Below are 57,671 nucleotides of genomic sequence, written 5' to 3' on the forward strand. Positions count from 1 at the left end.
CGCGGAATTCAGGTGTATGTTGCTTGCGTGGCTTTTTAGTGGTTGATGCTGGTTTTGTCATGTGAGTCACCTCTTGCTTGAGAGTTTACTCACTTAGTCGCGTGTCCACTATTGCTGGGTAAGATCACCGCACTTTAGTTGCATACTCTGCCAGCACGCAGGATCGCACTCGAAAGCATCCCGGTTTGAGTTCAACCGGAATGTTTTTGTCAATCAATAGAATAGTAAGAGCTAACTCAGAAATGCTAGGAAATTCTAGCTCTTATTGTTACTGTATAACAAAAAAATGAGGTCATCATGAAAACTACGTTATACAAAGATTTCACCTTTGAAGCCGCGCACCGCCTTCCCAATGTTCCGGAAGGTCATAAATGCGGTCGCTTACACGGACACTCTTTTGTCGTGCGCCTTGAGATTACCGGTGAAGTTGATAAACACACAGGATGGATTATTGATTTCGCTGAGCTCAAGGCCATTTTTAAGCCGACGCTAGATCGCCTGGATCATTACTATCTCAATGATATTCCTGGATTAGAGAATCCCACCAGCGAAGTGCTTGCTGAATGGATTTGGAATCAGATTAAGCCGCAACTCTCAATCCTTAGCGCAGTCGTCGTTAAAGAGACGTGCTCTGCAGGCTGCATTTATCGCGGTGAATAATAATTTACTCAGGTAGCCAAATTTATATTGGCTACCTAGCCTTATTAAAATTTATTGTTATATTTAACTAATGCAACAAGAATATTTAATATATCGCATTAAATTAGCCATCTAGTTCTCATCGATTCACTTTAACTTGCTTTAACTCAAACTTAATACTGTCAACACTAAAAAATAGCAGTTGCAAAAGAGATTTTCTCTATACAAATCAATCATCCCAAAGTGAATTAATCACATCAATTTGTTATCTGTGAACTTACTAAAAACTTTGATTTTTTTCACTTGAATATGGGATTTATCTCAGTATCCTATCACTATCGACTGAACTTTTGCTTCTCTATGTATGTCGTTCAGACATGGAAACCGCTTACCTCACCCCATGACTGTCCATTTTTCGTGCAAACCATGCATGCGAAGACAATTTCAAGGATTGTGATGATGAGCATATTACCTATAGGGTCGCTGGTTATTTCTGAGCATTTTGAAGGCATCGGAAAAGTCATCAGCAGTGATATTGAGTCAAACAATGCAATAGTTGCTTTTTTTGAGTCACCGGCCCAACCTTACGCACGGCAAACAGAAGTTTCTTTAGAACAACTCATCCCTACGATCCCGCATGAAGAGACGGTGATTTATTGTCTTGACCCCCAAAGCCAACGATGGGCTAGAGCCCGATTTGGTGGTTCGCGCCCAAAAGGGGATTTTCTCGTCATCTTTCGAGAAGATGACAGCACGACATTGCCAATTGATGAAATTTTTGTTCTGAATAAAGCACCTGACACCCCAGTAAACCCTGCTGATTTCCTTGCCTTCCAGGCTAATGATGCACCGTTCTTTTTCCCTCACCGCCAGGCCTTTATTGAGACTTACATCCAGCAACGTGCAACTTGCCGAGCGATGGCGTCCATTTCCAGTAGTGCCGTTGAACTCGAACCCCACCAGTTGGCGGTAGTGCGCCGTGTGCTTCAGGATAAAAATCCTAAATATATTCTGGCCGATGAGGTTGGGCTGGGGAAAACCATCGAAGCTGGCATGGTCGTCCGTGAACACGCGTTAGAAGCTACTGGCCACGTCAGCATGCTTGTTGCGGTTCCAGCACCGCTCGTTAACCAGTGGCGGGAAGAACTAAGTGAACGCTTTCAACTGAAACAACTTATTATTGATGCCTCATCAGCCCTTGCGGGTTTGCGACAAGATGAGGCCAAAGAAGGCGTCGTGATTTGCAGCCATTTTGATGCCTGCACCTTGATTGAACGGGGATTGTCACCTTCACTTATCGTGGTCGATGAGGTCCACCAGATTGCTACCTGGCCGTGGTCAGGAGACAAAGATGAACGTAATAACTTCAACCTGATCGCTAAGGGTTGCTGGAAAGCCCACTATGTTCTGTTACTCACCGGGACACCTTTGCATGGGCACGAAAGGAACTTCTTGTCAATGTTGCACTGTATTAATCCCGAAGCCTACCAAGTGGATGCAGTCCATCTGCAAGACTTTACCGAATTGGTAAAAAATCGTGAAAACCTCGGCGGGATCTTCTCGGGATTAGTGCCTTCCGTCTCGAACATCAGCTTACGCCGTAATCTGGAAACACTACAGCAGCAGTTCCCGGAAGATACGATTCTGATGACGCTCTGCCAACAACTCATCCCGCTTATTGGGACATTTTCACCAAATACCCCGGAGCGTGAAGAAGGGATCCGAGATATCCGCCGACACCTAGGGGAACACTATCGTATTCATCATCGTATGTTGCGTAACCGCCGTCAGGTTTCGCTCAGCTTCGATGAAACGAAAAACCTCAACCTGAACCTTCTGTTTCCAGGGCTCAATGGAGCCGTGGAGTGCCACTGGCATTGCGATGGGTTAGCGTTAGACGAGTTGATTGATGAGTATCGTTCCTTATCTTTACTGCCACAGAATACGCAGTGGGCAATGAACGAAGACTCGTATCTCTTATGGATCGACGATCTCCTGTCAAGCCCACTCTGCGTCATGCAACGCGCTAAAGTGCATTTGGGGGAATTGGAACGCACTCAAGAAGAACGAGATCTATTAGAACACATTGTTTCCACTGCAAAAAATGAACTTCAGGTCATTGATAACAAGCTAGCTATCACCCTGAATGAGTGGCTGCAAAAGAATCCAACAGGAAAAGCCATCGTCTTCTGCGATCGTCCGACTCTAGCCCAGCACCTAGCAATAAAGCTCGAGCTTTTGCTGGAGTATCCGCAGGAGCGTTATCAATCGGGTCACCCCTTGGAGTACCTGAAACCCGGAAGCCACATTCGGGTCCTGATTTGTGATAAAAGCGGCGAAGATGGTCTGAATCTCCATGGAGGTCTCCGACTGGCCGTTCACTACGGTTTACCGCGCTCTTGTAGTCGCATTGAACAGCGCCTTGGTCGTCTGAACAGGTACAGTGCAAACCTGAAAGGTGTAAAACCCGTTCAGAGTCTGATCCTGAAAAACCACGCCGACCGTGGATTACGCAATATATGGGCCAGCATTCTGAAAGATAGCATTGGCGTATTTAATAATACCATCGCCAGCCTCCAGTTCGTCCTCGATAATTATCTGGAAAATGCGTGGCGAAGTGTCTACCAAGAAGGGCTGGTGGCCCTTGAACGTATTGCCAGCGAATGCCCTGGCGAACAGGGCATTCTGGCCAGTGAAACGAACAAAATTAACATGCAGGAAAAGCTGCTTGCGATGGATGACGAGATTGCCGAAGCAGCGATTTTTGCGCAACAGATCAGCGCGGACGATCATCTTGCGGTAGCGCAATGTAATGCGCTGACCAACTGGATCACACGTGCGTTGCGTTTTCGCGCTACCGGCACCGCAGAAAAAGGTATCAAGTTTCAGTTCGAACTATCTGATCGCAATACAGGGACGCTGGTTGATTTTAAAACCTTTCTCACCACCTGCATGCTCAGCTTCGATAAAGAAGGAGGCAACCCACCGTCAACGCATCTGATGAGCGCTGAACGCATTCCATCTATCGACGGGACAACCGTTTATCCATTGCGGTACGGGCAGCCATTTGTCGATACGATCTGGCAACTATTAAACTTAGATGCTCGAGGCAGTTCTATGGCGATACTGCGTGTGATCCCCGGGCAACTGAAGGAACCTAGCTACTTCTTCCAGTCGACCTGGCTTGTCACCCATCACCAGACGCAGGATACCTACTCACAACGCCGCACAGCAGACGAACTGTCCCCCCCACGCATCATGCAACATTGGCTTTCCTCTGAAGGTAAACCAGTGACTAATCCGCAGGTGCTGGAACTTCTCAATGGCGAATATGCCAACCACGAAACATCGCAGAAATTCTATGCAGATATGAATCTGCGCCCTAAACTCTGGCACGAAATTGAAGAGCTAATCTCACCAAATTCCTGGAAAGAGATGGTGGAACGTGTCTATGCCAGTGACCGGGAACAACAACAAACCGCCCTCGGTGAGCAGGCCGCACTCCAGTTAATGGCCGTCAAAGCCGTGGTGGTGTGCAGCAAAAATCTACTGGAGGAAATCGCCTGATGGAAGAAGAATGGTCACGCCTGCAACAGGCACTAACCACCTGTTTTAACCAAGGGGTCACATTTAAGGATGGCATCGAAAATCAGTTTCTGAACAGACTGATTCAGATCATCACTGATGCCTCGGCAGGGCATGGCGATATTTTTGCCGGCTACGCCGATGCATTACGTGTGGCTCATGTGAGCGGTATTAGCGAGCCGTGGCTCCCCTTGCCGCCGGAACTGACCGACGTTCCGGCACCTGACTGGGGCATGACAAAGTCGCCTGCAACGCAACAAATTCAACTGGTTGAAGAAGCAGACCTGGCGCTGACCAGAGCCACCTATCTGCGTAAAATCCGCAGGAACTTGCTGCGCCCAGATACCGATCCCGCACTGAAGCGCCTATTACCCGAGGAGCCCTGGCTGACTCATTATCAGGGATTCGGTCAACAGGCCGCTATTCGGACGCTACTGACGTCTGATGATAACTGTACGTTGCTGGTGAATCTGCCTACTAGTTGCGGTAAAAGTCTTCTCACCCAACTCCAGGCGCTCAGCGCACCGACAAACACCCTCACGCTGGCGATCGTCCCTACCGTCGCTCTCGCTATTGAGCAGGCTGACGACATACAAAAACTGCTTCGTGGTGCCGACCAGGATCATGGTGGGAGTTATGCTTGGGTCGGAGGACAAGATCAGCCCGCACGTCAGGCGATTAAGGAAAGAATCAAAGCGGGAACACAGCGTGTGCTCTTCTGTTCCCCGGAAGCCGTTCGCTCTTCTTTGGTTCCTTTGCTGTTTGAGCTTTCCAGACTGAATATGATTGGCGCGATCGTCATCGACGAAGCGCATTTGATCGATCAATGGGGCGCGGAGTTCCGCCCTGACTTTCAGCTGATTGCCCCTATGATTCGCTCACTGAAAGCCCAGGGAAAATGCCGTTTTCGTACACTGCTACTTTCGGCGACGTACAGCAAAAGCACTCGGAACATTCTGGTCGAACAGTTCCATGATGAAAATAGCGAACTGATTGAAGTGTCAGCTAATTTTCTACGCCCAGAGCCGGAATATTTTGTGCACCATGAGGTAAATGAAAACACGCATCGTCAGCGGGTCGAACAGCTGCTGATGACCTTACCCCGCCCACTAATTTTGTATTGCACTACTCGCTCAGATGCAGAAATGTGGTCTGTCCGTCTGAACGAATTAGGCTACTGGCGAACCGGCATATTCCACGGACAAATTGACACAAACAATCGCAAACAATTGATTTCAAAATGGAAAAATGACCAACTCGATATCATGGTTGCCACCTCTGCCTTTGGGGTAGGGATGAATAAAAAGGATATTCGCAGCATCATACATGCTGCCATTCCGGAAAGTATCGACCGTTATTACCAGGACTGCGGGCGCGCCGGGCGTGACGGTAGATCCTGCCAGGTACACCTTGTATGGCATAATGCGCAGATGAAAACGGCAAAATCACTGGCCGTTGAGACGCTGATCGGCGTAGAAAAAGGCTTTGCTCGCTGGAAAGCGATGTTTGATGATCGCAAGGAAAGCCCGATTGCTGACTACATGATTTCACTAAACACCAAGCCCGTTCATATTGATCACCAAGGCGATAAAAATGAAGCCTGGAACCGTCGGACATTGCTGTTAATGCAAAGGGCCAGACTCATCAAACTGGTCTTTGCTGATCCGAAAATTCCTGACACCCTTCGAGATAATCTGGATGACGACAACACGCAACTAAGTGAATGGTTCGAAAGCTACTATAACCAAGTCCACATCCGTCACTGTGACGATGCTCATTATTTAGAAGCGCACTGGAACACCCATGTGGAGAAGATCCGCCAGTCCGAGTTGAATAACCGCCGAGCAGCCTTTACGGTAATGGAAACATGGTTGGAAGATCCTAGCAAATCACTTTGTAAAATCCTGCAGAAATTCTATGAATATCAGAACCATCCTCCCGAGTTAACCTGTGGAGGATGCCCAGGATGTCGCCAGAAAGGGAAAGGGGCATTTTCCCCCACCGTAGGCTCAGATGTACAAATTTTACGTTCCGAGCCAATGAAAAAAGCACTCTTCGTAGGTGCCGAAAAGAAAGTGTATTACAACGAAAACATGAAGTTGCATTCGTTGTTAACGGAACTTCGTGTAACTTTGCGGTCTCTGGTCACCTCTGGCAAATATGTATTTATTCGTGCGGACAGGCAAGTGTTCCTCCAATTAGAGAAGAACATGGATTCGCTTTCGCACTTCTGGAGCGCACAGAAAATTACATCGCCTACATCTGATGGACCAGAGATCGTGATCATCCCTAACACGGCCAACGCGTTCCCGAACCTACCCGTGACACGCTTTGAGCGAATTATTATTGCGCCTGAGCATCTCGCAGATCCTCAGTATCCACATCGAACATGGTGCGCAAGCGCAGGTAATTCATTGTCGCTGGAAACTTTTATCAGGCAACTACAACATGTCAATAATTAACAACGCCAACCCAGGAAGCGGCCTGATACTGCTTCCTTTAATTGAACGGGCTCTTCAAAGTACACAGGTACCGTTGTCTCAAGACTCGCTCCTCGCCCGCTATCGTCCTGACAACCTCCCCGCTAACGACAACGCTTGGGGGAAATTAAAAGAGAACCTGAGTTTCTGGTGCAATCTGGGACTATGGCCGATGCGCGACGCAATGGTGTTACCGCTTGAAGAGAATGCGCATCCACTGACGTATCGCCTGCTTGACTGCGCAATTGATGCTTGTCGCGAAAAAGGCGTTGCTAATGGAAATGAATGCGAACCGTTGTGGAGGGTGCTGAGTTGCCTATTGAGTCTTCAGCAACATTCGCTCGGGGGCCTGGAACCACTCGCTCCGACGATCATCACTAACAAAGTGCATAAATGGTTACCCGGTGAAACCATCAACACCAACACCGAAAAGCTAGTGCGAGAATTTGGCCGTTTTCTCGGTTTTCTCGAGTTATTGCCGGACGGCAATTATGTTACCGACCCTACCAGGGCCATTCAGTGTTTTCTGCCAGAAATCTTTGGCGACACGCGCACCCTCCCCGCCAAAATTTTTATGGCAAACATGGCGGAGGTCATGCCGATGATGGACGGAGGTCAATTTAGAAACTCCGTTCATGTTGTGATGCAAAAGGAGAAAGACTGGATCGCACCGGATGTCGACAATATTTGCATCAGCACATCCGTTGCGCTGCAACGGCTTGAAACCAGTAAGCAAATCATTCTCAACACCGGAAGTGATGATGAAAATGTAGTATCGCTGCAACTGCCACAAGGTAAAAGTCGTCGGATAAGTCAGATAACACTGCGGGAGATGAGTGCATGAGTATCCTAGAGTATTGGCCCACTCGAGAAAATATTGAACAATGTATTCGCTATGAAGCCGAAGAGTTGCAGGATCATGTCCTGTTAGCTGTACATGAGCCAATGCTACTCACTCGACGTGATGTAAATAACCAACAGGAAAGGTTGCATGATGAAGATCTGTTTAAGCAATTACTTCGCACCGAGCGTGCCATCCCCTTAATTGGTCGCTCAGGAATGGGAAAATCCCATTTAGTACGCTGGCTAGACTGTCGTTTAAAAATGCATCTCGCTAAAAATGGCACAAGCGATAAGTGGGAAATAGTCCGTATTCCTAAAAATGCCAGCTTGCGTCAAGTGCTTTTACGTATCATGGACAATCTGGAAGGAGAGTTTTTCGACAGCGCACGCAAACGTGTTGACGAAGTATCAGAAGCCTATCCTGCAAAAGACCTTGCAGACCTTTTATTGACAATGATGTCTCATCAATTACAGGAAATGAATGAGTCTGTCATGAAAGAAGGTAAGGAACTGGAAGAACAAGGTATAACTATTCCTCCAGATCACCTCGCTTATATGGAGTCTGTCATGGAGGAGGTGCAAAACGGCATCTGCGACCTCATTACAGATCCGAACTTTAAACTAAATCTGTTGAATCCTAATCACTGTATTTTCAAACGTGCCAGTCGCATGAGAGACAACCAAGAAGATAGTGAAGAGGAATGTGATAAAAATGATCTTCAGCCGGAAGATTTATATTTTATCTTTGAACCGGACGATCTATCAGCCCGAGCTCGCCAATATTTAAATCATTCACAATTGCACGAACCTGATCACGTTGACGCCCGTGCCCGGGCAGCCCGAGTCCTCAATGAAGCAATGGACGCTGCACAGAAATCTCTTTTCGCGCGACTTTTCACCTTTAATGGTGGTTCTTTTCAGGAACTGTTCCAGGAGATACGCAAGGAATTTTTAAAACAAGATCGCAGACTTGTGATCTTAGTGGAAGATATGGCAGCCATTTCCGCTATTGAAGATATACTGATAGATAGCCTGATTGAAGAAGCTGCACCTGACGGCGTGCAAACACTTTGTCCGATACATTCTGTTATCGCCGTCACCGACAAATATCGAGGTTATCAACGTCGCCAAGAAACATTGATAACGAGAGCTGGTTACGAGTGGATTGTTGAAAATACTGAAAAAGAAAATAACGAAGATCTTATAGTATCCCTTTGTGGTCGATATTTGAACACTGCTCGTTATGGGGCCAACGATTTAAAGAGCACTCCGGGACAAGGCACAGACAACTGGCCCCCCGTCTGGTCTAGCGAAGAGTTCCCTGCTGCACTGGAGGATTTTGGTTACTCTACTAAGAAAAACTTTCCGCTTTTTCCATTCAACCGCAATGCTATCCTGGCACTAGCACATAAGCACTGTCGTGAAAATGGGGAATTAGTTTTCAACCCTCGCACAGTAATTCAACGTATCCTATTAGATATTTTACGAGATTGTAGAACTGAATTAGACAAGTCACAATTTCCACCGATAAACCTCGCAGGTATTCATGCCGATCCAGAGATCGAAGACAAGATCTCACAGATGGTTGTCAACCGGGTTGGCAGTTCAGTATCGCTTGCCGCTATCTGGGGATACGGTATTGATTCCTACGATGAACTACGTGAAAAATTGCCTAGCAGCGTTGCGAGTACATTTGGCCTGGATGAACTTGCAGCGCAACTTAATGGCAAAGCCCCAACGACCGAACAGGTAGCGAAGAACGCACGCGAAACAACGAGCAAAACAGACAGCGCAACGATAAGTAAAAAGCTTGATGCTCCTGTGCTCAAACCAAAAGAAGAGGCAAAACCCACCACAAAATCCGAACTGCCCTTCATTAGGGCGGTTCGTGCATGGGTAAATGACAACGTTATTCTACCGCAGGATGTTGCCCGTGATTTACGTGCTGCACTGAATGCCTGTTATGAAATGCATGCACAGCCAGAGTTGTTCGGTATGTCTTCGCGACCGCCACTGAAAGAAGGTCGTTTTACGTTGATTTCTCTACCAAAAGCGGCGTCTGACCCCTCAAGCATTATTACAAGCTTTTACTCTGAGCAAGACCTAACCGATACTTCCCGACGGGTCGATGTGTATAACGCCGCGGTAGCCCTGCTACGTATCCAGCATTACACCAACTTAGAGCAAGGCTTTAATTATCCTGAGGCACAGGAAGACTACACTCGCTATCAAAATTTCATCCAGTGGTGGGTGCCGCAGGCTACGGAAAGTGCCATTAACCACTTCCGGGCACGTAACTTACTGGATGCAATGAAAAAACATCTGCAAAAAGCTCTGCTGCTTGGACTAGTGACCGGAAAAGAAGAACCTGCAGAGATCGTCAACACCCTCTGCCTTACGCAGAAAGGCGTTGGCAGAACTGAAGGGAAAAATATAGGTCGAACACCGGTGAGTTCCCCATCGGAAATCTGTTTCAGAGGGATTGAGGAGACCTTACATCCACACGCTAACTCCAGAGTCGCTGAGGCCAGAGCGCAAGCGCTCTCAGGATGGGATGATGCCAGAAAAGCGTGGCTTGAGCAGGTTGCCATCACTGAACAGGGTTCGGGTGTGAGCAGTAGTCGAGCACTTGATGCCGACGTAATTTACTCAGCACTAAAAACATTGTCAAAACAGCCGCTTGGTGCAGAAATTGAACGTGTAGCCCTCTCAGTCAAACAGGAACTTGCTAGCACGCTAGAAAATGTTCAACTCTTTGCCAACATCAAAGATAGCGACGATTTCCTCAGCCAGTTGAACGACTGGCAGACGTTTATTGAAACTGTGCGGGCCGAGCACTACCCCACCGGCAGCGCTCAGTACAAGCCATCTTCGTGGATGTTGGGTGAAATTGAAGCCCTCAGAACCGACGCCGAGGAGAGTCTGGCGACATTAACTTCATTACTTTCCATTGAAAAACAGAAAGATAGCGCGAGACTGTGGTTAGAAATATGTCAACTTGACGGTGACTACGTTTCAAGAATCAACAGCGTACTTGCTCAATGGAAACTGGTACAACCTAAGATCGCATTCGCACTCCAGCAGATGAACGCTAAAGGGGATATACAGCAACTGACTCTTGCTCTGAATAGAGTGAATGACCGTCTGAAAACACTGGCGAGCGATATCATCGCCTCTGGAGTCGATCAATGACCACCTTGCGCCAACAACTGGCTGAAATGCAAAAAGAACTCGATCTTAGCGTTCAGGCTGGTAAGGCATCACAAATCATCGATAAATGTAATCTGGTGTACAGCAAAACTAACACCATTGCCGATAAGTTTGCATTGCTTAAACAGCAATATCCCGCCCAGCAACAACTCCCGCAGGGCATTGCAGTTACCTGGAATGACGAGCAGCAGAGCGAACTGATCGCCGCCGCGAACAGCGTCAAAAGTCTCAAGTTACAGTGGGGACGCTGGCTGAAAAACCAGTCGGTAAACAATCCCGACGAGGAAGAAAACCTTGCAGATCAGAAAGAGTCGCCACAGAACTCTCTAGATGAGACGCCAGTCGCGTCAGAGGAACCTACCGCTTATGACATTATCCAAAATGATTCCTTGACCCATTGTGTCAGCCAACTCGGTACCCTACACAAGGCCCTGAGCAAAGAACTAAAAGATGCCTGGGATGTATGGCTGGAAGAGTTACATCAGCAGGTTCATGTCGATGACAAGACACTGAATTTCCAAAAAAATGCGAACAAACTTGACGATATCGCCTCCGACTATGAGCGTCGACGTCAGGATTTCGAAAACATAACGCAGTGCCAACCAGTAAGCGGTGAAAAGATTGGCCAAATCAAAGCGCTAGCCGAAAAACTAAATTCCCTGCGCGGCATGATGAAAACAGACTGGCCTGACGTGGTGCAAGCATTTTTCAATAGCATTAATGGCCCGCAGAGTCTCCGCCCGACGTTAAGTGCCCTGACGCCCGAAGTGCTTGAGTGGTTAAGGGATGAAGAGATGCTGGATGAGTTCGTGATCACAAGGAAATAATTTATGTCTACGGCTGATTTGTCCCACTTGCACCAGGCGCTGGACCTGCTCGAAGAGCGGGAAGCGGAACTGCTGGTCTGGGGGGATACGGATGGCGCATTTACCCATGCCGATATCATCTCACTCTTTACCCGGCACCTGCCCTACGAAGATGCCGATTCGTTACTGGAAGAGTTGCAGAATACAGCCATGCTCTTCAGCGTCCCGACCAGCAAAGGAGAGACGCGCTACCGCACGCGTATGGCGGAATCGGTCCACTTGTTCCGACACCAGCGTCAATGGTTCCGTGATCAACCGCTTCAGCGAGCCCGAACGCTGGTCGCCGACTACCGTTTCGTCCGTCGCCCACGCAACTATCCGAAACGGGAACTTCCGGCGCAAACAGTGCTGAACAAATGGGCCGACGTCCCGTGGATGAACGAAATTAAACGCCAGGCGCTTTCCCGACTGATCGGTAACTTTTCTATTGCCGGTTTTCAGGAACGCTCAACCGAACGTATTTTGCGCGCTTGGCACTTTCATAGCCATCATGCTCACGCGAAAGAAGCCACCGGGACTATTGTCTGTGCTGGTACGGGGAGTGGTAAAACGCTGGCGTTCTATCTCCCGGCACTCACTTCGCTTCTTAATGATATTCAGCGCGACAACGCACTGCGAGTCAGGACGCTGGCACTGTATCCGCGTAAAGAACTGCTTAAAGATCAGTTCATGGAAACCTGGGGCAAATGTCGTGAGCTCGACAGTCAGGCCCTGGCACTGGCAGGACGCAAGATCCGTATTGGCTCTTTTTTCGGTGACACCCCGTTCAGCCATCAATACGCAACAAAAGATAAAGACAAGGATATGTCCTTTGATTTACTCCGTTGCACCACGCCAAAATGTCCAGGGCAAATGCACTGGAAAGCAGAAGATATCAAAGCGAAAAGAGAGATTCTTCGTTGTAGCCACTGCGATCATAGCGTAGACAGTGACGAAGTTATCCTGACCCGCGTCTCGCTAATGAAAAACCCACCTGACATCCTGTTTACCACCACCGAAATGCTCAATCAGCATCTCGGTAATAATCAAGCTAATCAGCTATTTGGCGTTGGCATCGGCATAACGCCGCCACCGGTAGTCCTGCTGGATGAAGTACACACCTATGTAGGAAATACTGGTGCACAGACTGCCTATCTGCTGAGACGCTGGATGCAACTTGCACGCAGTCGTCCCCATTTTGTCGGGCTGTCGGCAACGCTGAGTGACGCAGAACGTTTCTTCGCCGACCTGGTAGGCGCGCATAAAAAACATGTGGCTCTTATCGAACCGAAGATCCACGAAATGGAAGATGAAGGGGCTGAATATCTACTGGCGCTACGCGGCGATCCGGTTTCACAAACCGCCCTGCTGTCTACTACTATCCAGACTAGCATGCTAGCCCGACGTATTCTGGATACGAAAAGGAAAAAATCGCGCGGGTTATGGGGACAAAAAACCTTCGTCTTCACCGACGATCTAGATATAAATAACCGACTTTACCATCAATTGTGTGACGCCGAAGGCTGGCGGTCGCGCGGTCAAAACTTATACGTTGCAAAACCACCACTGGCCGCTCAGCGTTTGGAAACACCACAAAACAGTCATGCGCTGACTCTGGCAGGACAGAACTGGCGTATCGCGCAGGATATTGGTCACCCACTTGACGAAAATGATCGGGCTATCGTTGCCCGCACGTCCAGTCAGGACGTCGGAGTCGATCCTAGAGCGGAAGTAGTAATTGCAACCGCATCTCTGGAGGTGGGCTTTAATGATCCCTCCGTTGGCATGGTTATTCAGCATAAAGCACCACGTAACGTCGCCTCCTATTTGCAGCGTAAAGGGCGAGCCGGTCGTTCAAGAACCATGCGTCCGTGGATGATCGCAGTCCTGTCCGAATTTGGCCGCGACCGCATCGTTTATCAACGCTATGAAGAGCTCATTAATCCAGAGATAAAAGGGCAGTCGTTGCCGATGAGCAACATTCATATCCAGAAAATGCAGGCAGCAATGGCAACACTTGACTGGCTGAGCATGAAGATTCCCGGAAGTAATATCTGGTCATTGCTGAATAAACCACAGACAAAGCTTGAGTCTCTCGACCATCTTGATCACATGCTCCACCTGATTACTGCCGTGAGCGAACAACATGCCTGGCAGCAGGAGTTGGAGAAATATCTGTTCTATGCGCTTCGCATCACAGACGAGCAACTTCAACGCGTATTGTGGTCGCCTCCCCGTTCGATCATGATGGAGTTGCTGCCAACATTAAAAAGACAACTCACCACCCAATGGTCGCGGATGGGCCAGCCTGAGGCAGACCGTTCGACGGGACGTTCCCCGCTTCCGGCCTTTATTCCTTCAGCGCTATTCAGTGAACTCAATCTTCCGGAATTGGAGATCCATTTAGAGCGGAAATTCAAGAAGAGTGAACATTTGTCCTTCATTCAGGGCCTGAAAGAGTTTGCGCCAGGGCGCATTTCTAAACGCTATGCCGTTTATTCCGACAATGAAGTTGACTGGCTGATACCGGACAACTTTGTTCCGGCGATGAACTGCGTTTCAGATATGGATTTTGAAATTGAACAGGCTTTCGGCAATACTTGGCAGCCAGAGTGTGTCATCGAGTGTGAAGGTCAGCCCCCTATTAGGGTCATTCGCCCGATGCAGGTACTTACGCGCGCGCTGCAATTCGAGCAAAATCTCACCGAGAAAAGCAACTCGCAACTGTGCTGGCATACCCGGTTTAATCCTGACGCTCAGGCCGATCAACTCCCCATTCCTGCTGGCCCGTGGACGGACATCCTCCGCTCCATGACATTCTTTACCCACCAGAATATGACACCTCTCGACGTCACGCGTTACGCCACCCACGCAACGGCCTCGTTACGCAATAAGACCAAGCAACAGGCGCATGTGAACTTCAGGTGGGTCAACAATGGCGAGCCTGTCGGGGTTGGCGTGCGGCAGTGGGTGGATGGCGTCCGGCTCAGATTTACGCTTCCGCCCACTCTACTGCAACGCCTCCGGCATGACCCGGCCATTCAGCGCGCACTACGAACTCTCTATTTCCAGCATCGAATCAAACATGAACCACGTTTCGAATATGACACGTTCACCGCTGACTGGATCTACGAGTGCTTCCTAGCCGCGGTTACGCGAGAATTGGTCACGCAGTCGTCTCTGGCAGACGCTATCGCGGAATTAAAAACCCCGGACGGCCAACGTAGACTGGCTGATATCGCGGACTCTCTCTTCCAGGCAGAGAATATCTTTGAAAATAGCGAGGATGGTGAAGACGACGCCGAAAGCCAGGAACTGCAGCAACATTTGCGCAGCCTGTTTAAAGAGACCGACATCCTTAACATGGTGGACAAGCACAGCGCGATCCTGACTCAGGATCTCAGTGATGATCTCGATTTCCAGAACTGGTTACAGTGTCTGCTGACAACGACCTTTGCCGGAGCGGTCAAACAAACCAGCCACCTGTTACTGCCGGATGTCGATGAGCGCGGTCTGCTGGTGGATACCGAACTCAACGACGAGGTACTGGACGTCTGGCTGACCGAGTCAGAACCCGGAGGTTGTGGCATCATTACCCGTCTGGAAGACGTTTTTCATCAGGATCCAGTCTCCGTGCTGAATCTGTTTATGCGTAGTTTTGCCGCCAGCGACTACGAGCAGATCGACTACGACCTGTTCGAGATGCTTTCGCGACTTCCCTCTTCCAACGAACTCCAAGAGGCCTTGAACTCGATACGTAAGGCCAGCAACCATTCGCAGCGCCGTGAGGCCAACGCCCACCTCAGAACTCTGCTGAAAGCGCAAGGATTTGCACTCAGTCACAGTTTTATGTCAGTGCTGCACACGCGGATCCTACGCCCGGGCAGCCAGGCGTCACATGATGCGCAGATGCTGACATATCTCATCGCATGGCGGGACCTGGAAAACAAAGCCGGATACGAAATTGGTATGAATATTTTTGCCCATACCCAGGCGACGCAAGAACTACCTGGCGCCAGTGTGACTAAAGTTTTTGAGCGTTTTTGCAAAATTCAGGGAATGCTCTGGCAGCGAGGTAATGCCATCCGTCAGTCGGTTCTCAGCTATTACAACCCCTTTAAGTCCGGTAACAACCTGACTGAACGACTGCTGCTAAGCTCACTGTTTCAACAAACGGCGTGTATCATCAGCATCAGTGAGAGCGACTGGTTAGCACAGTTACATCACGCCATTACCCAACACGGCTTTGCAGAATTGCATGTCCCGCGAGAGGCTCGCCATCGTATTGTCGAAGTGATCTCTCTGATACAGGTGACCCCGATTGAGTACTTCGGTTTGCATCTTTACCCCCGCGAGTCCGCCGTGGACTATCAGGATGGCAATCTGGTGTTACGTATTGAACTGGCCGAAGCGCTGCTGTAAGGAACGCAGAAATGGAAGAACAACGACAAATTTTCCTGCATGGCCCACTGGGCCAGCGACATTTGCGGGAAATTCTGAGCGCACAGTTTAGTGGCCTAATCCTCTATCCGGAACTGATCTGGCTGATCTCGCCGTGGATGAGCGACTTCGACGTAATTGATAATCGAGGCGGTCAGTGGAGTTTTCTTGATCCTTCTTGGGGCGCCCGAATGATTAGCTTTCAGGAATTACTCGCTACCGCCGTCAACAATGGCTGTCCGCTACGCATCGTGACACGTGAAGACACGCGCAGCGTGGTCTTTATCGAGCGACTACTGGCGCGCTTATCACCCGACCACGACATGCAATATATATATCACGAGAACCTGCACGCCAAAGGGATGCTGACCAAACACTTCTTTCTGAAAGGCTCCATGAATTACACCTGGAGCGGCGCAAATCTGAACGATGAGCATCTGCTGTTTTCAACCAATAATACGGTTATTTCAGATGCGTTGATTGAATTTAGCGGCCAGTACACCTTTGGAGACACCCATGACTGATACTTCTCAATGGCTGTGTGACTTCTTTGGCGATGGAAATTTACTGAAGCAGGACAGGCTGCTGGAAAACGTTGAAAACGCCTATCCTGCGGACTTAAAAGCCGTCTTACTGCCGCTCTACGAGAGCGCAACTGACGCTCAGTGGCCGATTATTCTGCCCTGGTGCGATGCTCATCGCTGGGTATTTTTTGCCGCAGCAGAAACGGAACGCACCACACTGGAACTCAGCAATGTGCTAAATGCTAGGCTGGGCTCTGCCGATGTTATTGCCGACAGAAAGGTGACTTTAGTCCCGGCGCAAGGAGCGACGTCGCTATCTGAAACGGCTCTGCTGAGACACTGCCCGGCCGGATTTATACGAATCGAATTACTTCCCACAAAACAGAAAGATAAACCAGCAAAAGAGCGAGTCTTCGCTGCGCTCAAAGACGTTATAACCCTGTTTCGTGACAGGCCATCAATGGTACGTACGGTCAAGCGCCCCTTTGGGCGGATCTTGAGTGATTTCATTCTGGCGAATAGCCAAAAAGACGAAGCCACAAGCGACGTTTTACTACAGGAACTGAAGAACAACGGCGCGCTTTCGCGGCGCAACCTTATGCTGCTCGAACTCCAGCAGGCGGGTAAGTTGGAGAGGTGGGACACGCTGCTAAATCACGATTCGCTTGCGGATTTGGTGCGAGGACGCATTCCTACAACTCTGATGAGGATGCTGCTGAAAGCATACCAGCAGGTCTATTTTACGTCCGACAGCCACGGGTATCCGCAGGCCTCCCCGGCGGATCTTCGCCCGCAATGCCTGGCACTTCATCCTCTGTTTACGCAGATGCCTTTCTTATCCCAGGATGACGCTGACTTAGCGGCGTGGAAAAGTTGGGCCACTGGCGTGATGCTTATTGGGGAGGTCGATCTGCTCAACGCGTTGCCAGAACGTCTGAAAACCGACTGGCTGAGTGGATTACACACTTGGGCCAGTCGACCGTTCAACGTTGTGAGTCCGTCAGAGACGGCAACGGTTCCGGAAACACTGCAACAGCTTGCCGCATATCTGCAAGCCTCCCTGACAGCTACGCAAGAAGAGATTACCAGCTACGCGCAAACACTCCGCACGCTGGATCAGCAGTTGATGGAGCAGGCGATGGCGGTGCCATTGCTGAAAACACTCATTGAGGAAATCCGCCATCTGAGCAATCCGCAAATCGTGGGCTGGGATATCTGTTTCTCCCGACTCTGTCAGTCAGAAGTCGACAGTAACAGCCTGGTGCAACTGGTCGCGCTAGAAAGTGAAAACTGGCCCGTCGATTCGTTTCATGAAGCGACGATGCTCCAGTTGCTATCAAGTCAGGTTCCACCAGACGCGTTCCCAATCCTGCGTAACGTGATGCCTGCCTTTATTGAATGGCTTGAACGTCATCAACTCAGCCTGAGTAGCACGACATGGCTGAAGTGGCTGGATGTTCTTGCGATGGAGCAAAGCGTTAGTCAGGCGGACATTAAGCTGGCCGCGATGGCGACGGATCGGTTCCTACAAGGCTCTGTTAGCCAGGAAGCGTATCAACAGTCCGGCGCCATGCTGGAATTGATCGTAGAGCGAGCCAGTTCTTTCCGCAACCTATCTGCATTGTACGAGTTAATCGAACTCTTCCTTGATGCTCCGGTGCAGGATTTGGCGACACTCACCTCGCTTTGGCTCAGAGTTCAGTCTTTTGTGGGCGGAATATGGGCACGGCTGGATACGACTACTCGTACCGTTATGCGCAACTTGGCGACAGACGTGCTAGGGGAAGGTGCAGAGAGCGTATTTCCGGCTGAGAAGGATAGCGGTACGGTAAATACAGAAGATGAGTTACCAGATTTATCCGGAACCAGAGTAGCGATTTATAGCCTGACAGAAGGCGCGGCAAGACGCGCGAAACAGATGCTGGAAACGCTGTTCTCCGGGATCAGAGTTGAAACCTGCCATGCACACACGGCAACCGACAAGCTGGTTAATCAAGCGAAACAGGCTGATTACTTCATATTTTCAGCGGGCAGTGCCACTCATCAAGCCTTCTACGCGGTCTCAGCGCAGCGCAAAGATTTAATCTATCCGACAGGTAAAGGTGCGGGGTCAATGCTGAACGCGTTTATTGCGCATGTTCAGCAGTAGTGGCATAAAAAAGGGGCAAATGCCCCTTTTTTTATATATTAGCGTTCGCTGCTTTGATATAACTCGTGACCAGATAATCCGTCACTAATGAGATATCTTTCGACAGGTTCTGCAGTTCATTCCATTTACGGACGGTAGGCTGACCATCAACATCCGTGCCGAAGTTCCATACCCCACTACTCCATGCGCAAAGCGGCTTAATTCGGTTTAGCTCTTCAACAAAACGAGTATAGGAAGGGATCTCAGTCCAACCTGGTTCACCTTTATAGTCCTGATGTACATGATCGATTTCATCCATCAAGCTGCCAAGCGCAAGAATACCTACGCCATGTAACAAGCGGGAATAACGAGGCTTCTTATCCCAGTCATCAGTAAATACGGTTTCCACAGCCGACCAAAAGTTATTCAGCAGTTTCACCATCTTCCCTTCATCCCCAAACCCTGTCGCCGGATCACGGAAGCGATACAAAGCCCCCTCACGAAGACTGGCATCGATCATTTTGATCATCGAGTTGTCAGCAATAACACCATCAGGATTGGTCGCCGTTTTGATGCGCCCCGCAAGTGGACCTTCGCCGAAGTTCAGTCGTTGAGTCAGCAGTGAAGGAAACTTACGCATTTGCAGATCGGATGGCAGACGGCCGTGGGTATGCGGTGCCAGTTCGTATAACAACGTTTTTGGCAACGGTTTTGTGGAGTTAACCAACATAAACTGTTCGCGCTGTTCTTCCGCGTCATTGGCTATAAATGCGGATACCGGCATCATAAACGAGTCAATTTCCGCATCCCGCAAAGCAGCGGTACGTTGTTGACCATCCACAATAAACCCAGGCTTCTCAAAATCCTTCTCTTCGGAGAAAGGTATCACTAGATGCCCCATGTCGCTATTATCTGTAAGCGGTTCAAAACGCACACGCCTATCAAAAGCGATAATCACCGGGTTTGGTATCATCGGATTTGCGCTCTCAATGTAGCGCTGAATTTCACGAATATGGTTACGTACTTCTGGACGCTGATAACCAACCAAACTCTCTTCGCCGCGACGAATACGCGAAATCGCTGCAATTTTGCTGATCTGTTTACCTTCTATCGCAAGGCTATAGAGTTGCCTCTCCTCACCCTGTCGGATTCGCAGGGCGGGAACACGATATTCACTCATGACAGTTCCTCTGAGCGTAATGACAATGTGTGCTGTAAACGGTTGTACAACACCTGAATATTATGGAAACCGCGGCGACGGTTACGTTCTGCTCCGCGGAAAATGATGACGTTAATACCGATGGCCTGGCAAATATTACACTGGCATTGTTTCCATGGACGTTCTCCCAGCGTACGCTCATAATCCGCACGGATTTTGTCAGCCTCTTTTTCCCCCGAATGCAGGCGTTCATAAGCCAGGACTGCATCAAGAGTCTTCTCAAGGGACAAAGCCCCTTTATCGTATTCGAACAGGGCATTCATGGCATCCTTTTCTAGATGCCGTGCAATATCCTGATCAATCACGCCAGATTTTATTTTGCGACTCAAACTTGGATTCGCATCAAACTGAGGGACACGCACAGCGGTATAGGCCGGGCCATCAGGCGTATGATAGTTGTTTTTCCGATCTTTGAAGGCCTGCTGCAGCGGTGTGGTCGAGTCAATACTGGTCACACCAAACTTGATAAAGTCTGCGAAACTTTCTGGACGGGCAATGCCAAGCAAGTGAACACGCGTATCACTTTTCAGCAACGGCTTAATCTCTTCGAGAGTCTCAAGGATCTGCGCCGTTTTCAACGGCACCATCCCCCCCATGGTGATATTTTTGTATCCCATGGCCAGCAGAGCCTCTACAGACTGACGGTAGGAGGTTTTGCTCCATCCATGTGCAACGCCAAAGGCAGTAAAACAGGACTTTTGAGACTTGTTTAAAAACTCTTGAGCCAAGGTCAGCGTGATATCCTGGCGTCGGCGACACTCAGATAATACTTCGCCACTGAATACTTCACCTGGCTTCTCATAGCCAAAGACGATGTGATCGAGAGAAACGCCATGGTTAAAGCGGGAAGTTTCGTAGAACTCAATCACCTCTTCCACACGGTATGGCGGGACGTCCTGGTTAACATAGGTGAAGGCTCCGCAATCACCCATCGTTTCCATATTTTCCGGCAGACGGAAAAAGTGCTTCATTCCATTACGAAAATAACGCAAACGCTGGGCACGGGTATATTTGCTCTCACCACCGCCAAGACCATCTACTACAGCTTTAGAAACCAGCATACCATCGTAAGGATGAGGAAAAACCTCATGCGGATAATGATCGTCACGTTGACGCACGCGATGTTCGTTACGCGTTTCGCGGAAGAAGTCGAAACTGGGATCGATAAAATCCTGACTATCAGGGAAAAAATACTTTAGCTTCGACAACTTACTCTCCTGTGACGCCACTGCAAAGCCTCAAAAAACGGGGGATTCTACCATGAAACCCAAGTAAGTAGCATTAAGGTTTAGCCTCTCTCAGGGCTTTAAATTCAGCCCGAAAACGTTTTTCCTCAAATGAATTTCCCGAGTCACGAAATTCACGCAACGCATGTGTTGCACTTAAACTAGGATTTTTTTCCATAATCTTTAAAATGAAAGACTTAACTTCCTCCGGGCTACGACGAATTCCTTTTTTCACTTCACGCTCAGGTAACTCCTTGAGTTCTTCTATTAACTTTTGAGATAACTCATTTAAATCATTGAGTTGTTTTGACGTAAATTCCTTCACAATGTATTTTGCCATGCTGATATTAAGCATAAGCATATTACATCTCAGCCACTGAGCCATATTTTGGTTGGTTTTGAAAAGGTATGAAGTCAGCCTACCGTTGATTTTTTTGGAAGTTATAATAAGGAGTTGTTTTTTTGCATCAACCAAATACTCAAGACCATTAATGATATCCAGTTCAATTGCATTAATATAATCTGGAGAGCCACAGACAATATAATAATCTTTTTTTCTTTTTTTCATTAACTCTACAATAGATGTAGGATGCTTAGATTTAAAAATAGATCTATTGGTTATTTCTTTCCACCATGTTCTATGAAAATTTTTCCCTACATATTCTTGAGAATACAAAGGTATTGATTCGTCATATCCAACGGCAAAGGTCGCTTTATAAGGTACTACGTTGTCTTTGTGGTGGAGGAGTCCTAAACCAGCAGAAAGGATCCATAAATCAATAGGATAATCATCTAAGATAGCTTTAGCCGTCGCCCAGTGCCCACCTTTATAAAGATCCTCTGCACATACAGTTGCAGATGCAGAAATAGCTTCATTCAGGGCATTACACCAAGAATTCACGAGCACATTTGAAGGGGTTCGGCCTGATGAAAATTGACTCAGACTCAATATATCCCTACTACCGTAGTGTTTGCCGTTTGTACATGTTGTTATTAAGTTGATGTTGCTCACAATCGCCCCCCAGAATCGTGTTACACAAGCTACAGGAGAAAAAAGGGGATGACAAGAACGGAGTTATCAGTCCCTGAAAATTTTTTCAGGGACTGATGTTAGTGAGGAATATACTCGAAATACTCATCTTGAGAATGAGAACATCTTTGGCATCGTCTCAAAATGCCTTTTTCTTCAAGGGATAAACAAAAGTCTCGACATGATTCAAGAAGGATGTCAGGGCTTTCATTTTTATTCTTAGAAATCAGAGCCCTAGCGAGGGTGTCATAACTAAAACCTCCCGTTGAGTGCGATACAATGCTCATCGCAAGTTGGGTATCGAAAGTTTTCATAGTGCACCTCTGAGTCGCCAGAATAATACAGTTATAAAAAAGTATGGGTTATAGTTCAAGCAGGCTTTTCAAATTCGAACATAGAAAGCATCAGAAATTAGACTACTTGCCAAAGTCATAAGGACTAACTTCTCTTTCCCTATTCACATCCAAAAAATCAGCCCACCACTGCAGCATCAGTCGCCGCTCATCAATATGTTCGGCCTTATGAATGTAAGCCGCACGTACTGAGTTACGTTCCATATGGCTCATCTGCCGTTCCACTGCATCCCTCGACCACAATCCTGATTCAATAAGTGAACTACACGCCATCGTCCTGAAACCATGCCCGCAAACCTCAACCTTCGTATCGTAACCCATCACACGCAAGGCCTTGTTAACCGTGTTCTCACTCATCGGCTTACGCGGATCGTGATCGCCAACGAAGATCAGCTCTAGGTTCCCATTCATGCTTTTGATCTTTTCCAGAATAGCTAAGGCCTGACTCGATAAGGGAACAAGATGGGGCGTCCGCATCTTTGAACCACGTTGAGAATGCTTAACACCTTCCAACGGTTCACGCTCACCCGGAATCGTCCACATGGCAGTATCAAAATCCACTTCTGACCAACGGGCAAAGCGCAGTTCGCTTGAACGGATGAAAACTAACAACGTGAGTTCGACAGCCAGTCGAGTTAACGGCCTGCCGGAGTAATGATCAATGCGGTGAAGCAATTCAGGAATGCGATTAAGCTCCAGAGCCGCACGGTGCTGTCTTTTCGCCGTAGCAACTGCACCGGCAATCTCTTGAGCGGGATTGTAGTCGATTAAACCGCTCTGAACGGCAAAGCGCATAATCGCGGTAGTTCGCTGTTGCAAACGAGCCGCAACTTCGAGACGCCCGAACGACTCGACTGCTTTGATGGATACAAGCAGATCTCGCGTCTTCAGTTCTGCAATATTCCGCTTACCGATAGCAGCAAAGAGATTATCTTCGAGGTTTTTCAATACACGAGCGCTATGCGATGTCGACCATTTCTGATTACTGGCGTGCCATTCTATGGCAACCACTTCAAACGTTATTGCCTCTTGCTCCTGCTCTACCTTAACGGCTTTCTTGTTTTCACTAGAATCGACGCCGTTAGCTAACAGCTTACGGGCTTCATCCCGGCGTGCCCGGGCATCTGCCAGCGAAACTTCAGGGTATTTCCCCAGCGCCAGCATCTTCTCTTTGCCACCAAAGCGATAACGTAGCCGCCAATATTTCGAACCGTTAGGGTGAACCAGCAAAACCATGCCTTCACCGTCAGTCAGCTTATAGGCTTTTGCTTCAGGTAGCCGAACGAACTTTCACATCACTCAGAGCCATGATGGGCATCCTTTTAGGGGCTCTGTACGGGTACAAGCATTATCGAACCGGAAATACCATCATCTATACCAACATCTGTTGGTAGATGTACGTTGAAGTCGGTTGACCTTGAGAGAGTTAATATAGCGAAAAGGTGGGTAGCTACTGAATTTTAGACACAAAAAAACCACCTCTCGGTGGCTTCTTGTTCGCGCGCTTACTAATGGTGCCGAAGGCCGGACTCGAACCGGCACGTATCTCTACGGTTGATTTTGAATCAACTGCGTCTACCGATTTCGCCACTTCGGCACTGAAGTAGTATGCGGAAAACGGGTGTATTATACCTACCAGCGATCGCCGTGCAATAGTTATCATGGCTTCAATGAGTTAAGTGCTGAAAAAAACGGCGGCGCATGCCCTGGCTCGCACGTCTCGTCACTGTCGCCCTACCATCCCGCCCTGCCCGCCTGCTCGTCCGCTCACAAAGCTTGTTATACGTCACATTATTTATCACAGGCGGCTGTTCACTGCCCATTGCCCGCCATATCAGAATAAATTTATTTAATTCAAATCATTAAACAGACAACCATCACATTCTCTCCGCGCCGCAATTGTGACCACTATCGCTTACTTGTTAAATCAAATCGTCAAATATTTCTGGTGATAACAAAAAATAACAGCCACGGCGACGGCCTGCCGCCAGTGCCTGAGGAGCAAACATGATCCCGTCCGAACGCCGTGATTTTATCTATCGCTATGTGCATGAATACCAGTTGGTGCCCATCGTCGCCCTGGCGGAGCTGATGAGCGTCTCCCATATGACGGTGCGGCGCGACGTCCGCGTGCTGGAAGAAGAAGGCAAAGTGGTCAGCGTCAGCGGCGGCGTGCGGCTGAGCGACACGCTGCGCCAGGAACTGGCCTACAACGAAAAGGCCCAGTTGCACCACCGCCACAAGCGCGCCATCGGCAAGTATGCCGCCACGCTGGTGGAGGATGGCCAGGTGGTCTATCTGGATGCTGGCACCACCACCTATGAAATCGCCCGCAATCTGGCGGAGCGTTTCAACCTGACGGTGGTCACCAACGATTTTTCCATTATCCAGCACCTGATGAACCGCCCGCAGCTCAGCCTGTTCCACACCGGCGGGCTGGTGGATCAGCGCAATTATTCCTGCGTCGGCAACAGCGCCGCGATGCTGCTGCGCACGCTGAACATCGACGTGGCGTTCATCAGCACCAGTTCGTGGGATCTGGAGCACGGGCTGTCGACCCCGCACGAAGAAAAAGTGCTGGTGAAGCAGGCGCTGCTGGAGGTCGCCCGCCGTCGGGTATTGGTCTCCGACAGCAGCAAATACGGCAAGTACGGCATGTTCCGCGTCTGCCCGCTGGAAGCGCTGAACGACATCATCTGCGATGCCGCGCTGGCGCCAGCGGCACAACAACAGCTCAAAGAACGCGGCCTGCGGCTGCACAACGTCCAACTCTAATCACAACGCTTGGCAAGGAATAACACATGAAAATCATCATCACCGGCGGTGCCGGATTTTTGGGTCAGCGCCTGGCCACCGCTCTGCTGCAAGGCCAGCACACCCTGAGTTTTGATCAACTGATACTGGCAGACATCCACCTGCCGCGCTCGCCGCTGGACGATCCGCGCGTCAGCTGTGTCGCACTCGATCTCAGCCAGCCGCAGGCCGCGGAGGCACTGATCGACGCCGAATGCGGCGTGCTGTTCCATCTGGCGGCCATCGTCAGCAGCCACGCCGAAAGCGATTTCGATCTCGGTATGCAGGTCAACTTCGACGCCACCCGGCAACTGCTGGAGGCCGCACGCCGCAAGGCACCGGCGATGAAATTTATCTTCACCAGTTCGTTGGCGGTGTTCGGCGGGCAACTGCCGGCGCTGATCGATGACGGCTGCGCGGTCACGCCGCAATCCTCTTACGGTACGCAAAAGGCGATGTGCGAGCTGTTGATTAACGACTACGCGCGCAAGGGCTTTGTCGACGGTCGCGTGCTGCGCCTGCCAACCATCAGCGTGCGGCCGGGTAAGCCGAATCAGGCGGCCTCGTCGTTCGCCAGCGGCATAATCCGCGAACCGCTGCACGGCGAACCGGCGGTGTGTCCGGTGTCACCGGATCTGGCGCTGTGGCTATCCAGCCCGGCCAGCGTGGTGCGCAACTTTATCCACGCCGCCACGTTGCCTGCCGAGGCGTTCGGCACCGCGCGCACCGTCAACCTGCCGGGCATCAGCGTGCGCGTGCAGCAGATGCTGGATGCGCTGCGCGAGGTGGCCGGCGAGCAGGTCAGCGGCCTGGTGCGCTTTGAGGCCAATGAGGCGATAAACCGCATCGTTGCCAGTTGGCCGGGCAACTTCGACGTACGCCGCGCGCTGGCCATGGGCTTCGTCGCCGACGAAAACTTCCAGCAAGCGATCCGCGCCTTTATGCGCGAACAACAGCAGGGTGGGAACTGATTATGGAATTATATATTCCAATTATCGGGCTGGCGGTGGCGGTGTTCGTGCTGGTGTTTCTGGTGCTGCGCACTCGGGTGCACGCGCTGATCGCCATGCTGATTGCCGCCTCGATCGCCGGGCTGTCCGGCGGCCTCAGCGCGGTGCAAACCATTGATACCATCACCAAGGGCTTTGGCTCGACGCTCGGCAGTATCGGTATCGTTATCGGTCTGGGGGTGATGATGGGCCGGGTGCTGGAAGTCTCCGGCGCGGCGGAGCAGATCGCCTACAGCTTTATCAAATGGCTGGGCAAAAAGCGCGAAGAGTGGGCGCTGGCGATTACCGGCTATATCGTCAGTATCCCGATCTTCGTTGATTCGGCATTCGTGATCCTCTATCCGCTGGTGAAGGCGTTGGCCAAAAAGGGGCAGCGCAATCTGCTGACGCTCGGCGTGGCGTTAGCCGGCGGGCTGATCCTCACTCACCATGCGGTGCCGCCGACGCCGGGGCCGCTGGGGGTAGCGGGCATCTTCGGCGTGGATATCGGTGCGATGATGCTGGCAGGGCTGATTCTGGCCATTCCGTGCGTGATCGGCATCGTGCTCTATGCGCGCTGGCTGGGCAGCAAATACCCGGAATTTGCACTGCAGCCGGACGATGAGCCGCCGCTGGATCTGCACGCCGCCCATCAGGACTATCTGGCAGCCAAGGCCGCCAAACCGCTGCCGGGCCTGCTGCTGTCGCTGCTGCCGATCGTCACGCCCATTGCGCTGATATTCATCAACGCGGTGAATAGCATGCTGGCGAAGACCGCCAGCTTCAGCGGGCTGGACGGCAGCCTGTGGGGACAGGTTTTCGCCTTCCTCGGTTCGCCGGTGATTGCGCTGGCGATCAGCGTGTTGCTGGCGGTCGCCACCTTGATGCCAAAGGTCGACAAGCAGCAAACGCTGGAACGGCTGGAAGAAGGATTGCAATCGGCGGGGATCATTCTGCTGGTGACCGGCGCCGGTGGCGCGCTGGGGGCGGTACTGCGCGAAAGCGGCACCGGCAATCTGCTGGCACAGCACGTCGCCAGCCTGCCGCTGTCGCCGATCCTGATCCCGTTTGTTATCGCCACGCTGGTGCGCCTGATTCAGGGTTCCGGCACCGTGGCGATGATCACCGCCGCCTCGATTTCGGCGCCGATCGTCAGCCAACTGCCGGGCATCAACATGTTGGCGGCGGCGCAGGCGGCTACGCTCGGGGCGCTGTTCTTTAGCTATTTCAACGACAGTATGTTCTGGGTGGTGAACCGTATGATGGGCATCAAGGAGGTCAAACAGCAGATCATGGTGTGGTCGGTGCCGACCACCATCGCCTGGGCCATCAGCCTGGTCGGGGTGCTGGTGCTGGATTGGCTGATGTAACGGCGCCAGGCGCCGCAGGCAGGGATCCGGCCCCTCGATGTCGCGGGGCCGGCACAGCGGATTATCTGCGCTTGAGCAGCAGATACACGCTGATCAGCAGGAACAGCAGGCTTGGCAACAGCGCACCGAGCACCGGCGGCATATTGTACACCAGGCTTAGCGGGCCAAAGATCTGGTCCATCACGTAGAACAGGAAGCCGAAGCTGATGCCGGTGACCACCCGCATCCCCATCGGCACGCTGCGCAGCGGCCCGAAGATGAACGACAGCGCCATCAGCATCATCACCGCCACCGACAGCGGCGAGAAGATTTTGCTCCACATGTTCAGTTGGTAGCGGCTGGCTTCCTGGCCGCTCTGCTTGAGGTACTTCACGTAGTTATGCAGACCGCTGATCGACAGCGAATCCGGGTCCAGCGCCACCACGCCGAGCTTGTCCGGCGTCAGGTTGGTTTTCCATACTCCGGTCAGCGTCTGGGTACCGGTCACCTGTTTTTCGTTGGTCAGATCCGAGGTGTCTACCTGCGACAGCTGCCAGGCGCCGTCTTCAAAGGTGGCGGTGGCGGCATAGCGCACCGTTTCCAGCCGACGACGATCGTTGAAGTGGTAGATATTGACGCCGGACAGTTCGTTCTCGCCTGCGACCCGTTCGATGTAGATAAAGTCGTTGCCGTCCTTCGCCCACAGGCCGTTTTTGGTCGACAGCAGCGAACCGCCGTACATTTGCTGCGCACGGTAGTTACGCGCCATCTGCTCGCCCTGCGGCGCGACCCATTCGCCGATCGCCATAGTCAGCAGCACCAGCGGAATGGCGGTTTTCATCACCGAGCCGGCGATTTGCAGGCGGGTAAAGCCGGAAGCCTGCATTACCACCAGTTCGCTGCGCGTCGCCAACTGGCCCAGCCCGAGCAGTGCACCCAGCAGCGCCGCCATCGGGAAGAAGATCTCCACGTCCTTTGGCACGCTAAGCAGGGTATACATGCCGGCGCCCAGGGCGGAATATTCGCCCTGGCCGACTTTGCGCAGCTGATCGACAAACTTGATGATGCCGGACAGCGACACCAGCATGAACAGCGTCATGATGATGGTGTTGAAGATGGTTTTACCGATATAACGGTCTAATACGCCAAACATCAGGCTGCTCCTCTCAGGCGTGCGCGCAGCTTGCGCATCGGCACGGTATCCCACAGGTTCAATGCCAGCGCGATGGCAAAGTACACCGCGTTCACCAGCCAGATCCACAGCATCGGATCCAGCTTGCCCTTGCCGGCGTTAGAGCGCAGCGAGGTCTGCAGCAGGAAGAAAATCAGGTACAGCAGGATCGCTGGCAGCATGCTCAGCACCCGTCCCTGACGCGGATTGACCACGCTCAGCGGCACCACCAGCAGCGCCATCAGCACCACCGACACCACCAGCGTCAGGCGCCAGTGAAACTCGGCGCGCGCTTCCTGATCGTCGGACTGCCACAGGGTGCGCATCGACATCTGTTCGGCCTGAGTGTTGTCCATCGCCACCGCACGGTGGCCGACCACCGCCTTGTAATCGCTAAAGTCGGTAATGCGGAAGTCGCGCAGCAGCGCTGTGCCCTCAAAGCGGGTGCCCTTGTCGAGCGTCACCACCTGCGAGCCGTCTTTCATCTGGTTGATCTGGCCATGTTCCGCCACCACCACCGACGGGCGCTGGTTGCCGTTCGGCCGCAGCTGCGCCAGGAACACGTTGTTGAAGGTGTTGCCTTTCACGTTGCCGACGAACAGCACCGCGTTACCGTCCTGCGACGGCTGGAACTGCCCTTCCGCCAGCCCGGCAATGCTCGGGTTGGCCTTGGCTTCGGCGATCACTTCATCCTGATGGCTGGAGGCCCACGGCCCAATCCAGAAGACGTTGGCGGCGGCAACCAGCGAGGTGAGCAGCGCCAGCACCATGGCGGCAATAATCAGCGTGCGCTTGCCCAGACCGCAGGCGTGCATCACCGTGATTTCGCTTTCGGTATACAAACGCCCAAGCGTCATCAACAAGCCGAGAAACAGGCTTAATGGGAGGATTAGCTGCGCCATCTTCGGCACACCTAATGCGAGCAAAGATAAAACCAAATTTGTCGGGACATCGCCGTCCACCGCGTCCCCTAACACCCTGACCAGGTTCTGACAAAAGAAGATCAGGAGCAGGATGAACAGGATCGCGATTTGGCTCTTGAGCGTTTCCCGTACCAGATATCTAATGATGATCACGCTTATTACGCCTGTGAAAACTTGTCTTTTTGCAGGAAAATCGATAGTTTCTTCGCTAATCCGCCATTTATTCTCATCATATGGCAACCTTCACAGCTAAAATAGTATTAGAACATCAAGCCGTTTGGGTGCCCTATAGGAACAAACCTATAGTCGCCAAAACAGAACAATTTACGCCGTAAAGGTTAACATACTTTAGTTAACTCATTGGCGGGAGATCGTTACGGAGTGGGTCATTCTAGCCGTAGCGTCCGCCTTTGTCTTTAAGATTCAGGAGAGTGCATGGAGTTCAGTGTAAAAAGCGGTAGCCCGGAAAAACAGCGCAGTGCCTGTATTGTAGTCGGCGTTTTCGAACCGCGCCGCCTGTCCCCTATCGCAGAACAACTCGACAAAATCAGTGATGGTTATATCAGCGCTCTGTTACGCCGTGGCGAACTTGAGGGCAAGGTCGGTCAGACCCTGCTGCTGCACCACGTGCCAAACATTCTCTCCGAGCGCATCCTGTTGATCGGCTGTGGCAAAGAGCGCGAGCTCGATGAACGCCAATACAAACAGGTGATTCAGAAAACCATCAATACCCTCAACGATACCGGCTCGATGGAAGCGGTGTGTTTCCTCACCGAGCTGCACGTAAAAGGCCGCAACACCTACTGGAAGGTGCGTCAGGCGGTGGAAACCGCCAAAGAAACGCTCTACACCTTCGATCAGCTGAAAAGCAACAAAGTGGAGCCACGTCGTCCACTGCGCAAAATGGTGTTCAACGTACCGACCCGTCGCGAACTGACCAGCGGCGAACGCGCCATCCAGCACGGCCTGGCGATCGCTTCCGGCATCAAGGCGGCGAAGGATCTCGGCAATATGCCGCCGAACATCTGTAACGCCGGCTATCTGGCGTCGCAGGCGCGGCAGTTGGCCGACGCCTTCAGCACCAACGTCACCACCCGGGTGATTGGCGAACAGCAGATGAAAGAGCTGGGCATGAACGCCTATCTGGCGGTCGGTGCCGGTTCGCAGAACGAATCATTGATGTCGGTAATGGAATATAAGGGCAACCCGAACCCGGACGCTAAGCCTATCGTGCTGGTGGGCAAGGGTCTGACCTTCGATTCCGGCGGCATTTCGATCAAACCCGCCGACGGCATGGACGAAATGAAGTACGACATGTGCGGCGCGGCCACGGTCTACGGCGTGATGCGCGTGGTGGCGGAACTCAACCTGCCGCTGAACGTGATCGGCGTACTGGCCGGCTGTGAAAACATGCCGGGCGGGCGCGCCTACCGTCCGGGCGACGTGCTGACCACCATGTCCGGCCAGACGGTGGAAGTGCTGAACACCGACGCCGAAGGCCGTCTGGTGCTGTGCGACACCCTGACCTACGTCGAGCGCTTCGAGCCGGAGCTGGTGATTGACATCGCCACCCTGACCGGTGCCTGCGTGATTGCGCTGGGCCACCACATCACCGGGCTGATGTCGAACCACAACCCGCTGGCGCATGAGCTGATCGGCGCGTCCGAACAGGCCGGCGATCGCGCGTGGCGTCTGCCGATGGCCGACGAATACTACGAGCAACTGGACTCCAACTTTGCCGATATGGCGAACATTGGCGGCCGTCCGGGCGGGGCAATTACCGCAGCCTGCTTCCTGTCGCGCTTTACCCGCAAGTACAGCTGGGCGCATCTGGACATCGCCGGCACCGCCTGGCGCTCCGGCAAGGCCAAGGGGGCGACCGGCCGTCCGGTCGCGCTGCTGTCGCAGTTCCTGCTCAACCGTGCGGGGCTGAACGGCGACGATTAAATGCCCGACACCTTTCAAGCCGCGCCGTTGGCTGCAACTTGAAACCTATGGGTATATAATCCTCTCAGCAGCGAAGGAGCAGGGCTACCTGCTCCATCCCAAAAGGGCGCAACCACTACGTTGTGCCCTGTTTTTTTATCGGCAGCGGTGAATCAGATGATCAAGCAGGCAACGTTTTACCTCCTCGAAACCGACCAGCCCGTCGGCGCGCTCAGTGCGCATGAAGCCGTGGCCTGCGACGTGGCCGCCAACGGCTTTCGTGCCGGAAAGCGCGTGCTGATTGCCTGCGAAAACCAGGAACAGGCGCAGCGGCTGGACGAAGCGCTGTGGCAGCGCGATCCGCATCAGTTCGTGCCACACAACCTGGCGGGTGAAGGGCCGCATTACGGCGCGCCGGTCGAGCTGTGCTGGCCGGCAAAACGCGGTAATGCGCCACGCGATCTGCTGATCGCCCTGCTGCCGCAGTTTGCAGATTTTGCTACTGCTTTCCATGAAGTGGTAGACTTTGTGCCTTACGAAGAAACCTTGAAACAGTTGGCGCGCGACCGATACAAAGCCTATCGCAGCGTCGGCTTCCACTTGACCACGGCAACGCCGCCAACTCACTGAATTACGAAATAAAATGGAAAAGACAAACAGTCAGCTCGATACCGCATACGATCCTTCCCAAATCGAACAGAAGCTGTACGACCATTGGGAGAGTCAGGGTTACTTCAAGCCGAATGGCGATACCAGCCAGGAAAGCTTCTGCATCATGATCCCGCCGCCGAACGTCACCGGCAGCCTGCACATGGGTCACGCCTTCCAGCAGACCATCATGGACACCATGATCCGCTACCAGCGCATGCAGGGTAAAAACACCCTGTGGCAGGCAGGTACCGACCACGCCGGCATCGCCACCCAGATGGTGGTGGAGCGCAAAATAGCGGCGGAAGAAGGCAAAACCCGCCATGACTACGGCCGCGACGCGTTCATCGACAAAATCTGGCAGTGGAAGGCCGAATCCGGTGGCACCATCACCCGCCAGATGCGTCGCCTCGGCAACTCCGTGGACTGGGAGCGCGAGCGTTTCACCATGGACGACGGCCTGTCCAACGCGGTGAAAGAAGTGTTTGTCCGCCTGTACAAAGAAGATCTGATCTACCGCGGCAAGCGCCTGGTGAACTGGGATCCGAAACTGCGCACCGCCATCTCCGATCTGGAAGTGGAAAACCGCGAGTCCAAAGGGTCGATGTGGCATCTGCGTTATCCGCTGGCCGACGGCGCTAAAACCGCCGAAGGCAAAGATTACCTGATCGTCGCCACTACCCGCCCGGAAACCGTACTGGGCGACACCGGCGTGGCGGTCAACCCGGAAGATCCACGTTACAAGGATCTGATCGGCAAGGAAATCATTCTGCCACTGGTCGGCCGCCGCATCCGCATCGTCGGTGACGAGCACGCCGACATGGAAAAAGGCACCGGCTGCGTGAAGATCACCCCGGCGCACGATTTCAACGACTATGAAGTGGGCAAACGTCACGGCCTGCCGATGATCAACATTCTGACCTTCGACGGCGATATCCGCCAGGAAGCAGAAGTGTTCAACACCCTCGGCGAAGCCTGCAGCGACTATTGCAACGAGATCCCGGCGCAGTTCCGTGGCCTGGAGCGTTTTGCCGCGCGCAAGGCGGTGGTTGCCGCCTTTGACGAGCTCGGCCTGCTGGACGAGATCAAACCGCACGACCTGACGGTGCCTTACGGTGACCGCGGCGGCGTGGTGATCGAACCGATGCTCACCGACCAATGGTACGTGCGCACCGCACCGCTGGCCAAAGTGGCGGTAGAAGCGGTTGAACAAGGTGATATCCAGTTCGTGCCAAAGCAGTACGAAAACATGTACTTCAGCTGGATGCGCGACATTCAGGACTGGTGTATTTCTCGTCAGCTGTGGTGGGGTCACCGTATTCCGGCCTGGTATGACGCCAACGGCAAGGTCTACGTCGGCCGTACCGAAGACGAAGTACGTCGCGACAACAACCTGGGCGCCGAGGTGGCGTTGAACCAGGACGAAGACGTGCTGGACACCTGGTTCTCCTCCGGCCTGTGGACCTTCTCCACCCTGGGTTGGCCAGAGCAGACCGACGCGCTGAAAACCTTCCACCCAACCAGCGTGATGGTCAGCGGCTTCGACATCATCTTCTTCTGGATTGCCCGCATGATCATGCTGACCATGCACTTTATCAAGGATGAAGACGGCAAACCGCAGGTGCCATTCCACACCGTGTACATGACCGGCCTGATCCGCGACGACGAAGGGCAGAAAATGTCCAAGTCCAAAGGCAACGTGATCGACCCGCTGGACATGGTGGACGGTATTTCGCTGGAAGACCTGCTGGAAAAACGCACCGGCAACATGATGCAGCCACAGCTGGCGGAAAAAATCCGCAAGCGTACCGAAAAGCAGTTCCCGAACGGCATCGAGCCGCACGGCACCGACGCCCTGCGCTTCACCCTGGCGGCGCTGGCCTCTACCGGTCGCGACATCAACTGGGACATGAAGCGTCTGGAAGGTTACCGCAACTTCTGTAACAAACTGTGGAACGCCAGCCGTTTCGTGCTGATGAACGCCGAAGATCAGGATTGCGGCTTCAACGGCGGCGAAAAACAGCTGTCGCTGGCGGATCGCTGGATCCTGGCGGAATTCAACCGCACGGTGAAAGCCTACCGCGAAGCGCTGGACAACTACCGCTTTGATATCGCGGCCGGCATCCTGTACGAGTTCACCTGGAACCAGTTCTGCGACTGGTATCTGGAGCTGACCAAGCCGATCGTCAGCAACGGCAGCGAAGCGGAACGCCGCGGCACCCGCCATACGCTGATCACCGTGCTGGAAGCGCTGCTGCGTCTGGCGCATCCGATCATTCCGTTTATCACCGAAACCATCTGGCAACGGGTTAAACAGATCAAAGGCATCAGCGCCGATACCATCATGCTGCAGCCGTTCCCGGCCTACGACGCCGCGCTGGAAGACGCGCAGGCGCTGGCGGATCTGGAGTGGATCAAGCAGGCGATCACCGCGGTGCGCAACATTCGCGCCGAAATGAACATCGCGCCAAGCAAACAGCTGGAAGTGCTGCTGCGTAACGCCAACGGCGACGCTCAGCGCCGGGTGCAGGACAACCAGAGCTTCATCGAAAAACTGGCACGTCTGCAATCCATCACGCTGCTGCCGGCGGGCGAAAAAGGCCCGGTATCGGTCACCAAACTGGTGGACGGCGCCGAGCTGCTGATCCCAATGGCCGGTTTCATTGACAAGGACGCGGAAATTGCGCGCCTGACCAAGGAAATGGCCAAGCTGGACGGCGAGATCGCCGCTATCGAAGGCAAGCTGGCCAATGAAGGTTTTGTGGCCCGCGCACCGGAAGCGGTGGTGGCTAAAGAGCGCGATCGTCTGGCGGCCTGCAAAGAAGGCAAAGTGAAGCTGCAAGAACAGCAGGCGACCATCGCCGCGCTGTAATTGCTGGCTCACACCGGCAGCGATGCCTATCAGACAGCGGGTTAACAGCCCGCTGTTTTTTTATAGGCATTGCATCCCGCCGGGAATAAGTGCTATTACACATTAACAATGCAGCAAGGACGCCGTTGGGAAATCAAACCCCGACGCGTTTTTAGCTGCAATAAAAAGACGTTTTTTTATTTGGCGAGTGAGTAAACACATGACAATCGCAACCCCCGTGCGCCTGCTGGTGCGCCCAATAGCGGTAGAAGACAACGCCGCTATTGCTCATGTGATCCGCGAGGTCTCCGCCGAGCACGGCCTGACCGCGGATAAGGGCTATACCGTTGCCGATCCCAACCTGGACGCGCTGTATCAGCTCTACAGCCTGCCGCGCAGCGCTTACTGGGTGGTAGAAGTCGACGGCAAGATTGCCGGTGGCGGCGGTGTTGCACCGTTGCAAGGCGGCGAAGATGACGTATGCGAACTGCAGAAAATGTATTTTCTGCCGCTGTTGCGCGGTCAGGGTCTGGCCAAACGGCTGGCGCTGCAGGCGCTGGAGTTCGCCCGCCAGCAAGGGTTCCGCCGCTGTTATCTGGAAACCACCGCCAGCCTGACGCAGGCTATCGGGCTATACCAGCACCTCGGTTTTGAACACATCGATCGGCCGATGGGCAACACCGGCCACGGTGATTGCGAAGTGACGATGCTGAAAACGCTGTAACGCGAACAGCATCGCAACAATGCCAGTCCGCATGCCTGCCGACTGGCATTTTTTTGCCCGTTCGGCGAGACGGTGCATAAACTGTCGTCGCGTTTTGAAGCAGCAGAAACGCTCATTCGAGAGTTTCGCAAAATCTAACAAGGCGCCGAAAGACGCCTGTTGAGTTATTACGCCGGCACGCCGCTGTGAAAACGCAACTCGCCGTCCGGTGACTGAATCAGCTCGGCTTCGACGCGGCCGAAATGCGCCACCCGCTCGCTGATATCGCCGCCGGCGATCTGCTCCGCCAGCGTCAGGTAATCCTGGTAGTGCCGCGCTTCCGAGCGCAACAGCGAGACGTAAAAACGGTTCAGTTCATCGTCCAGATGCGGCGCCAGTTTGGCAAAGCGTTCGCAGGAGCGCGCTTCGATATAAGCACCGCAGATCAGCTTGTCGATCAAGGTCGCCGGATCGTGGGTACGCACCTCGCGGATCATCCCCTTGGCGTAGCGGCTGGCGGTGATCTTTTGGTAGCGGATGCCGCGCGACTGCATGATTTCCAGCACCTGTGAAAAATGATGCAGTTCCTCTTTGATCAACAGCACCATGCTGTCCACCAGAGCCTGGCCGTAGGTCGAGGTTTTTTTCGGCAGGATCTTCCTGGTGAACTGGCTTTGCTTGAACAGCGCTTGCGGCACGCCCTGCGCTTCGTGCACAAACGCCTCATACGGCCGCAGCAAGGCCAGCAGCGCATCGCCGCTCTCCTTGTCCGCCACGTAGCGTCAAATCAGCCACATGCCGGTCTGTGCGGCTTTCAGCTCGCATACCAGATGGTCGGTCAGCAACAGCGGCAGGTTTTCCGCGCGGCGCGCGGTTTCAATCCAGGCATCCGGGGTTTCGCAGTGCAGGAATTGTAAAATCGGGGATAGCAGTGATTGGTAAGTCATGTCAGCTTATCAAGGCCGGCTGGCGCCGGCCCTTGTGAGTCGTCGGGAGCAATGATTAATGGCGTTTGCCGTCGTCGTCTTCGTCGATGAATTCACCGTCTTCATCGTCTTCGTCATCGCCGTCTTCACCGTTCGGATCTTCGTAGTAGGTGCCCCAGCCGTCGTAGTTAACGCCGCATTTTTCTGCCAGCGCCACCAGCTGTTCCACCTGGGTATCGATCACCTCGGCATTCAGGCCTACTTCGCTGATCACGTCGCAGCACATCAGCAATGAACCGTCTTCCACTTCCAGCTCTTCGGCGTCGGTCACTTCGTAGCCCAGTTTAAAGGCTTCGACGGCGGCCTTCTCCAAGACCTCAAACTTTTCGGCAGAGAAATGGTGCTCGATGGTGTAGAGCGCATCCGGATCGCTGCCGTCTTCCAGCAGTTCTTCGATGATCAGACGGGTCTCTTCACGTTGTTCTTCCAGCAATTCGCGGTTTGCCATGTCTCTATCCTCAATAAATGGCTTTCATTGCTTCTATTTTCACACACCGTCGACGCGCCTGCCACGTTAAACCGCAAAGATTTCTACAATGGGGTTGAATTTGAATATTCATACATATAAAGTGAATTTTAATTCAAATACAACCATCAGGGATACCCGAAGATGAACACGCTAAACCCGTTCTACAGTCGTCACTTTTTGAGGTTGATGGATTTCACCCCCGCCGAGATCCAGGCGCTGTTGCAGCTGTCCGCCGACTTGAAACAGGCCAAGAAACAGGGCCGCGAAGTCCGGCATCTGCAAGGCAAGAATATCGCGCTCATCTTCGAAAAAGACTCTACCCGCACACGATGCTCTTTCGAAGTTGCCGCATTTGATCAGGGTGCCCAGGTCACCTATCTCGGCCCCAGCGGCAGCCAGATCGGCCACAAAGAGTCGATGAAAGACACCGCGCGGGTGCTTGGCCGCATGTATGACGGTATTCAATACCGCGGTTACGGTCAGGCGCTGGTGGAAACCCTGGCGCAGTATGCCGGCGTGCCGGTATGGAACGGGCTGACCAATGAATTCCACCCGACCCAGCTGCTGGCCGATCTGCTGACGGTACAGGAACAGCTGCCGGGCAAACCGCTGTCGGCGGTAAAATTCGCCTACCTCGGCGACGCGCGCAACAATATGGGCAATACCCTGCTGGAAGCGGCGGCGCTGGTAGGCATGGATCTGCGTCTGGTGGCGCCAAAGGCCTGCTGGCCGCAGGCGGAGCTGGTGGCGCAGTGCCAGCAACTGGCCCAGCAGACCGGCGGCAAAATCACCCTGACCGAAGAGATTGCCGAAGGCGTGCAGGATGTGGACTTCCTGTATACCGACGTCTGGGTGTCGATGGGTGAGCCAAAAGAAGTATGGCAGGAGCGCATCGCGCTGCTGAAACCTTATCAGGTCAATATGGCGATGGTGCGCCAGACCGGCAACCCGAACGTCAAGTTCCTGCACTGCCTGCCGGCGTTCCATGACGATCAGACCACGCTCGGCAAGCAAATGGCGCAGCTGTACGGCCTGCAAGGCGGTATGGAGGTCACCGACGAGGTGTTTGAATCGGCGCATAGCGTGGTGTTCGATCAGGCGGAAAACCGGCTGCATACCATCAAGGCGGTGATGGTGGCGACGCTGAGCAAGGCGCTGTAAACGGCAGAGGATGAATTTTTAAAAATTTGAGCTAAGCTCAGAAACGTATTGCCGGGGCGCGTCACGCAAAGGCAATGGGGTGCGGGTTTCGATCCGTACCCCAATCCCCTCTTTATCCTCTGCTTTTCCCACCATAGCGCTGACGCTCAACCGAGCCAGCCAATCGTTTGCCAAATGACAAAAATCGGCGTTTTAGCGCTTGCAGTGACGTAAAGCGCGAGTATAATGCGCGACAATTTGCCAGGAGAAAGCATGAAAAACGACGTCTGTTTTGTTCGCCATACTCGACAAAACGCCCTGCCTCGCGGCAGCCGCCTGCCGTTGTTTCTCCTGTTGCCGAACCGATCGTATCAAGCCCCTCGTTGAGGGGCTTTTTTTTGCCTGAACACCCAGTCCCGCGCCACGGGCATTCGTCGAGGAGAGTGAAGCATGGCCAATCCGCTGTATCACAAAGATATCATCTCTATTAACGATCTCAGCCGTGAGGATTTGGAGCTGGTGCTGCGCACCGCCGCCAGCCTGAAAGCCCAGCCGCAGCCGGAACTGCTAAAGCACAAGGTGATTGCCAGCTGTTTCTTCGAAGCTTCGACCCGTACCCGCCTGTCGTTTGAAACCGCCATCCAGCGTCTCGGCGCGTCGGTGGTCGGGTTTTCCGACAGCAGCAATACGTCGCTTGGCAAGAAAGGCGAAACGCTGGCCGACACCATTTCGGTGATCGGCACTTACGTTGACGCCATCGTCATGCGTCATCCACAGGAAGGCGCGGCGCGGCTGGCCGCCGAATTCTCCGGCAGCATTCCGGTACTCAACGCCGGCGACGGCGCCAACCAGCACCCGACCCAGACGCTGCTGGATCTGTTCACCATTCAGGAAACCCAGGGCCGGCTGAACAACATCAACATCGCCATGGTGGGCGACCTGAAATACGGTCGCACCGTGCATTCGTTGACCCAGGCGCTGGCCAAGTTCGAGGGCAACCGCTTCTTCTTCATCGCGCCGGACGCACTGGCGATGCCGGGCTACATTTTGACGATGCTGGAAGAAAAAGGCATTCAATACAGTCTGCATAACAGCATTGAAGAAGTGGTGCCGCAGCTGGATATTCTGTACATGACCCGGGTGCAGAAGGAACGTCTCGATCCGTCCGAATACGCCAACGTCAAAGCCCAGTTCGTGCTGCGCGCGGCGGATCTGGAGGGCGCCCGCGACAACATGAAGGTACTGCATCCGCTGCCGCGCATCGACGAGATCACCATCGACGTCGACAAAACGCCGTACGCCTACTATTTCCAGCAGGCCGGCAACGGTATTTTCGCCCGTCAGGCGCTGCTGGCGCTGGTGTTAAACGCAGAACTGGATCTTTAAGGGGGATATGACCATGACTCATGACAACAAACTTCAGGTAGAAGCCATCAAGTGCGGCACGGTGATTGACCATATCCCGGCGCAAATCGGCTTTAAACTGCTGACCCTGTTCAAGCTGACCGCCACCGACCAGCGCATCACCATCGGCCTAAACCTGCCTTCCAAGGCGCTGGGGCACAAGGATCTGATCAAGATCGAGAACACCTTCCTCACCGAGCAGCAGGCCAACCAGTTGGCGATGTACGCACCGAACGCCACCGTCAACCGCATCGACAATTACGAGGTGGTACGCAAACTGACGCTCAGCCTGCCGGAGCATATCGACGGCGTACTGACTTGCCCGAACGGCAACTGCATCAGTCGCAGCGAACCGGTGCCGTCCAGCTTTAGCGTCAAGGCCCGCGCCGACCAAGTGCAATTGAAATGCCGCTACTGTGAAAAAGAGTTCGACCACCGGGTAGTGTTAAAGGCGGAGTGAAATTGACAAATATCCGGGCGTGGCGCTGTTCATCTGTCCGCCACTCCCTATAATGAGTCTCTGAAGTTAACTCTATCCACGTTGCTACCCAATGGATTGCAAGCCGCGGTCAGGCCGCTGGTGCGCGGGGCCCCAGGCGCTGACGGACGTCGGTGAGCGGGGTGAACGCAGGCAGCCGACAACGCTGTGGTTTGCAACACCCAGGGTCTATCAGGAGAAAAAATGTCACGTAATATCAGCACCGAAAACGCGCCGGCAGCCATCGGCCCCTACGTACAAGGCGTGGATCTGGGCAGCATGATCATCACCTCCGGCCAGATCCCGGTAAACCCGAAAACCGGCGCGGTAGCCGACGACATTTCCGCTCAGGCGCGTCAGTCACTGGAAAACGTCCAGGCGATCGTTGAAGCCGCCGGCCTGAAGGTGGCCGACATCGTCAAAACCACCGTGTTCGTCAAGGATCTGAACGACTTCGCCACGGTAAACGCTACCTATGAAGCCTTCTTTACCGAACACGATGCGCCGTTCCCGGCCCGTTCTTGCGTTGAAGTGGCGCGCCTGCCAAAAGACGTGAAGATCGAGATCGAAGCCATCGCCGTGCGCCGCTAATCGGTTCGCAGGCCATTAACGGTCAGCCCAGGCTGACCGTTTTATTGAGCGCTCAGCGCACCGTCAGCGCATGCAGCAGCGTTTCCAGCGGATACACCGCAGCAATCACCAGTTCGTCACGCACCTGTGCCGCCGCATCCAACTGGCGTTGCACCTGTTGCGCTTCGCTGCCGTTCAGCGGTTTGCCCTGCTGCCAGCGATCCAGCAGCATCAGTCCGATGTCGGCCAGCGTCTCGACGTCCTGCGCCACCGGCGCCAGCTCCAGCATCAGCTGATTACCGGCCACCATCGGTTGCAGCGCAGCGCCGTTTTGCTGCCAACGCTGTAGCCGTTCACGCAGCGCCGCCTGCGCCACGCGATTGTCGCGATCCTTGAGCAATGCCGCCACCTGCAACGTCATGTCACGCACCGCGCTGCTTTCCGCCGGCAAGGCATCGGCAAGGCGATTCAGCGGCTCGAACTGGTGATAGTTGCCGGCCTGGAACTTCAGGTGCTGGCGAGTGTAATACTGCGCCGGCTCCAACGCTTCGGCGAAAATCTGCAACGGCATGATGTCCACGCTGTTGGCCAGTCGGGTGAATTCACGCGCGGTTTGCGCATGCTGTTGTAACCCCACAGAGACTACCGACCAGGCATCCACCGCCGCCAGACGCCGGTACATATTATTTTCATCGCTCACGTCCTGCGCCGACCACAAGCGTTCCGCCACGGCAAACGCGCGCGGCCACAGCTTGAGATCGATCAGCGGCGCACGCACGTTTTCCGCCCATAGCGCCGCTTCGCCGCCCAGAATATTGGCCTGTTGCCGCGGGTCCGGCACCACCGGCATTTTACCCTGCGGCATCACCGCCAGCCTGCTGCCGCTGGTGGGGTAACGCACGTTACCGACGCGTATATAGCCGCTCAGCGTCTGCTGCTGCAAGCTCAGCACCGGGCGCGTTTCCCCCATCCAGCTGTCGACGCGGAAGGTCAGCCGGCCCGGCGCCAGCCAGACGATATCCTGCAACGCCCGTCGCGATTTGCCGTTGAAATCGATAAATCCGCGCCAACCGTTGGCTCCCTCGATCAGCGTGAAACTGCCTTCCACCGGGCTGCCCTTGAGGCGCGGCATGCTGAACTGCCAGCTCTGCGCCCGCTCCCCCTCGCCCACCGCGCTATCGACGCCCAGCGGCTGCGGCAGAATTTCATTGCGGTGGTGATAGGCGGTACTTTGCGGCTGATCGAGATAAAAGCCGGTCGACAAAATGCCCTGATAGCCGTCCTGCGCGCTGGCGCCGAGCGAGTCCGGCCCCTGCCATGACTGGATGACGATAGTGCGCGGCAGCGACGGGTGATAAATCTCGTCCCAGCCGACCATCCGCCGTTGGTGACGTTCGAGGATCTGCTCCAGCCGTTGGTTAAACCAGGCCTGCAAGGCGTGGGTATCCGCCAGTTGCTGCTGTTTCATCAACGCCTGCACCGCGCTGGACTGCTGCCATTGGCTGGCATCCACTTCGTCACCGCCGATATGTAGGTAAGGATCGGGGAAAATCTCCGCCAGTTCGCCGATGATCGCCTCAATAAAGACGTAAACCTGTTTATTGGACGGATCCAGCGTTGGCCGATGCACGCCCCATTCACGCTGCATCTGGTAGGGGCCAGGCGCGCTGATCAACTGTGGATAGGCCACCGCAATACTGGAGGCGTGACCCGGCAGATCGATTTCCGGCACCACGCGGATACCCCGCGCGGCGGCATAAGCCACCACCTGCTGCATCTGTTCGCGGGTGTAGAACTGACCGTCGCTGGCCAACTGCTGCAATTTCGGATAACGCGTCGAGGCAAAGCGCCAGCCCTGGTCGTCGGTCAAATGCCAGTGGAACACGTTGAGCTTGGCCGCCGCCATGCCGTCCAACTGGCGCAGAATATCGGCCACCGGCAAGAAATGACGCGCGGAATCCAGCAATACCCCACGCCATGGGAAACGCGGTACATCGGTGACCGACACCAGCGGCAGGAAGGTGCCGTCAGCGTCGGTTTGCACTAATTGCAGCAGGGTTTCCATGCCGCGCAACGCGCCAAAGCGGGTATTGGCGATCAGCGTGGCTCCCTGCGGCGTCACCGACAGCTGATAGCTTTCGTCGCTGTCCGGCAGCGGCTGTGCCGCCACCGCATGTTTGACCCTCACCTCGATGATCGCCGCGTCCGGCGAAGTGGCCGGAGCCAGCTGCCAGCCGGTTTGCATTTCAATGCGCTGCCGCCAGCGTGTTACCGCCTCGTCCAGATCGTCGCCCTGCACGCGGATCGCCAGGCGTTGATTCAATAGCCATTTGCCCGGCGGCTGCGACAGCGTCACCTGCTGCGGCCATGGCATCAGCGGCAACTCGCCAGCCGGCTGTGCCAGCGCATTGAGGGAAAGTAACAGGGACAGGGCCGGTAGCGTATAACGATGGATCTTATGCATCGGAAATTCCTCAGAGGAAAAACAGCAATAAAAACAGCCAATGCTGTAGATAAAGACCGAGCATAGTTCAGATGTCCAACCGCGACGGCAAAAAGGCGCACTTGATCACAACCTGTGGGCGGACAGCGGCCTGCCCGCCCCACCAGGCGCTACGGCAGCCGGCTACTGCCAACCGTAGCGGCGCACAAACCAGCCCTTCACCCCCTGAGTCAGCACCATGTAACCGGCCAGAATCAGCAGCAGCCACGGGAAATACCCCAGCGGCAGCGCCTGTAATTGCAGAAAACCGGCCAACGGCGAAAAGGTCAGGCCGATGCCGCAGGCGATCACCAACAGCGTGGTCAGCAGCAGCGGCCACGACGGGCGACTCTGCACAAAGGGGATTTTGCGCGTGCGGATCATATGCACAATCAGCGTTTGCGATAACAGTCCTTCAATAAACCACCCTGACTGGAACAGCGTTTGCGCTTCCGGCGTATTGGCCTTGAAGATCCACCACATCAGGCAGAAGGTCAGCACGTCAAAGATCGAGCTTATCGGCCCAAAAAAAGCCATAAACCGCCCCAGATCGGCGGAGTTCCACCGCTGCGGCTGCGTAATCTGATCGTCATCGACGTTATCGAACGGAATGGCGATCTGCGAAACGTCGTACATCAGGTTCTGCACCAGCAGATGTAGCGGCAGCATCGGCAGGAACGGTAAAAAAGCGCTGGCAATCAGCACGCTGAATACGTTACCGAAGTTGGAACTGGCGGTCATCTTGATGTATTTGAGCATATTGGCGAAGGTGCGGCGCCCTTCAATCACCCCTTGTTCCAGCACCATCAGGCTCTTTTCCAGCAGTATGATGTCGGCCGCTTCTTTGGCGATATCCACCGCCGAGTCCACCGAAATGCCAATATCCGCCGCCCGCAACGCCGGCGCATCGTTGATGCCGTCACCCATAAAGCCCACCACGTGGCCCTGTTGCCGCAGCACCTGCACAATACGTTCCTTGTGTAACGGCGTCAGCTTGGCGAATAGCGTAGTGTCTTGCGCCGCAACCGCCAGCTGCGCATCGCTCAGCCGTTCGATGTCGCTGCCGCACAGCACCCGTTCGGTGGCCAAGCCGACGTCGCCACAAACCTTGGCTGCCACCCGCTCGTTGTCGCCGGTCAGGATCTTCACCGTAACGCCATTGCGCTTTAACGCCGCCAGCGCCGGCGCGGTGCTCTCTTTTGGTGGATCGAGGAACGCGATGTATCCCTCAAGGATCAGATCCGCTTCATCGACCACGCCGTACTGCCGGTTCTCTGCCGGCAGCGTCTTGACCGCCACGGCCACCACCCGCAGTCCCTGCTGGTTAAGATCGCTGGTGATGCAGCGAATGCGCGCCAACAGCCCGGCATCGAGCGGCAGGATCTGCGATCCCTGACGTACCTGGCTGCAGATCGCCAGCATTTCTTCCAGAGCGCCCTTGCAGATCAATTGATGCTGGTCGTCATGTTGCGCGACCACCACCGACATGCGCCGACGTTCGAAATCAAATGGAATTTCATCCACCTTGCGGTAATCGCGCAGCGCATCCGGCTGACCGCTGTGCTCACCGCAGCTCAACACCGCCACATCCAGCAGGTTCTTCAGCCCGGTCTGGTAAAAACTGTTGAGCCAGGCGTAGCGCAAAACTCGATCGCTGTTGACGCCGAACACGTCGGTATGGCGCTCCAGCGCAATTTTGTCCTGCGTCAGCGTGCCGGTTTTATCGGTGCAGAGGATGTTCATCGCGCCGAAGTTCTGAATGGCGTCCAGACGTTTGACGATCACTTTTTGCCGCGACAGTTTCACCGCACCGCGCGCCAGCGTCGACGTGACGATCATCGGCAGCATTTCCGGCGTCAGCCCGACCGCCACCGACAGCGCAAACAGCGCCGCTTCCCACCAGTCGCCTTTGGTGTAGCCGTTGATCAGCAACACGATCGGCGTCATCACCAGCATAAAACGGATCAACAGCCAGCTGATCTTGCTGATCCCCCGCTGAAAGGCATTGGGTTCCTCCGCCTGCCCGGTGAGGCGCTGTGCCAACTGACCGAAATAGGTGTTACCGCCGCTGCCGATCACCATCGCCAGCGCGGTGCCGCTCACCACGTTGGTGCCCATAAAGCACAGGTTTTGGCATTCCAGCGGATCCTGCGCCAGGCGGTGTGGATCGGTGGCTTTCTCCACCGGCAGCGACTCGCCGGTCAGCGCCGCCTGGCTGATAAACAGATCCTTGGCGCTGAGCAGCCGCAGATCCGCCGGGATCATATCGCCCGCCGCCAACTTGATGATGTCGCCCGGCACCAGCTGCGCAATCGGCAGTTCGCGATGCTCGCTTTTACCGGTCAGCGCGTCGCTGCGGATCACCGTGGCGGTGTTGCTGACCATGGCCTTCAACGCATCGGCAGCGCGGTTGGATCGCGCCTCCTGAATAAAGTTCAGCAGCGTAGACACCAGCACCATCAGCGCAATCACCAGCGCACCGGTGAGATCCTCGGTGGCATAAGAGATCATGCCAAGCGCGGTCAACAGCAGGTTGAACGGGTTGCGATAGCAGTGCCACAGGTGACGCCAGGCACTTTCCTGTTGCCGATCGTCGATGATGTTTTCACCCACGCGATCGCGCTGGATCTGCGCCTCGCGATCGGTGATGCCTTCCGGGTGGCTGTCAAAACGCGTATACAGCTGGAGCGGGCTGGCGGCGGCACACTCCAGCCGCTGTTGCGCCAGGCCGGCCGGCATTGCGCGCGCGTCGCTAGCTACGCCCTCCAGCAGGCGATCGCGGTGCACCAGGCGGTGCGGCAGATTGCGGCTGAGCAGGTTCAGCAACAGGTGTGGCAGCATTTTCAGGTTCATTGTTCGCCCCTTTTGCCACCGCCTGGCGGCGGCAGCGCAGTCGCGAACCGGCCACGGCGGCTGATTTTTGAACGCGCCAAAAACCTCCGCCGTGGCAGATTCTTTGTATCAATAGCAACAGAAGCGAACAGTCAAGCGCACGCTACCGGTTACCGTTAACTTCACCGGTAAATCAGCAGCGCAGAGCGGAGAGGTTTACCGGTGAACCGAGTGGGTGTTTGCGGGGGTAGGCTCAGGGTCCATACGGGTGATAACCTCCGGTAAGTGAAAAGACAGGGCGGCCGCCGCGGCCGCACCGACAATGCGCAGATACGCGCTCAGCACCAGGATCCATTTTGCAAAATGCGCTATTCTGACCGGCACTGACAGAGCACAAAGTTTACGCCCTTCAACTTAAACGATAAATAAACCATGCAAAACCGGCTGACAATCAAGGATATAGCTCGCCTGAGTGGCGTAGGAAAATCCACCGTATCACGCGTTTTGAACAACGAAGGCAGCGTGAGCCCACAAACCCGCGAACGGGTGGAAGCGGTGATCCGTCAGCAGGGATTCACCCCGTCCAAGTCGGCACGCGCCATGCGCGGGCAGAGCGATAAAGTGGTGGGTATTATCGTTTCCCGTCTGGATTCACCGTCGGAAAACCAGGCGGTGCGCACCATGTTGCCGCTGCTGTATCAGCAGGGTTATGACCCGATCGTGATGGAAAGCCAGTTCGAAACCCGTCTGGTACAGGAGCATTTGCACGTCTTGGCGCAGCGCAACGTCGACGGCGTGATCCTGTTCGGCTTTACCGGGCTGACCGCCGACATGCTGCACCCGTGGCAGGAAAAAATGGTGGTGATGGTGCGTGAATACGCCGGCTTTTCCTCGGTGTGTTATGACGACGTCGGCGCGGTCAATTTATTGATGGCACACTTGCAGCGCCAGGGCCACCGGCACATCGGCTACCTGGGGGTGCAGCAATCGGACGCCACCACCGGCCAACGCCGCTATCAGGCCTATCTGGACGCCTGCCGACAGCAGCAGATTGAACCGCACGCGGCGCTAGGCGAACTGAGCTATCAGAGCGGCTTCCAGCTGGCAGCGTCGGCGATCGCCGAACAGACCACCGCGCTGGTCTGCGCGTCGGACAGTATTGCGCTCGGCGCGATCAAGTATCTGCAACAGCAACAGGCTCGTCCGATTCAGGTGTGCGCCATCGGCAATACCCCACTGCTGAGCTTTCTGTTCCCGGAGACGCTGTCGGTGGAGTTCGGCTACGGCAGCGCCGGTGTACAGGCAGCACAGCAGCTGCTTGGGCAACTCAACGGTGAACTCGCCATTCGGCGCATCGTGGTACCCAGCAAACTTTCCTGATTAAAAAACGCACTTATTTTGGCATTTTGTGATCGTCGCCTCAATCCGGGAACGTTCCCATTTCATTAAAAAAGCCAAATGGCTAAGCTTCGATCAGCTCGAGATCCCAACACATGGACGTTGCATCCAGGCGGCAAGCAAATGCATCCCGAGGAGCTGACTCAAGTCAGTGATTCGGGTAAATGCGCGTAGCCAACGCCGATGCGGCTTCAAGTATGACGGATAGTTACCCTAAATAATTGGAGTCGCATCCAGGCGGCAAGCAAATGCATCCCGATGAGCTGACTCAAGTCAGTGATTCGGGTAAATGCGCGTAGCCAACGCCGATGCGGCTTCAAGTATGACGGATAGTTACCCTAAATAATTGGAGTTGCATCCAGGCGGCAAGCAAATGCATCCCGATGAGCTGACTCAAGTCAGTGATTCGGGTAAATGCGCGTAGCCAACGCCGATGCGGCTTCAAGTATGACGGGTAACCGGCTCACCTCTGCGTTCTGCCAAAAAAGGTACTTATAATGAGTAAAGTCAACCAGCAGGATATCGATCGTCTGATCGTGTTGGTGGGCGGCCGCGACAATATTGCGACCGTCAGCCACTGCATTACCCGGCTCCGTTTTGTGCTGAAGGATCCCAGCAAGGCCAGCCCGAAAGAGATTGAGGAGCTGCGCATGGTCAAGGGCTGCTTCACCAACGCCGGGCAATTCCAGGTAGTGATTGGCCCGGAAGTCGGCGATTACTATCAGGCGCTGATCGCCGCCGCCGGCGTCAGCGAAGCCGATAAGGAGCAGGCCAAGGTGGCGGCGCGCCAGAACATGACCTGGTTCGAACGCACCATTTCGCACTTTGCCGAAATCTTCTTCCCGCTGCTGCCGGCGCTGATCAGCGGCGGCTTGATCCTCGGCTTCCGCAACGTGATCGGCGATATCCCGATGTCCGACGGCCAAACGCTGGCACAGTCCAGCGCCGGTTGGAAAACCGCTTATGACTTCCTGTGGCTGCTCGGCGAAGCGATCTTTATGTTCCTGCCGGTGGCGATCTGCTGGTCAACGGTGAAAAAAATGGGCGGCACGCCGGTATTGGGCATCGTGATGGGCATTACGCTGGTGTCGCCGCAGCTGATGAACTCCTACCTACTCGGCCAGCAGTTGCCGGAAGTGTGGAATTTCGGCTGGTTCACCATTGAAAAGGTCGGTTATCAGGCGCAGGTGATCCCGTCGATCCTGGCCGGCATGGCGCTGGGCTGGATCGAAACCCGCTTGAAAAGGATCGTGCCGGATTATCTGTATCTGGTGGTGGTGCCGGTGGTTTCGCTGCTGCTGGCAGTGTTCCTGGCGCATACGCTGATCGGGCCATTTGGCCGCATGATCGGTGATGGCGTCGCCTGGGCGGTAAAATCGGTAATGACCGGCGCCTTTGCGCCGATTGGCGCCGCGCTGTTCGGCTTCCTGTATGCGCCGCTGGTGATTACCGGCGTACACCAGACCACGCTGGCGATCGATATGCAGATGATCCAGAGCATGGGCGGCACCCCGGTGTGGCCAATCATCGCGCTGTCCAACATTGCGCAGGCGTCGGCGGTGCTGGGCATCATCATCGTCAGCCGCAAAACCAACGAACGTGAAATCTCCGTACCGGCCGCCATTTCGGCCTACCTCGGCGTCACCGAACCGGCGATGTACGGTATCAACCTGAAATATCGCTTCCCGATGCTGTGCGCGATGATCGGTTCCGCCGTCGCCGGCCTGATCTGCGGTCTCGACGGCGTGATGGCCAACGGCATTGGCGTCGGTGGTTTACCGGGCATTCTGTCTATCCAGCCGCAGTTCTGGATGGTGTTTGCGCTGGCCACCCTGGCGGCGGTGGTTATCCCACTGGTACTGACGGTGCTGATTTACCAACGCAAGGCGCGCCGCGGCGAGCTGCTGGTTTTATAATATTCCCCAGCCCTTCTCACCAGGCGCTGGCCGAGTGATGGAGGATGACGGGAACCGGGGCCGACGGTTCGGCCCCACGGTTACAGTCAAAAGGTATTCTGTTATGAGCAACCCAATCCCCTGGTGGCAAAACGGCGTCATCTATCAAATCTACCCGAAGAGCTTTCAGGACAGCACCGGCAACGGCTACGGCGATCTGGCCGGCGTGATCCAGCGGCTGGACTATCTGCAAGAGCTGGGCGTTGACGCCATCTGGCTGACGCCGGTGTACCTCTCGCCGCAGGTGGACAACGGCTACGACGTGGCGGATTACTGCGCCATCGATCCGGCCTACGGTACGCTGGAGGACTTTGAGCGGCTGGTCGCCGCCGCACATCAGCGCAGTATCCGCATCGTCATGGATATGGTGTTCAACCACACCTCTACCGAGCACCCGTGGTTCAAGGCGGCACAGGATCGCCACAGCCCGCATCGTCAGTTTTACATCTGGCGCGACGGCAGCGAACAGACGCCGCCCAATAACTGGCGCTCCAAATTTGGCGGTCAGGCGTGGCAGTGGCACGCCGACAGCGGCCAGTACTACCTGCACCTGTTCGCCACCGAACAGGCGGACCTGAACTGGGAACATCCGCCGGTGCGCGAAGAGCTAAAAAAAGTCTGCCAGTTCTGGGCCGACAAAGGCGTCGACGGCCTGCGTCTCGACGTGATTAATCTGGTGTCAAAACAACAGGATTTTCTGGACGATACCCTCGGCGACGGCCGGCGCTTTTACACCGACGGGCCGCGGATCCACGAATTTCTGCAGGAAATGAGCCGTGAGGTGTTCCAGCCGCGCGGCCTGATGACGGTCGGCGAGATGTCGTCGACCACGTTGGAACATTGTCAGCAATATGCGGCTAACAGCGGCGAAGAGCTGTCAATGACCTTTAACTTCCACCATCTGAAGGTGGACTATGCCAACGGTGAAAAATGGACGCTGGCCGCGCCGGATTACGTCGCCCTGAAGTCCATTTTCCGCCACTGGCAGCAGGGTATGCACAACCGGGCGTGGAACGCACTGTTCTGGTGTAATCACGATCAGCCGCGCATCGTGTCACGCTTTGGCGATGACGGCGAGTTGCGCGTGCCGGCGGCCAAAATGCTGGCACTGGTGCTGCACGGCATGCAGGGCACGCCGTACATTTATCAGGGCGAAGAGATCGGCATGACCAACCCCGGTTTCCAGCGTATTGAGCAATACCGTGATGTGGAAAGCCTGAATATGTACGCCGAACTCAGCGCCCAAGGCATCAACGATCGGCAACTGCTGGCCATTCTGGCCTGCAAATCACGCGACAATGGCCGCACGCCAATGCAGTGGAGCGCCGCCGCCCATGCCGGCTTTACCTGCGGTTCGCCGTGGATTGCCTGCGCCGACAATTACGCGCAGATCAACGCCGACGCGGCGCTGGCCGACCAGGATTCGGTGTTTTACACCTACCGTCACCTGATTGCGTTGCGCAAGCAGCACCCGCTGCTGACCCACGGCGATTACCAGGATCTGGCGCCCGAACACCCGGCGCTGTGGTGCTACCAGCGCAGCTGGAACGGCCAGCGGCTGTTGGTGGTCGCTAACCTGAGCCGCGAACCGCTGCGCTGGCAGGCAGAAGGGATCGACGCCGGCGATCTGTGGCGCCAGTTGGCCGCCAACTATGCCGATGCACCGGCGTTACCACAGGCAACCACGCTGCGCCCGTTTGAAGCGGTGTGGTGGCTGCGGGAAGATTGACGCCAGACGGGCCTGCCCGCGCGGGCCCGGCTGTTGCCAGTAACCGCGATCGCCATCACAGTTTGCCACATTGTTTTTATTGCCTACCGATACATTCAACCCGCGGATTATGGGGGCTGCATTCATCTGCACGATTTACGTTTGTACAGCGAACCAACTGTCACCAAACTTCCTTGTCCTACATCAAAAAAACCGCCACAACACCCATATATAGTGCATAGATAATTTCCATCACCTATATGTAGTAGTTATCCACAAAATCGTCCACACGTCGCTGCAGCCCTTGCACGCTGCGGTATTGCCCTGTGGATAAGCCCAACAACGGGCATAACGCTCCCGAGCGGAACAAGGAGTAGCATCGTGAAACCAGTAGTGATTAAACGGGACGGTTGTCAGGTACCTTTTGACCAGGCACGGATCGGGCAGGCTATCGAACGGGCCGCCCTGGCCGTCGGTGTGGTTGACGCCGACTACTGCGCCACCGTCGCCCGCGTGGTCGCTCAGCAAATGGAGCAACAGCAACGCGTTGATATCCATGACATTCAGCTGGCGGTTGAAAATCAGCTGATGGCCGGGCCGTACAAACAGCTGGCGCGCGCCTACATCGAGTACCGCCACGATCGCGACGTTTCTCGTGAACTGCGCGGCCGCTTGAACCAGGAGATCCGCGGCCTGGTTGAACAGAGCAACGTCGCGCTGCTGAATGAAAACGCCAACAAGGACAGCAAAGTGATCCCGACCCAGCGCGATCTGCTGGCCGGCATCGTCGCCAAGCACTACGCCAAACAGCACATTCTGCCGCGCGACGTGGTGCTGGCGCATGAACGCGGCGAGATCCATTATCACGATCTCGATTACTCACCGTTCTTCCCAATGTTCAACTGCATGCTGATCGATCTGAAAGGCATGTTGACCAACGGTTTCAAAATGGGCAACGCCGAGATTGAGCCGCCAAAATCGATCTCTACCGCCACCGCGGTCACGGCGCAGATCATCGCCCAGGTCGCCAGCCATATCTATGGTGGCACCACCATCAACCGCATCGATGAAATCCTGGCGCCGTTCGTCAGCGAAAGCTTCCGCAAGCACCAACAGGTGGCGCAACAATGGCAGATCCCGCAGCCCGATGACTACGCCATGGCGCGTACCGAAAAAGAGTGTTACGACGCGTTCCAGTCGCTGGAATACGAAGTGAACACGCTGCACACCGCCAATGGCCAGACGCCGTTCGTCACCTTTGGCTTTGGCCTCGGTACCGGTTGGCAGTCGCGAATGATCCAGCAGTCGATCCTGAAAAACCGCATCGCCGGGCTGGGAAAAAACCGTAAAACGGCGGTATTCCCCAAATTGGTGTTCGCCATCCGCGATGGCCTGAATCACCAGTACGGCGATCCGAACTACGACATCAAGCAGTTGGCACTGGAATGTGCCAGTAAGCGCATGTATCCAGATATTCTTAACTACGATCAAGTGGTTAGCGTTACCGGTTCATTTAAGACGCCAATGGGCTGTCGCAGTTTCCTCGGCGTTTACCAGGAAAACGGCGAACAGATCCACGACGGCCGCAACAATATCGGCGTGATCAGTCTGAACCTGCCACGCATTGCGCTTGAGGCGATGGGCAACGAAAAACGCTTCTGGCAGTTGCTGGATGAACGCCTGCTGTTGGCGAAGAAAGCGCTGATGACGCGTATCGCGCGCTTGCAGGGCATCAAGGCTCGGGTGGCACCGATTCTCTACATGGAGGGCGCCTGCGGCGTGCGTCTCAACGCCGACGATGACATCGCCGAGATTTTCAAGCATGGCCGCGCGTCGATCTCGCTCGGCTATATCGGCATTCACGAAACCATCAATGCGCTGTGCGACAACCGCAGCCATCTGTATGACGATGAGACGCTGCGTGCCAAAGCGCTGGCGATCGTCGAACGCCTGCGTGCCGCCACTGAAAGCTGGAAAGCGGAAACCGGCTACGGCTTCAGCCTGTACAGTACGCCAAGCGAAAACCTGTGCGATCGTTTCTGCCGGCTGGATACCGCCGATTTCGGCGTGGTGCCGGGCGTCACCGACAAGGGGTACTACACCAACAGTTTCCACCTCGACGTGGAGAAAAAGGTCAATCCGTACGACAAGCTGGACTTTGAGGCGCCCTACCCGCCGCTGGCCAACGGCGGTTTCATCTGCTACGGCGAATACCCGAACCTGCAGCACAATCTGAAGGCGCTGGAAGACGTGTGGGATTACAGCTACAGCCGCGTGCCGTATTACGGCACCAACACGCCGATCGACGAATGCTATCAGTGTGGCTACACCGGCGAGTTTTCCTGCACCAGCAAGGGCTTTACCTGTCCGAAATGCGGCAATCATGACTCGGCGAAGGTGTCGGTCACGCGCCGGGTGTGCGGCTATCTCGGCAGCCCGGACGCACGGCCGTTCAACGCCGGTAAACAGGAAGAGGTCAAACGCCGGGTGAAACACCTGGATAACGGGCAGATCGGCTAACGCCTGCCGCCTGATGGGCCAGCAGCAATCGGCTCATCAGGCGTTATCAATCCCAACAATGGCCTGATGGCAAACCGACTATGAATTATCATCAGTATTACCCGATCGATGTGGTCAACGGCCCCGGCACCCGCTGTACGCTGTTTGTCGCCGGCTGCGTTCATCAATGCCCCGGCTGCTACAACAAAAGCACCTGGCGGCTGAACTCCGGCCAGCCGTTCAGCGCACGGATGGCGGATCGCATCATTGCCGATCTCAACGACCAACGCATACCGCGTCAGGGGCTGTCGCTGTCGGGCGGCGATCCGCTGCATCCGGCCAACCTGGCGGCAATATTGCAGCTGGTGCAACGGGTACGTGCCGAATGCCCCGGCAAGGATATCTGGCTGTGGACCGGCTACCGGCTGGATGAACTGGACCACCAACAGATGCAGGTGGTGGATCTGATCAACGTACTGATTGACGGCAAGTTCGTGCAGGATTTAAAAGATCCGGCGCTGATCTGGCGCGGCAGCAGCAATCAGGTGGTGCACAAGCTGCGCTAGATGCCTTCACCGACCATTACATCAACACCAGTCCCACCAGCCCAGTGGCGACGCCGCACAAGGCCACCAGCGCGGCGGTCAGGCACAGCGCCTTGGCAGAAAACGCCTTGTTGAGCATCAACAGCGAAGGCAGGCTGACGGCCGGCAGCGTCATCAGCAGCGCCAGCGCCGGGCCCGGCCCCATGCCCGCCAACATCATCGCCTGCACGATAGGGATTTCCGCCGCGGTGGGAATGACAAACAGGCAGCCGGCGATCGCCAGGCCGACAATCCACAGCAGGCTGTTGTCCACCGCGCCGTCGGCATGCGGGAACAGCCAGACGCGCGCCGCCCCCAGCAACAGCACCGCCAGGATATAAATCGGAATGGTAGACCAGAATAACGCCCACAGCGCCTTTATCCAGCGGCCGAAGAACGGTTGATCCGGCGTTTTCGCCTGCGGCATGACCGCCGCCTGCAGTGCTGCCGGCGGCGCATCGTTGGCGGTGAGGCGCTGCACCAGCCAGGCAATACCCAACACCATGACCACGCCGGCCACCAGTCGAATAACCGCAAACTGCCAACCGAGCACAAAGCCCATAAAGATCAGCGTCGCCGGGTTCAGTACCGGGTTACTTAGCCAGAATGCCAATGCCGCGCCGCTGGACACCGACTGCCGACGCAGCCCGGCGGCGACCGGCGCCGCACAGCAGGTACACATCATGCCGGGCAGCGCAATCAGCGTACCGAGCAACGTACCGGAAAAACGCCGGTGGCCGAGGGTACGCACCAGCCAGTCACGCGGGATCAATACCTGCACCAGCGACCCCAGCAGCACGCCGAGCACCGCCGCCTTCCACACCGCCTTGAAGTAGACCAGCGCGTATTGCCACGCCGCCAGCCACGGGCTGTCAGCCGGGTTGGCCAGAATGGAGTTGCCAATCGAATGGCTGTCTGCCGCCAAAAACGCCTTGCCGTAATACGGCTGCCACTTGACGTAATACAACCCGACGGCGACCACCAGCAGGAACAGGATTGGTTTCCACAGCGGCCATGCGCGAGCCGGGGATTCAGGAGCAGTAATGGGTTGAGACATGTTGCGAACCAGCGTGAGAGCAAACAATGGCGTTAGCTTAGCGCGACGTGCGCCGCTTGGCATCCCTCTGTCGAAAATAGTTCATCTGTTCGCCACCAACGCGTAACGCAATTGTCATCTCGCGGCGGCACCCTATGGCCAACGTGATCAACGGGTATGCACCATGCCGCAATTTACATTCGACATCACCGACAGCGCCCCGGCCAACGGAGGTTTTTATTATGATGCAGTTATCTAGACATCCGACCACTTACCCGACCCGTTACCAGCAAATCGCCGCGCAGTTGGAAGACGAGTTACGCGCCCACTACCGCTGCGGCGACTATCTGCCTTCAGAACAGCAACTGGCCGACCGCTACCAGGTCAATCGCCATACGCTGCGCCGTGCGGTCGATCAACTGGTGGAACGCGGCTGGCTGCAACGTCGCCATGGCATCGGCATTCTGGTGCTGATGCGCCCTTATGATTATCCGCTGCATGCCAAAACCCGCTTTAGCCAGAACCTGTTCGAGCAGGGAAGCCACCCCACCAGTGAGCGCTTACTCGCAGTTTTGCGCCCCTGCAACGGCCATATCGCCAGCGCGTTATCGCGTGAAGAGGGCGAAACGGTGATTCACCTGCGGACGTTGCGTCGGGTCAATGGCGTACCACTGAGCGTTATCGATCACTACCTGCCGGATCTGGATTGGTGGCCAGCGCTGCAACAGTTCCACAGCGGCTCGCTGCATGAATTTATCGAACAACGTATCCACCAGTCACTGACCCGCAGCCAGACGCGCATCAGCGCCCGTCGCGCGCAGGCCAAAGAGAGCCAACTGCTGGAGATCGCCACCCACGCGCCGCTGCTGTGCGTGCGAACCCTGAATACCTGTGTCGGCAGCAACAGCGTGGCGGAATACTCCGTCAGCCTGGCGCGCGCCGACATGATCGAACTGACGATGGAGCACTGAATGCAATCCTTATCGAGCAGACAACGCTGGATGTCAGTGTTGGCGCACAGCCAACCGGCCCAGCTACGCAGCCACTGGCAGGCGCTGAACCTTAACCCGCGCTATCAACTGCTGCGCGCGCCGGAGATCGGCCTGGCGCAGTTGCAGGGGCGGATGGGAGCTACCGGCCGCCGCTTCGTGCTGGGCGACATGACCGTCACCCGCAGCGTGGTGCAACTGGACAACGGCGGCCACGGATACAGCTACATCGCCGGGCGCGACAAGGCCCATGCCGAGCTGTGCGCGCTGGCCGATGCGCTGCTGCAACAGCCGGAACACCACGAACGGCTGCAACAGCGGCTGATTGAACCGCTGGCGGCGCTGCAGCAGGAGCAGCGTCAACTGCGCTCCCGCGCGGTGGCGTCCAGCCGGGTCGACTTCTTTACCCTGGTGCGGGGGGAATAACCATGAGTTTACTCACCGGCTTTGCCCAACCGATTGAACAGGCGCAGCATGCCTTCCGCTTGATGCTCAAGGCGTTAAGCGAACCGGGCGTCACGGTGACGCTCGGCGACGGGCCAGTATGGCCGCCGTTGAACGCCGCCGACACCGCAGCGCTGCTGACGTTGGCCGACGGGGAAACCCCGATCCATCTCTGCCCTGCCCTGCATTGTGAGCAAGTGCTGACAAACATTCGTTTCCACACCGGCGCGCCGCTGGCTGACACGCCGGCAGCGATCCGCTTTGCGCTGTGGGACGGCAGCCTGCAAGCGGCAGATTTAAGCCAATTACCGTACGGCAGCGATATTTCGCCGGAATTCGGCGCCACTCTGCTGGTGCAGGTGAGCAGCCTGACGGCAGGCGCACCGCTGCGCCTGAGCGGCCCCGGCATTGAGCGGCAACGGCTTATCAGCCCGGAACTGCCCGCCGCGCTGCGCGATTATCTGCTGGAACGTCCGCACCGTTTCCCGCTGGGCATTGACGTACTACTGACCTGTGGCGAGCAACTGATCGCCATTCCACGCACCACGCATCTGGAGGCCTGCTGATGTACGTCGCGGTGAAAGGGGGCGAAAAAGCCATTGAGGCCGCCCATCAGTTACAGGAAAACCTGCGTCGCGGTGATAGCGCGCAGCCGGCGCTGAGCGCCGAACAAATCGATCGGCAACTCGGGCTGGCGGTGGACCGTGTGATGACCGAGGGCGGCGTGTATGACCGCGAACTGGCGGCGCTGGCCGTCAAACAGGCCAGCGGCGATCTGGTGGAAGCCATTTTTCTGCTGCGCGCCTATCGCACCACGCTGCC

38 protein-coding genes, 1 tRNA gene and 2 pseudogenes (1 of these 41 running past the window's edge) are annotated in these 57,671 nt (G+C 54.9%); 29 read left to right on the forward strand and 12 right to left on the reverse strand.

The window, feature by feature from the left end; translation table 11 throughout:
* Positions 1–297: 297 nt before the first annotated feature.
* The 9 genes from queD to dpdD all read left to right on the forward strand — a co-directional run bounded on the left by queD (position 298) and on the right by dpdD (position 18,715).
* Positions 298–660: a 6-carboxytetrahydropterin synthase QueD gene (gene queD / locus AC2AXP_RS19165; protein WP_130099509.1), complete on the forward strand. Its 363-nt coding sequence runs from the start codon at positions 298–300 to the stop codon at positions 658–660.
* 435 nt (positions 661–1,095) lie between these two features.
* Positions 1,096–4,206, forward strand: a complete 3,111-nt coding sequence (gene dpdE, locus AC2AXP_RS19170; protein ID WP_484381872.1) for a protein DpdE — start codon at positions 1,096–1,098, stop codon at positions 4,204–4,206.
* The gene (gene dpdF, locus AC2AXP_RS19175; protein ID WP_484381873.1) at positions 4,206–6,686 is read left to right on the forward strand and encodes a protein DpdF; all 2,481 of its coding nucleotides are present in this window, start codon (positions 4,206–4,208) and stop codon (positions 6,684–6,686) included. Before dpdE ends, dpdF begins: the two co-directional genes overlap by 1 nt.
* Positions 6,673–7,548 carry a protein DpdG gene (gene dpdG / locus AC2AXP_RS19180; protein ID WP_182089961.1) on the forward strand — a complete coding sequence of 292 codons (876 nt, stop codon included), beginning with the start codon at positions 6,673–6,675 and terminating at the stop codon, positions 7,546–7,548. Before dpdF ends, dpdG begins: the two co-directional genes overlap by 14 nt.
* Complete coding sequence (gene dpdH, locus AC2AXP_RS19185) at positions 7,545–10,739, forward strand: protein DpdH (RefSeq protein WP_484381874.1); 3,195 nt, start codon at positions 7,545–7,547, stop codon at positions 10,737–10,739. Before dpdG ends, dpdH begins: the two co-directional genes overlap by 4 nt.
* Positions 10,736–11,584: a hypothetical protein gene (locus tag AC2AXP_RS19190; protein ID WP_484381875.1), complete on the forward strand. Its 849-nt coding sequence runs from the start codon at positions 10,736–10,738 to the stop codon at positions 11,582–11,584. The genes dpdH and AC2AXP_RS19190 overlap by 4 nt, the downstream gene beginning before the upstream one ends.
* A gap of 3 nt (positions 11,585–11,587) precedes the next feature.
* A complete protein-coding gene (gene dpdJ, locus AC2AXP_RS19195) occupies positions 11,588–16,024 on the forward strand; it encodes a protein DpdJ (protein ID WP_484381876.1) in 4,437 nt (1,478 codons plus the stop codon).
* A gap of 11 nt (positions 16,025–16,035) precedes the next feature.
* Entirely contained in the window at positions 16,036–16,566 is a 531-nt protein-coding gene (gene dpdK / locus AC2AXP_RS19200) for a phospholipase D-like domain-containing protein DpdK (RefSeq protein ID WP_013367835.1), read from the forward strand.
* Entirely contained in the window at positions 16,559–18,715 is a 2,157-nt protein-coding gene (gene dpdD / locus AC2AXP_RS19205; protein WP_484381877.1) for a protein DpdD, read from the forward strand. Before dpdK ends, dpdD begins: the two co-directional genes overlap by 8 nt.
* A gap of 31 nt (positions 18,716–18,746) precedes the next feature.
* Here dpdD and dbpB read toward each other — a convergent pair whose 3' ends face one another.
* From dbpB to AC2AXP_RS19230, 5 genes and pseudogenes are all read right to left on the reverse strand, one after another.
* Entirely contained in the window at positions 18,747–19,874 is a 1,128-nt protein-coding gene (gene dbpB / locus AC2AXP_RS19210) for a DGQHR domain-containing protein DpdB (protein WP_484381878.1), read from the reverse strand.
* The gene (gene dpdA / locus AC2AXP_RS19215) at positions 19,871–21,121 is read right to left on the reverse strand and encodes a tRNA-guanine transglycosylase DpdA (RefSeq protein WP_484381879.1); all 1,251 of its coding nucleotides are present in this window, start codon (positions 21,119–21,121) and stop codon (positions 19,871–19,873) included. Before dpdA ends, dbpB begins: the two co-directional genes overlap by 4 nt.
* A gap of 73 nt (positions 21,122–21,194) precedes the next feature.
* Positions 21,195–22,046, reverse strand: coding sequence for a hypothetical protein (locus tag AC2AXP_RS19220; protein WP_484381898.1), 852 nt, complete (start codon positions 22,044–22,046; stop codon positions 21,195–21,197).
* A gap of 539 nt (positions 22,047–22,585) precedes the next feature.
* Positions 22,586–23,831 (reverse strand): annotated as a pseudogene (locus AC2AXP_RS19225) (tyrosine-type recombinase/integrase).
* Positions 23,832–24,034: 203 nt separating this feature from the next.
* A tRNA-Leu gene (locus tag AC2AXP_RS19230) sits at positions 24,035–24,119 on the reverse strand.
* A gap of 410 nt (positions 24,120–24,529) precedes the next feature.
* On the opposite strand from AC2AXP_RS19230, the gene AC2AXP_RS19235 reads away from it, so the two are divergent.
* The 3 genes from AC2AXP_RS19235 to AC2AXP_RS19245 are packed head-to-tail and all read left to right on the forward strand — an operon-like array spanning position 24,530 to position 27,674.
* Complete coding sequence (locus AC2AXP_RS19235) at positions 24,530–25,297, forward strand: DeoR/GlpR family DNA-binding transcription regulator (protein ID WP_004955807.1); 768 nt, start codon at positions 24,530–24,532, stop codon at positions 25,295–25,297.
* Between the two features lie 26 nt (positions 25,298–25,323).
* Positions 25,324–26,286, forward strand: a complete 963-nt coding sequence (gene denD / locus AC2AXP_RS19240) for a D-erythronate dehydrogenase (RefSeq protein WP_484381880.1) — start codon at positions 25,324–25,326, stop codon at positions 26,284–26,286.
* Positions 26,287–26,288: 2 nt separating this feature from the next.
* Positions 26,289–27,674, forward strand: coding sequence for a GntP family permease (locus AC2AXP_RS19245; protein ID WP_198773204.1), 1,386 nt, complete (start codon positions 26,289–26,291; stop codon positions 27,672–27,674).
* A gap of 61 nt (positions 27,675–27,735) precedes the next feature.
* Here the strand turns inward: AC2AXP_RS19245 and lptG are convergent, their stop codons facing one another.
* Positions 27,736–28,806: an LPS export ABC transporter permease LptG gene (gene lptG, locus AC2AXP_RS19250; RefSeq protein ID WP_004955810.1), complete on the reverse strand. Its 1,071-nt coding sequence runs from the start codon at positions 28,804–28,806 to the stop codon at positions 27,736–27,738.
* Positions 28,806–29,900 carry an LPS export ABC transporter permease LptF gene (lptF, locus tag AC2AXP_RS19255; protein ID WP_198773203.1) on the reverse strand — a complete coding sequence of 365 codons (1,095 nt, stop codon included), beginning with the start codon at positions 29,898–29,900 and terminating at the stop codon, positions 28,806–28,808. Before lptF ends, lptG begins: the two co-directional genes overlap by 1 nt.
* Before the next feature lie 282 nt (positions 29,901–30,182).
* On the opposite strand from lptF, the gene pepA reads away from it, so the two are divergent.
* From pepA to AC2AXP_RS19275, 4 genes are all read left to right on the forward strand, one after another.
* Positions 30,183–31,694, forward strand: coding sequence for a leucyl aminopeptidase (gene pepA, locus AC2AXP_RS19260; protein ID WP_004955813.1), 1,512 nt, complete (start codon positions 30,183–30,185; stop codon positions 31,692–31,694).
* Between the two features lie 159 nt (positions 31,695–31,853).
* A complete protein-coding gene (locus AC2AXP_RS19265; protein WP_039992441.1) occupies positions 31,854–32,303 on the forward strand; it encodes a DNA polymerase III subunit chi in 450 nt (149 codons plus the stop codon).
* A 13-nt stretch (positions 32,304–32,316) separates the two neighbouring features.
* Positions 32,317–35,193 carry a valine--tRNA ligase gene (locus AC2AXP_RS19270; protein WP_273870563.1) on the forward strand — a complete coding sequence of 959 codons (2,877 nt, stop codon included), beginning with the start codon at positions 32,317–32,319 and terminating at the stop codon, positions 35,191–35,193.
* A 199-nt stretch (positions 35,194–35,392) separates the two neighbouring features.
* The gene (locus AC2AXP_RS19275) at positions 35,393–35,896 is read left to right on the forward strand and encodes a GNAT family N-acetyltransferase (protein WP_004955819.1); all 504 of its coding nucleotides are present in this window, start codon (positions 35,393–35,395) and stop codon (positions 35,894–35,896) included.
* A 167-nt stretch (positions 35,897–36,063) separates the two neighbouring features.
* Here the strand turns inward: AC2AXP_RS19275 and miaE are convergent.
* Positions 36,064–36,822: pseudogene (gene miaE, locus AC2AXP_RS19280) on the reverse strand (tRNA isopentenyl-2-thiomethyl-A-37 hydroxylase MiaE).
* A 55-nt stretch (positions 36,823–36,877) separates the two neighbouring features.
* Positions 36,878–37,309, reverse strand: coding sequence for a ribonuclease E inhibitor RraB (rraB, locus tag AC2AXP_RS19285; protein ID WP_004955821.1), 432 nt, complete (start codon positions 37,307–37,309; stop codon positions 36,878–36,880).
* A 162-nt stretch (positions 37,310–37,471) separates the two neighbouring features.
* Here rraB and argF point away from each other — a divergent pair, with 162 nt between their 5' ends.
* The 4 genes from argF (at position 37,472) to ridA (ending at position 40,943) form a co-directional block, all read left to right on the forward strand.
* Positions 37,472–38,491, forward strand: a complete 1,020-nt coding sequence (argF, locus tag AC2AXP_RS19290) for an ornithine carbamoyltransferase (RefSeq protein ID WP_484381881.1) — start codon at positions 37,472–37,474, stop codon at positions 38,489–38,491.
* A gap of 429 nt (positions 38,492–38,920) precedes the next feature.
* Positions 38,921–39,856, forward strand: a complete 936-nt coding sequence (pyrB, locus tag AC2AXP_RS19295; protein ID WP_004955823.1) for an aspartate carbamoyltransferase — start codon at positions 38,921–38,923, stop codon at positions 39,854–39,856.
* A gap of 13 nt (positions 39,857–39,869) precedes the next feature.
* Positions 39,870–40,334 (forward strand): aspartate carbamoyltransferase regulatory subunit, encoded by a 465-nt coding sequence (pyrI, locus tag AC2AXP_RS19300; protein ID WP_039992442.1) that lies wholly within the window; start codon positions 39,870–39,872, stop codon positions 40,332–40,334.
* Positions 40,335–40,556: 222 nt separating this feature from the next.
* The gene (gene ridA, locus AC2AXP_RS19305) at positions 40,557–40,943 is read left to right on the forward strand and encodes a 2-iminobutanoate/2-iminopropanoate deaminase (protein WP_004955825.1); all 387 of its coding nucleotides are present in this window, start codon (positions 40,557–40,559) and stop codon (positions 40,941–40,943) included.
* A 52-nt stretch (positions 40,944–40,995) separates the two neighbouring features.
* On the opposite strand, the gene AC2AXP_RS19310 is transcribed toward ridA, so the two are convergent.
* Positions 40,996–43,386: a beta-N-acetylhexosaminidase gene (locus AC2AXP_RS19310; RefSeq protein ID WP_484381882.1), complete on the reverse strand. Its 2,391-nt coding sequence runs from the start codon at positions 43,384–43,386 to the stop codon at positions 40,996–40,998.
* Between the two features lie 162 nt (positions 43,387–43,548).
* On the reverse strand, positions 43,549–46,257 hold the full coding sequence (gene mgtA / locus AC2AXP_RS19315) for a magnesium-translocating P-type ATPase (RefSeq protein WP_484381883.1): 2,709 nt from the start codon (positions 46,255–46,257) through the stop codon (positions 43,549–43,551).
* Positions 46,258–46,668: 411 nt separating this feature from the next.
* Between mgtA and treR the strand changes: the two genes are divergently transcribed.
* The 5 genes from treR to nrdG all read left to right on the forward strand — a co-directional run bounded on the left by treR (position 46,669) and on the right by nrdG (position 54,362).
* A complete protein-coding gene (treR, locus tag AC2AXP_RS19320; RefSeq protein ID WP_004955835.1) occupies positions 46,669–47,616 on the forward strand; it encodes a trehalose operon repressor TreR in 948 nt (315 codons plus the stop codon).
* Positions 47,617–48,131: 515 nt separating this feature from the next.
* On the forward strand, positions 48,132–49,550 hold the full coding sequence (gene treB, locus AC2AXP_RS19325) for a PTS trehalose transporter subunit IIBC (protein ID WP_430299317.1): 1,419 nt from the start codon (positions 48,132–48,134) through the stop codon (positions 49,548–49,550).
* Between the two features lie 103 nt (positions 49,551–49,653).
* The gene (treC, locus tag AC2AXP_RS19330; RefSeq protein WP_198773197.1) at positions 49,654–51,318 is read left to right on the forward strand and encodes an alpha,alpha-phosphotrehalase; all 1,665 of its coding nucleotides are present in this window, start codon (positions 49,654–49,656) and stop codon (positions 51,316–51,318) included.
* 360 nt (positions 51,319–51,678) lie between these two features.
* Positions 51,679–53,817: an anaerobic ribonucleoside-triphosphate reductase gene (gene nrdD / locus AC2AXP_RS19335; protein WP_039991238.1), complete on the forward strand. Its 2,139-nt coding sequence runs from the start codon at positions 51,679–51,681 to the stop codon at positions 53,815–53,817.
* 80 nt (positions 53,818–53,897) lie between these two features.
* The gene (gene nrdG / locus AC2AXP_RS19340) at positions 53,898–54,362 is read left to right on the forward strand and encodes an anaerobic ribonucleoside-triphosphate reductase-activating protein (RefSeq protein ID WP_198773196.1); all 465 of its coding nucleotides are present in this window, start codon (positions 53,898–53,900) and stop codon (positions 54,360–54,362) included.
* A gap of 16 nt (positions 54,363–54,378) precedes the next feature.
* Here the strand turns inward: nrdG and AC2AXP_RS19345 are convergent, their stop codons facing one another.
* The gene (locus AC2AXP_RS19345; RefSeq protein ID WP_039992443.1) at positions 54,379–55,437 is read right to left on the reverse strand and encodes a permease; all 1,059 of its coding nucleotides are present in this window, start codon (positions 55,435–55,437) and stop codon (positions 54,379–54,381) included.
* Positions 55,438–55,661: 224 nt separating this feature from the next.
* Here AC2AXP_RS19345 and phnF point away from each other — a divergent pair, with 224 nt between their 5' ends.
* The 4 genes in view from phnF to AC2AXP_RS19365 are tightly spaced (at most 2 nt apart) and all read left to right on the forward strand, a layout consistent with a single transcriptional unit that may run on beyond the window.
* Positions 55,662–56,387, forward strand: coding sequence for a phosphonate metabolism transcriptional regulator PhnF (gene phnF, locus AC2AXP_RS19350; protein ID WP_182646427.1), 726 nt, complete (start codon positions 55,662–55,664; stop codon positions 56,385–56,387).
* On the forward strand, positions 56,388–56,831 hold the full coding sequence (gene phnG, locus AC2AXP_RS19355) for a phosphonate C-P lyase system protein PhnG (RefSeq protein WP_004955845.1): 444 nt from the start codon (positions 56,388–56,390) through the stop codon (positions 56,829–56,831).
* A 2-nt stretch (positions 56,832–56,833) separates the two neighbouring features.
* A complete protein-coding gene (phnH, locus tag AC2AXP_RS19360; protein WP_004955847.1) occupies positions 56,834–57,415 on the forward strand; it encodes a phosphonate C-P lyase system protein PhnH in 582 nt (193 codons plus the stop codon).
* A protein-coding gene (locus AC2AXP_RS19365; RefSeq protein WP_004955849.1) for a carbon-phosphorus lyase complex subunit crosses the window boundary here: on the forward strand, positions 57,415–57,671 show its 5' end (the start). It continues 829 nt past the right edge of the window; 257 of the gene's 1,086 nt are visible here — the first part of the coding sequence; its start codon is at positions 57,415–57,417; its stop codon lies beyond the right edge, outside the window. Before phnH ends, AC2AXP_RS19365 begins: the two co-directional genes overlap by 1 nt.

This window comes from Serratia sp. Sp408 (assembly GCF_057180665.1).

What these genes read in the sequence shown, in the direction of transcription:
- phnH (WP_004955847.1), top strand. Translation starts at nt 56,834, where the DNA reads ATGAGTTTACTCACCGGCTTTGCCCAACCGATTGAACAGGCGCAGCAT.
- nrdG (WP_198773196.1), top strand. Translation starts at nt 53,898, where the DNA reads ATGAATTATCATCAGTATTACCCGATCGATGTGGTCAACGGCCCCGGC.
- dpdJ (WP_484381876.1), top strand. Translation starts at nt 11,588, where the DNA reads ATGTCTACGGCTGATTTGTCCCACTTGCACCAGGCGCTGGACCTGCTC.
- AC2AXP_RS19245 (WP_198773204.1), top strand. Translation starts at nt 26,289, where the DNA reads ATGGAATTATATATTCCAATTATCGGGCTGGCGGTGGCGGTGTTCGTG.
- treB (WP_430299317.1), top strand. Translation starts at nt 48,132, where the DNA reads ATGAGTAAAGTCAACCAGCAGGATATCGATCGTCTGATCGTGTTGGTG.
- phnG (WP_004955845.1), top strand. Translation starts at nt 56,388, where the DNA reads ATGCAATCCTTATCGAGCAGACAACGCTGGATGTCAGTGTTGGCGCAC.
- dpdD (WP_484381877.1), top strand. Translation starts at nt 16,559, where the DNA reads ATGACTGATACTTCTCAATGGCTGTGTGACTTCTTTGGCGATGGAAAT.
- dpdH (WP_484381874.1), top strand. Translation starts at nt 7,545, where the DNA reads ATGAGTATCCTAGAGTATTGGCCCACTCGAGAAAATATTGAACAATGT.
- AC2AXP_RS19190 (WP_484381875.1), top strand. Translation starts at nt 10,736, where the DNA reads ATGACCACCTTGCGCCAACAACTGGCTGAAATGCAAAAAGAACTCGAT.
- dpdE (WP_484381872.1), top strand. Translation starts at nt 1,096, where the DNA reads ATGATGAGCATATTACCTATAGGGTCGCTGGTTATTTCTGAGCATTTT.
- pepA (WP_004955813.1), top strand. Translation starts at nt 30,183, where the DNA reads ATGGAGTTCAGTGTAAAAAGCGGTAGCCCGGAAAAACAGCGCAGTGCC.
- dpdG (WP_182089961.1), top strand. Translation starts at nt 6,673, where the DNA reads ATGTCAATAATTAACAACGCCAACCCAGGAAGCGGCCTGATACTGCTT.
- ridA (WP_004955825.1), top strand. Translation starts at nt 40,557, where the DNA reads ATGTCACGTAATATCAGCACCGAAAACGCGCCGGCAGCCATCGGCCCC.
- argF (WP_484381881.1), top strand. Translation starts at nt 37,472, where the DNA reads ATGAACACGCTAAACCCGTTCTACAGTCGTCACTTTTTGAGGTTGATG.
- lptG (WP_004955810.1), bottom strand. Translation starts at nt 28,806, where the DNA reads ATGTTTGGCGTATTAGACCGTTATATCGGTAAAACCATCTTCAACACC.
- pyrB (WP_004955823.1), top strand. Translation starts at nt 38,921, where the DNA reads ATGGCCAATCCGCTGTATCACAAAGATATCATCTCTATTAACGATCTC.
- pyrI (WP_039992442.1), top strand. Translation starts at nt 39,870, where the DNA reads ATGACTCATGACAACAAACTTCAGGTAGAAGCCATCAAGTGCGGCACG.
- AC2AXP_RS19235 (WP_004955807.1), top strand. Translation starts at nt 24,530, where the DNA reads ATGATCCCGTCCGAACGCCGTGATTTTATCTATCGCTATGTGCATGAA.
- dpdF (WP_484381873.1), top strand. Translation starts at nt 4,206, where the DNA reads ATGGAAGAAGAATGGTCACGCCTGCAACAGGCACTAACCACCTGTTTT.
- AC2AXP_RS19270 (WP_273870563.1), top strand. Translation starts at nt 32,317, where the DNA reads ATGGAAAAGACAAACAGTCAGCTCGATACCGCATACGATCCTTCCCAA.
- dpdK (WP_013367835.1), top strand. Translation starts at nt 16,036, where the DNA reads ATGGAAGAACAACGACAAATTTTCCTGCATGGCCCACTGGGCCAGCGA.
- AC2AXP_RS19310 (WP_484381882.1), bottom strand. Translation starts at nt 43,386, where the DNA reads ATGCATAAGATCCATCGTTATACGCTACCGGCCCTGTCCCTGTTACTT.
- AC2AXP_RS19345 (WP_039992443.1), bottom strand. Translation starts at nt 55,437, where the DNA reads ATGTCTCAACCCATTACTGCTCCTGAATCCCCGGCTCGCGCATGGCCG.
- AC2AXP_RS19275 (WP_004955819.1), top strand. Translation starts at nt 35,393, where the DNA reads ATGACAATCGCAACCCCCGTGCGCCTGCTGGTGCGCCCAATAGCGGTA.
- rraB (WP_004955821.1), bottom strand. Translation starts at nt 37,309, where the DNA reads ATGGCAAACCGCGAATTGCTGGAAGAACAACGTGAAGAGACCCGTCTG.
- treR (WP_004955835.1), top strand. Translation starts at nt 46,669, where the DNA reads ATGCAAAACCGGCTGACAATCAAGGATATAGCTCGCCTGAGTGGCGTA.
- dbpB (WP_484381878.1), bottom strand. Translation starts at nt 19,874, where the DNA reads ATGAGTGAATATCGTGTTCCCGCCCTGCGAATCCGACAGGGTGAGGAG.
- mgtA (WP_484381883.1), bottom strand. Translation starts at nt 46,257, where the DNA reads ATGAACCTGAAAATGCTGCCACACCTGTTGCTGAACCTGCTCAGCCGC.
- phnF (WP_182646427.1), top strand. Translation starts at nt 55,662, where the DNA reads ATGCAGTTATCTAGACATCCGACCACTTACCCGACCCGTTACCAGCAA.
- treC (WP_198773197.1), top strand. Translation starts at nt 49,654, where the DNA reads ATGAGCAACCCAATCCCCTGGTGGCAAAACGGCGTCATCTATCAAATC.
- denD (WP_484381880.1), top strand. Translation starts at nt 25,324, where the DNA reads ATGAAAATCATCATCACCGGCGGTGCCGGATTTTTGGGTCAGCGCCTG.
- queD (WP_130099509.1), top strand. Translation starts at nt 298, where the DNA reads ATGAAAACTACGTTATACAAAGATTTCACCTTTGAAGCCGCGCACCGC.